This window comes from Maribellus maritimus (assembly GCF_022267315.1).
Taxonomy (GTDB): domain Bacteria; phylum Bacteroidota; class Bacteroidia; order Bacteroidales; family Prolixibacteraceae; genus Draconibacterium; species Draconibacterium maritimum.
In genome coordinates this window covers 115,344-173,014 of the sequence record NZ_JAIKLE010000012.1, presented here as the reverse complement: position 1 = coordinate 173,014, position 57,671 = coordinate 115,344, and the positions used below count along the sequence as shown (strand labels likewise).

Sequence of the window (57,671 nt, the reverse complement as noted above, 5' to 3'; positions counted from 1 at the left end):
GAAGATATCACATTGATGAAAGAAATGAATATGAACGCGGTTCGATGTTCTCATTATGATCCCGATAAAAGATTCCTTGATTTATGTGACTCGCTGGGTATGCTCGTGCTCGACGAAGTAACAGGTTGGCAAGACAGTTACGATACCATCATTGGTCCAAAGTTGATTAAGGAAGAAATTTTAAAAGATGAAAACCATGCAAGTGTGGTTCTCTGGGACCATGGAAATGAAGGTGGCTGGGATTTTGCCAACGAAAAAACATATCAAGAATTGGATATTCAGAAACGGCCGGTAATTTATCCCTGGTTACTGCGGAATGGAGTAGACACACACCATTATCCTGAGTTTTTATATGCTGTCAACCGGTTTACCCACGGAAATGCACCTTTTATGCCCACCGAGTTTATGCATGGCTTGTATGATGGCGGCCACGGTGCCGGGTTGAACGATTTCTGGAACGAATATGAAACATCGCCACTTTTGGCCGGAGCTTTTTTATGGGTTTTTGCTGATGAAGCAGTTTTGCGTACTGATAAGGAAGGAACAGTTTACGACTCGGACGGAAATCATGCACCCGATGGAATTCTGGGGCCGCATCACGAAAAAGAAGGTAGTTTTTACACCATAAAAGATATCTGGTCTCCGGTACAAATTTTGCCAGTTACAGTTAATAAGAAATGGAACGGCAAACTCTTCCTTTCGAATAGATACATTTACACAAACCTGAATAAATGTACGTTTAGCTGGAAAGCGATTAAAACCGGTTTTGGCGATACAGCGAATAAAGTTTTAGGTCAGGGTCAGGCCAAAAGTCCGAATGTAGAACCGGGAGAAACAGCAGCTGTACAAATCGATTGCAGCAATGCTCTTCAAAATGCGGATTTGTTTGAGTTTACCGCTACCGATCATAATGGAAATGAGCTGTATACCTGGAGTTGGCCGGTAATTCAACCCGAGGAAAAAGCTGCTGAAATTTTGCAGACACTCAAATCCGGAAACTCAGAAATTTCTGTAAACGAAAACGGTGATGCTGTAACTGCTTCGGTTTCCGGTTTGGAAATTTCGTTGAGTAAAAAAGACGGAACATTACTTTCGGTAGAAAACAGTAACGGAAATGTATCATTTACCGGCGGCCCAATGCCTGTAGGTGCAGACTCGGAAATCACCGGAACAAAATGGGAGAAAGACGGAAGTGGAAATTTCATTTTTACAGTATCCAGAAAAGACTATCCGAGAAAAATAACCTGGACACTGGAGAAGAGTGGCTTGTTAAAACTGGAAGCAAGTCATTTGATAGGGTGGATGAAGGATATTGATTACATCGGTATTTCGTTTAATTATCCGGAAGAAAAATGTACCGGTATTAAGTGGATGGGGCGTGGTCCCTACCGCGTTTGGAAGAACCGTTTAAAAGGTGCAACTTTGGGCGTTTGGGAAAAAGAGTACAACAACACCATCACCGGTGAAAGTTTTAATAACCTGGTTTATCCTGAATTCAAAGGCTACCATGGAAATCTTTATTGGGCTACTTTGGAAACCACCGAATCGCCGATAACCATAATTTCCGAAACTCCAAAACTTTATATGCAATTGTTTACGCCCGATAAACCACAACATGTGGCCGGTGGCACGTATCCGGCTTTCCCCGATGCTGACATTTCATTCTTATATGAAATTCCGGGAATCGGAACCAAATTTCAAAAAGCTGAAATTATGGGACCAAACGGGCAAAAGGGTGTTTATGGCGAACGCAGGGGAGACGAAAACGATGCCATAAAATTGTGGTTCGATTTCAGGTCGAATTAAGAAAAAACAAGATGAAACGGTCAGTTTTTATTTTGGCACTGCTTGTTTGCTGCTTTGATTTTGCAGTGAAAGGTCAGAATAATACTGACGGTCAAAGCTGGAAACTGGTGGTTGCAGCTTGCCAGTTTCCCGTTTCGGCTGATATTGCTGAAAATTATGACCGGATAAAAAAACAAATTATTGAGGCAAAGCTAAAAAACGCGGATATCGTTCAGTTTCCGGAATGTGCATTGTCGGGTTACCCGGAAGTGGATTTAAAAACGTTGGATGGATTTGACTGGGATTTGCTGGTTGAAAAAACCGACTCAATTTTAAGTCTGGCGAAACAGTTGAAAATTTGGGTGTTGTTGGGTTCCATTCATCGGTTAAGCGATGGTGTGAAGCCACACAATAGTTTGTATGTGATAAATGACGAAGGCAAGATTGTGGATCGGTACGACAAAAGATTTTGTACCGGCGGAGATTTGAAGCATTTTTCACCTGGCGACCATTTTGTAAATTTTGATTTGAACGGAGTGAATTGCGGATTACTCATTTGTTATGATGTACGTTTCCCGGAGTTATATCGCGAATATAGAAAACGAGATACCGACTTAATTTTTCATTCGTTTTACAATGCCCGACAGAAAAAGGGGAGCATTCATCCTGTAATAATGCCAATTACTTCGCAGGCGAGAGCAGCTACCAATTATTTCTATATCTCCTTGACCAACTCCTCTGCTATGGAAAGCTGGCCATGTCATTTTATTACTCCCGACGGGCTTATTCAAAATAAACTCGCGCCCAATATCCCCGTAATTTTGATTTCAAATATGGATATTTCAGAAAATTTTTACGATGCGAGCAAAGTATTTCGTGAAAATGCAATCAATGGAATTTTGAATAGCGGTGAAACGGTAAAAGATCCTCACTCCGAAAATAGAACAGAAATTATTAGGCAATAATTATTCAGCGCAACAGGTAAACTGTTTTAGGAGGAAAATTCAAAACATCTCCATATTCTATAGAAGATTTATTTGAAAAGAACCAACTATAAAACTTTTAACTAAACTTATTATGAACCTAAAAAATGTAATCCGAAAAGGTATTGTAATAATAACCATTTCCTTTTCATTATTTATAATATCTTGTAAATCAGATAATAATATTCTATTACAGGATGTTGGTATATGCACTGATTTTAACAATGCAACGATTTTGTCGGCCAGTGGTTGCACTTATATAGAAGAAAGTGTAGGTCGATTTCTCATTCCATCAAAAAGCGAAGAGGAATTCGATAAAATTCTAGAAAAGGCAAAAGAATCAGAACTCTCCGTAATGGCCTTTAATAGTTTTATTCCCGGTAACTTAAAGAGTGTTGGACCAGAGGCAGTGCATTCGCAAATTTTGAAATATGTTGAAATTGCTTTTCGCAGGGCGCAGAAAACAGGTGTTAAATATATTGTTTTTGGTAGTGGGGGGTCGCGTTCTATTCCCGAAGGATTTTCAAAGGATGATGCCAGGCAGCAGTTTGTGAGTCTTTGCACCAGGATGGCACCTATTGCCGGTAAATATAATGTTGTTGTAGTTCTTGAACCATTGAATAAAAAAGAGTGTAATTTTATTAATTCAGTAGCAGAAGGAGGTGAAATTGTTAAAGAGGTAAATCATCCTAATTTTATGCTCCTTGCCGATATTTACCACATGTTAATGGATAACGAAAACCCTGACAATATCATTAAATATGGGGATTTGATTAAACATACACATATTGCTGAAAAGGAAGGAAGGGCTGCTCCTGGCACCTACAACGAGGACTTTAAGCCTTATCTTGAAGCACTAAAAAAGGTGAAGTACAGTGGAATGATGTCAATTGAGTGCAACTGGGATAATCTGGAATCGGAGTCTGTAACCTCCATCGCAGAAATTAAAAAACAGGTAAGTATGTTGGAGTAAGCTTCAAAGCGACCTTTTTTTAATCGCATAATTTTTATGTTCTTCGAGGTAGCGGAAGCATTAATTTAAAATTCTATAATTATACCAATTGTCGGAAGTACAGTTCCCGATGTATTTTTATATGTTTCAAGTTTATACCGCGATCCGTTGTCGGTAAGGACAAAACTGCCGTTTGCATCTTCGGCTCGTATTACAATATCTTGTTGTTCAGCCTGGTGGTTGTAGAGATTTTGAATGTCAAGATAGAATTTTGCTGTTATTTTATTTAGATAAAACGATTTGTCAACACGTAAATCCAACTGGTGAAAGGCTGAGAAGCGTTCGGAGTTTAGTTTTGAATAATCGAGGTAGGGACTGCCTTTCAGATCCCATGCTTCAACCAGCGAGCTTTTCTCCATGTCGTAAGGCGTGTAGGGCAAACCACCTACAAATCGCCAACGGGCACCAATCCGCCAGTTTTTCTTCAGATCTTTTGTTGTAGTTACATTTAACAGGTGTTTTGAATCCCAGCTGGAGGGAATGTATTCCCCTGTTGCATCCTGAAATTCGCTTCGAACCAGGGTGTATGACAAGTTAAAATTGAATCCTTTTGTTGAATTTACACGAGCCTGAAATTCAGCGCCGTATGCACGTCCTTCTGATGATGAGATAACCTCTTCATCGCCAACAACACCGTAGTCGGCTCCTTTATTTGCAAGGCTGATTTGGTCTTTTACCGAAAACGGGTAATTCGCATAGCTTTTCCAAAATCCTTCCAGTGAAAATTGCACAGTGGTTCTTGGGCGAAATTCCAGCCCGGCGATTAAATGATCAACCGTGATGTACTTCAGCTTGTTTTCCCTATTTACAAAAACATTATTTTCTTCAAAACCCAGCGTGGTATACGATGGTAACTGGTAATATTTGCCGGTATTAAAATTCAGGCTCCATTTGTCGGTTAAACTGTACGAAGCCGAAAATCGCGGAGAAAACTGTTCCAGAGGATTATTCATACTTTCAGCATAATTATTTGCGTCTGCCCGGATTCCCAGGGACAAAGCCAGGCGTTCATTCAGAACATTTTTGCTAACCTGTGTAAAAAGCCCGTATTTAACCAAATCCAGTTTTGCATCGTAATTTACATTTAAAATTTCGTCGCCGTAAAACCGTCTTTGTTGTGTGGTATTTTTATATGTCACAAAATCGAAATTCGCCCCGAAATTCAACTTAAAAGTGTTTAGTCGCAGCGTATTTTCAAATCTGATTTTATTTTCAATTTCCTCGGAAGAATAGTCTAGAATTTTATTTTCTTCAGAACTGTCATCATTATCAAAATATTTATAGGCCCCGTTGTTTAAATGACTCCGGCTTACCACCAGCGTTTGATAACTATTCTCTTTGAAATGTTTGTAAACCGCTCCCAGCGTGTAACTCCATTGTTCGTTAACCGGAATTTGGCTGAGGATGTATTTTTGCTGTTCATCCGGGTCTTCAATGTCCAGATTCAAATCAAAAACATCAAACGCACCCAGTCCGATTATTGTTAATTCATTTTTTTTATCAAAACGGGTGCGGATCTTAAATTGTGTGTCGGTAAAATTCGGTAGAAACGGAAGTTCCAGCACGCTAAATAAAAATTGCAAGTAGGATCTTCGGGCCGAAAAGACAAACGTTGTTTTTTCTCCGATTGGCCCGTCAAGAGTTGCTGCTACCTCCGATGCGCCCAGTGTTCCCTGTATTTTAAGTTTGTCATTATTTCCATCTACCTGGAAAAATTCAAGCACTCCGCTTAACGCATTTCCGCGCTTGGCAGGGAAAGCGCCCGAATAGTAATTCACTTCACGCAAAAAATCGGCATTAATAATTCCCACCGGCCCGCCTGATGCGCCCTGCGTAGCGAAGTGATTGATAAAAGGGACTTCCACACCGTCAAGATAAAAACGGCTTTCCGATGGTCCTCCGCCACGAATAATTATATCGTTGCGAAATGCTGGTGTTGACTGGACTCCCGCAAAAGACTGAATCACTTTTGAAATATCGCGGTTGGCCCCCGGACTTTTTTCTATTTCACCAATTCCAATAGAACGCAGTGAAACCGGACTTTCCGGTGTTTTTCTAAAGGGAGATGCCGTTACGGTAACTTCATCAATTTGTTCCTTTTGTTGTTCCAGCTGAATTTCAATGGAGTTGGTGTTTGCTGCACTTACTTCAATTTCAGAAGAAATGGCCTTTTTGTAGCCTACAAACGATGCTTCAATTCTTACAAAGCCGGGTTGCAAACCGTTTAATAGAAAATTTCCGTCCAAATCGGTTGTGGTTCCGATACTTGTTCCTGAAACTACAACATTTACAAACGGAAGTGGCTCGTTACTCACAGCGTCAACAACTTTTCCTTTTAGCGATGCTTCCTGTGCAAAAGTTAAAATGGAGAATAAAAAAAATAGAAATGTAAATAGTACTTTCATAGTGTTGAGGTTCTGTTTATTCGAGGTGAACAATTATTTTTCTGACGATTTCTTTGGCGCTTGTAACGGTGGTAAGATTGGTATATAAATTTCCGTTTCGCCCGGAGGGTTCGCTGTGGCCGATGGGATTTAAATAATAATCGGTTTCATCCCAATCGGGATCTATGGTAACCGCATAAACCAAGGCCGGCTGTAACGAAGTAAAATAATCGAGGTTTCCCGGAAATTTGTTGTTTGTCCAGAATTTGTTGGAATCCCAGGGTTGGTTAATTTCCATAAGCAACCGGAATTTTTCACCACGCATTTTTGTTGCTGTATTTAGTTTGAAATTATTTATCGGTGTTGCGCCGCTAAGTGCATCAGAAACAGCTGTCTCCGGCGAAGGAACATACAATCCGTCGGAAGCTTTTATGCCGCGCTTATGGGCCCAGTAAGGGAGTGTTGCCGGGCGGCGTATTGTTCCGGGTTTGTCACTCCACTTTCCTGCCTCAACTTCACCGTGTCCGAATTTTCCGGTAGCTACAAATTGCGTTACATAAAGTGTTTCTATGAAATTGCCTTCCAAATCTTCTGTCCAAACCGCGAAGGATGGATGATTATAGGCTTTTCCTTTGAAAAATTCAATGGTTAAACTATGGTTTGCGTTTTCAGGAGATGTCTTAAGGATTACAATTTCCTCATTTATTTTATTGGAAGAAATGCATCCGGCTAGAAAAAAAACAATAAAAAATGAAATCAACTTGTTCATTAGTTGCTAATTTGTTTATTTTTTTTACTCAATAGTTAAACATAGGAAAAATAAAAAAGTTGAGAAACATTTTCTTTTTTTATCTTAGTGAGGCAAATTCAGAATTAATATGAGAATTGTAATTCAAAAGGTCTCTAAAGCCTCGGTTACTGTCGAAAATAGAATTGTTTCATCTATTGGAAAGGGAATGCTGGTTTTGGTTGGCATTGAGGATGCTGACAACGATGAAGATATTGACTGGCTCGTAAAAAAGATGTTAAACCTGCGAATTTTTGACGATGAAAATGGTGTAATGAATCTTTCGGTTCAGGATGTTAAAGGAGATTTAATTATTGTAAGTCAGTTTACCCTGCAAGCCAGTACAAAAAAGGGAAACCGGCCTTCATATATTCGTGCCTCGAAACCCGATTTCGCCGTACCCATGTATGAAAAGTTTATTCAGAAAACAGAAGACTCCATCGGTAAAAAAGTGGGAACCGGTGTTTTTGGTGCCATGATGGACGTGGAATTGGTAAATGATGGCCCGGTAACCATCATTATTGATTCAAAACAGAAAGATTTTTAGGATGGATGAAAAACAAATGACAATAAATGAAGCCCAGGAAATGGTCGACAAATGGATTCAAACCATTGGTGTACGATACTTCAGCGAGCTTACAAACATGGCTATTTTGACAGAAGAAGTAGGAGAACTCGCGCGAATCATGGCCCGGAAATATGGCGATCAGTCATTTAAAAAATCAGATGAAGGATATAATTTGGAAGATGAAATGGCTGATGTACTTTGGGTGTTGATCTGTCTGGCCAATCAAACCGGAGTGGATTTAAACAAAGCTTTCCTGCAAAATATGGAAAAGAAAACCAGCCGCGACAAGGAACGACACCGAAACAACAAAAAGCTAAAGGAATAATTCCTGACACTTAATTCAACGGCCTAATAAATAATGTGATGAACAAATTGATAATCTTAATAACTATGATTTTTGCTTTCTCTGCCTGCACTCCAAAACAGGAGGATCCGGAAAACTGGACGAATGAACAAGTTGATGAATGGTTTGAAAAAAAGGAATGGTTAAACGGCTGGGGCGTAAAACCTGACGAGTCGATTAACAAGAGAAGTTTTGCCATTGATTATTTTAAAAATAAAAAACATTGGGATCAGGCTTTTCAGTTTCTAAAATCTTCCGACCTGATTAATCTGCCGGTTGGCAGACAAGACCTCGAAGGAGATCATCTTTATATTAGTGTTGATGAATATACTACAAAAGACAAAAAGGATACTCGTTATGAGTCGCATCGGAAATATATTGATATTCAGTATGTTATTGAAGGAGAGGAGATGATGGGCTTAACAACGCTCGACAAAGTTGAAATTACAGAGCCTTATAATGAAGAAAAAGATATCGCATTTTATTCTTTTGACGGGGGTGAGTATATCAAGGCCACGCCAGAGAATTTTGTTTTGTTTTTCCCGGAAGATGCACACCGCCCGATGATGGAAGCAGGGGCGAATTCAAAGGTGAAAAAGATTGTTGTAAAGGTTATGGCCAAATAAAAGAGCTGCTTTTTTAGTGTTTAATGAGAAAGCTTTAAAGACAGGGCTTTTGTAGTTTTGAAAATACTTTTTTAAGAAGATACTGCAGCATTTGGCAGCTTCCGGCAAAGGCATGCTATTTTTTGCGGGTAGTTATATAATTCATCAATTCGATCAAGGATTTCCTTGCATTGTTGTCTTCAAATTCCATTAAGCCCTGAATGGCTTTATCCTTAAATTCCTCCATTTTTTGGGTTGCATAATCCAAACCGCCTTTTTCTTTTACCAATTCGATGAGTTCTTTTATTACCGCAGTATTTTTGTTTTTTCGTTTAATAAGCCTGAGAATCCGTTTTCTTTCCGAGGAGTTGGAATGATTCAGGACATATAAAAGTGGCAGCGTAATTTTTTTTTCTTTAATATCGTTTCCCGTAGGTTTCCCAATTAAACCTTTTGATTGATAATCAAAAATGTCGTCTTTTATTTGAAAGGCAATACCGGCGTCTTGTCCAATGCGGTACATTTTTTCATGGATTTCTTCATCGTCGCTTGCTGAGGCTGCGCCAATGGCCATACTCGTTGCAATTAGCGATGCGGTTTTTTTTCTGATAATTTCGAAGTATGTCTCATCATCGATATCCAGTTTCCTGCTTTTTTTTACCTGGAGGATTTCTCCCTCGCTCATATCCTGCACAGCACGCGAAATGAGATGAAGAAAGTTATATTTTTTATTTTCCAGTTGAAGAAGAAGCCCTTTTGCTAAAATATAGTCGCCTACCAAAACAGCTAACTTGTTTTTCCAGAGCGCTTTTACTGAAAAAGTTCCGCGTCGTTCATACGATTCGTCAACCACATCGTCGTGTACCAGTGTAGCGGTATGAAGCAGTTCAACGGAACAAGCTGCCAGCTGGGAGAACTCGTTGGTTTTACCTACCAGCTTTGCCGAAAGAAATACAAACATAGGGCGCAGTTGTTTGCCCTTTGTACGGTATAAAAAGTTAAGAATGGTACCAAGAAGGGGAATGTCGCTTTGTAACGATTTTTTGAAATAAGGTTCAAAATCTTTTATTTCCTGTTCAATCGGAAGTTTGATTCTTTCTATTGCTGACATTAAATGTATATCCCCAGTGTTAATTAAAAAAACGAACATAGAATAAATTCGTTTAATTCCGGCAGATTTTATCAAAAAAAAGCTTAATTTCTCTAATATTATTCAAAATTATTTCAAATAAAATATTTGGCATAGTATTATTCTTAAATATTTATATATTTGCATTCGTAAAGAAATTGACGATGTTAGAAATCAAGGAGTTAGATATCGATAAATTGGAGATGGCAGCGAGTATGCTAAAAGCTATGGCACACCCGATGCGTATTGCTATTCTCAAGCATCTTGAAGGAGGTAAACGTTTGACTGTTACTGAAATTCACGAGTTGTTGGGGATTGAGCAGTCTACTACTTCGCATCATTTGGGAATTTTGAAAGACAAAGGAGTTTTGTGCTCAAAGCGTGAGGGAAAAAACACATTTTATTATCTGAAGTATGAGGTTTTAAGCCAGATTGTTGAATGTGTGCATTCTTGTACATGTGAATAATAAAAACTTACAACATATATTAATGCCGCTTTGGAAATTGGTTCCGGCGGCATTTTTTTTATCCGTTCTTTTTTCCTGTTTCCAGTTTTGTGTAAACTTCCCTGCGAACCCGGCCAGCCAGTTTTGAGTCGTATTTTTCCATAAATTCTTTTACAGCTGGTTTATCGCTTTTCGATAGTTCGCGTAATGCCCAGGAGAGCGCTTTAACAATCATATCATCACGGTCGTCAACTACTTTTTCACAAATTATTAATGTGCGTTTTGTATCACCGGTTCCACCCCGGGCAACTCTGTTTAGAGGTACAGTTGAAACAATCGCTGTTCTTCTCCACCATCGGTTTTTAGAGTTAAGCCATTTCAAAACATCATTGTCGTTTATTTGCTTATTCCGCCATGCCCAGCCCGAAAGCATGACACTGAAAGCGTCAGTAGTAGCCCAATTGTCCATGTTTTTTCCCAGGTATTCCAAATCGGCCAAATTGAGTTGTTTTAATGCATTTTTGTTTTTCCAAAGTAGCTCAAAAGCTACCTGGTTGGCTTCAAATACTCTTGTATCAACCAGTTCTTTGGTGAAACTGGTAAGTTCTTCGGGAGTCCATTTTTTTATTTCAACCCACCAGTTTTTTATTAACTCACGCATTGCAGGGGCTCTCACACCCAGGTATTTCATTGATGTGGGAAACATCGTTTTGTAAGCTTCCTGTCGCGCAGGGTCGGCAACCGATTTTAGTTCCGAAATAATTGTGGCTGTTTTCATTTGAAATTGGTTTTACCAAAGTTTCAAACTTTTCAAAATAAATAGCAATAGTTTTTATTTATTTTTACCTCAAATTCAGAAAATCTTTAACTCGTATTTTCTGTCTGGAAAATTAGACGTCCTCATGAGAAAAAAAGAATACCTGCTTTTTGTTCTGGTTGTAATTGCTGCATTTTGGCAGATTTTTTTCCTTCAAAATGGAATGAAGTGGGATTTTGTAGATGCCTTTTTACCATCGCGTTATTTTTTTTCTGAGTCGGTTTTAAATAATCAGTTTCCGTTGTGGAATCCCTATTTGTTATACGGTATACCGGTTTTTGCTGACTTGGTTTCTGTTTTTAATCCCGAGTTTTGGATTGTCGGCAATTTGTTTGCTTATTCAAATATTACTTTACAATATGTTTTTCTGACTTATATTCTTATCGCCGGTATTTCATTCGATTATTTTTTGAAACAGTTTAGTGTTGATCGAAAATTATCGTTGGCATTATCAGTTGCATACATGCTTTCAGGATTGAGCATCGGAAATGCACAACATATTGCCTTTGTATACAGTTATGCAATGGTTCCGTTTGTATTGGCTTCTTACTTTTCTTTTCTTCACAAGTTGAACAGGTACAATTTTGTTCGTTTATCCATCTCTTTGTTTCTGATAATTTTTGGCGGCTATCCCGGGTTTACAATTATTCTTGGTTATTTTTTGTTGAGCATTTTCCTGTTTCTTCTTGTTCAAAATTGGTCGGACAAAAACTATCTTAAAAAGTTGTTTGGATATCATTTATTGTTGATTATTACTGTTGTTCTTTTCAGTTTGGTTTTGATTGTTGCCTATTTTCAGGGTTTACCGTTTTTAAGTCGTTATGGCGGGCTACCGCTCCATTTGGCACAAAAACATTCCTTTACTTTTCAATCGCTCATTTCTCTCATTTTGCCGATGGCAACCGGCGCTGACACTGGTTATTTCCAAACAGATCAATCCATGTCAAACGCCTATTTTGGTATCATTAGCCTGGTTTTGTTTTTGTTCGCTTTAATCAAAAAAATACGTCGGAAAGAATCATACATCGTTTTGGGTTTTGGAATTTTTGCTTTGCTTGTTTCTTTTGGGGAACAGTTTTTTTTACGCGAATTTTTGTATCGCTATTTTCCCTTGATGGATATGTTTCAATATCCTTCAATTTTCAGAGGGTTTGCCATCTTTGGATTTTTGGCTTTTGCAGGGATTAATTTGAAAAATTTTGAATTCAGAAAAGTAGAGCGAACCTTGTTGTCTGCAATCTCAGCAGGAGTTATTTTGTTGATTATCGTATTGGTTTTTCGTGCTTTCACTCAAGTAGAAGACCTTGCGTATTTTCAATCGGGTATTGGCTTTACAGGGAAACTTTTTGCAGCCACACGTTTCGATAATATTATTTTACAGGGAACGATTCAATTCGCGATTTTGATTGTTTTTTTACTGTTGCTTTGGAAAGTGAAGGATATTCGTATGTTTTCAACAGCGGTGGTATTTCTTTTTGTTTTTGATGGAATTATTTCCACACAACTAAATATTCATTACACCGTAACAGGCAAAACAAATCCGGTAGAATTTTATCATTATTTGAAATCCTCACCAAAAGGATTTCCTGTTCCGGAGTTAAATCCGATCGAAGAAAATTCAGATAAACGAGCGCAAAATGATTTTTTATGGATGAACAACAATGTTTTTCCAAAGAAAGTAACTTTTGATGGTTTAGTCTCTTTCAAACTCGATGGTTATGCTTTTCTTTCCGATACCTATCCCGCGTTGCTGAAGGCCATTAAAAAAGAGCCGCTTGTGTATTTATCGGGAGATGTTCGGCCAAATTCAAAGGTTCAAAACTTTACTTCAAAAACCGTTTTTCTTTCACAAACAGACTACTCAAAACTACAAGGGAGAAATATCAGGCCGGACGATGATTCTCATTTAAAAATACGTGCTTTTTCTCCAAAAGAAATCGAAGTGAAAACACAAACTTCATCTCCGCAGTTATTGATTTATCAGCAAAATTATTTTAACGGATGGCAGGTATTTATAGATGGAAAGCAGCAGGATTTATTAAAAAGTAATTATGCCCACTTAGCGGTTTTTGTCCCTTCCGGAGAACATACTGTTGTTTTTAAGTTTGAGAACAGACTCATCAAATATGCCTTTGTTTTTAGCTATCTGGTTTTTTTGGTCTTAATCGGCTTCCTGGTTTATTATGTTATAATTAAGCGGCCAGAAAGAAGGAAAAATATAGTTTTCATATTGTTGTCGGGAGTAGCAATTTTTATTGCAGGTAGTTTGCTGAATCGACATTTCTACAAAAAAAATGCAAAGGGGCTTTCTCCGGTTATTGTTGAGAAAACGGAACAATGGCGGCATGATTATGCAGATGATATAACAGTTCTTTTAAGTACGCAAAATTCAGAATTAATCGAAATTGTTCCAGCCGATACAGTTTTTTTTGTGGATGAGAAAACCAATATTGCCCGTTTTAGCCGCTTTTTGGAAAATTCAGAAGGCAGGTTTTTTGTTTTTGCCTGGCAAGGCAGCATTATTGATAATAACTTAAAGGAACTTTTATATTCATTTTATCCTGAAATTGTGGAACAAAGTATTGGAAATAACTCGGGGATTATATTGGCTGAAAAGAGAAAAACAGAATTTGGCTACGCATTTTATCAAAATTTTGAAAAACAAGGAGATGGTAATTGGACAAAAGACCGGAACAGGATAAAAAGGGATTCTGTTTCAGGTAATCATTCTTATTCTTTTGGTACTTCGGAAGAATGGGGGCAGGTGATTGAAAAATCTGTGGAAGGTCGATTGTTAGACCTGAAAGAAATAGTTGTTGTTTCAGATATCTTGTTTGAATCGGAATTAAGTAAAACCTTACTTGTTGTTTCTGCCGAACGCGGAGGGAAAGCATATTTGTATGAAGTTTTAGATGTTTCTGAATTTGTGGATGAGGCAGGTCAGTGGCGGAGAATAGCATTTTCGGTTGATATGAGTTCAGGATTAAAGAAGGGAGACAGTATTAAAATTTATTTTTGGAATATTGAAAAAGTCCCCTTTCACATTGATAATCTGAAAATGAAATATGTTTTCAACCATCCGGACTAATTTCTCTTAATTTTTTACTTTTACCTAAAAAAATGGAACTCGTATTTGCTACAAATAACAAACACAAACTGGAAGAATTGCAGGCCATTTTAGGCGATCGCTTTAAATTATTGAGTTTAAAAGATATTGGTTGTGATGAAGAAATTCCTGAAGAACAACCAACATTGGAAGGAAACGCCCGGCAAAAGGCAATGTATATTTTTGAAAAGTATGGTTATTCTTGTTTTGCTGATGATACAGGGCTTGAAATAGAAGCGCTGGGAGGTGAACCGGGAGTATATTCTGCCCGTTACGCCGGCGAGGATAAAAACGCCAATGCGAACATGGACAAAGTATTGGATAAAATGACCAAAATAAAACAACGGAATGCCCGTTTTAGGACTGTAATCTCGTTGATAACAAAGGGGGAAGAAAAACAATTTGAAGGCGTTGTTGAAGGTACAATCTTAACAAAAAAAAGAGGAGATTCGGGATTTGGCTACGATCCGATTTTTCAACCCGGCGGATATAAAAAAACATTTGCGGAAATGAAACTTGAAGACAAAAACAAAATCAGTCACCGCGGCAGGGCAGTAGAAAAATTGGTTAACTATCTTCAAATGCAGTAATTAATGACCAAATTATACATGAATAGAATATTTTTATTTACTGTTTCGCTTGTTTTTGTTCTTCAAACACAGGCGCAAAGATCCGGTGGAAGCTGGCAGGATTATCTTTCGTATGCGAATGCCAAAAAAATTGCAGTTGCCGGTGAAAAAGTTTACTGTCTTTCAGAGGGTGGTTTGATTTATTACGACTTACAGGATAATAGTATAAATAGGATTGCTGACGTCGCGGAACTCTCCGATTTTGGTATCAATACCATTGCATATAGCGAAGAAAACGAAATTCTTGTTATTGTTTACAATAATTGTAATATTGATTTACTTGAGGGAACAACGGTTAGAAACATATCGGATCTGGAGCGAAAGCAAATCACCGGTGAAAAAGCAGTTAATAATATTTCCTTTATTGGTGACGAGGCTTTTTTGGCATGCAGTTTCGGAATTGTGGTTTTGAATCTTGACAGGAAAGAAGTGAAGGATACCTATATTATTGGAGAAGGAGGAACCCATTTAAATATAAATGATGTTGAAATTTTGAATGATTCAGTTTATGCCGCTACCGATAATGGAATACTAAAAGCATATAGAGAAGATAATTTACTGGATTACACGAACTGGGTTTATCTTGAAAATATTCCTCGTTCAACAGGGAAGTTTAATTTTTTGGAAATGTACGCAGGTAAACTTATCGCAAATTATACTCCCGAAGAATGGTATGCTGATGAGATGTATGCTTTTGATGGTGAAAGCTGGACCCTGTATCAGGCGGGTATCAGATATATATATGATATTCAGGAAAATAATAATTACCTGACCATTGCAAGCAGGGAAAATGTTTTTATCGTTGATAGCAATAATAGTATCGTTAAAAGGATAAATAATTATCAGATTAATGGCCAACAGATTTCTGCTATTCAGCCCAGAAGTGTTGGAATGACATCGGATGGAAACATTTGGATAGCCGACTATGAAAAATCACTTGTAAAAGTTGCCGGTGAAAGTTTTGAAGCGGTTCAGATAAACGGACCTATGGATAATGATGTTTTCTCTTTGCTTCACACCGGGACAAACCTGTGGATCATGCCCGGCGCTCAGATTGGTTGGATTGAACCCCATTTTCAAAAGTTTGGGAATGACCAGTGGAGTTATTTTTCAAATTCAAATCATTCTGAGTTGGATGGTTTTTTTAACGTTATTTCGGTTGCTGTCGATCCTTCGGATGAAAATCATTTTTTTATTGGCAGTTGGGGGGGCGGACTTTTGGAATACAAAAACGATGAGTTCGTTGAACGTTACACAAATCATAACAGTCCTTTGGAAAGCGCATTGCCTCAGCAGCCCGATGAACCGTATGTAAGAGTTGACGGAATGGCATTTGACTCAGAAGGAAATTTATGGATTTCAAACTCAGAGGCAGGCAATAATTTGCATAAGCTTTCTGCAGATGGCAGCTGGGAATCGTTTGAATTGCCTGAAGCAGCCAATGATTATAATCTTGGAGAAGTAATTGTTACTGAAAATAATGACAAATGGATTGTTGTAAGAGGAAACGATCTTTACGTAGTTAACAGTAGCGGAACAGAAAAAATATACCTTCCTGTTACGGCATACTTTAACAATGGAGATTATGAAGAGTTTAACCGGATGAACGATGTATATTCCATTGCAGAAGATGATGAAGGTGACATCTGGGTAGGGACAACAAAAGGCGTAGCTGTTTTTTCCGACGCTTCCAGAATTTGGGATTCCGAAACATTTTATGCAACACAGCCTAGCCTGGATTTAAATGACGGATTATTTAATCCGCTTTTAGAAACGGAAACGGTGACTGCAATTGCGGTAGATGGCGCTAACCGGAAGTGGCTTGGAACATCTGGTTCAGGTGTTTACCTGGTTTCTGAATCAGGAGAGAAAGAGATTTTACATTTTACGGAAGATAACAGCCCGCTGCTTTCAAACAACATTACAGCAATCGCAATCAATCCAAATTCGGGTGAAGTTTTTTTTGGTACTGATGAAGGATTAATTTCCTATCAGGGGAATGCAACCGAAGGAAATGACGTGTATAAAAATGTATATGTATATCCAAATCCGGTTCGTGAAACATATGACGGACAAATTACAGTTACCGGTTTGATAGCGAATACTGATGTTAAAATAACTGATATCACCGGAAACCTGGTTTTTCAAACAGAATCGTTGGGCGGGCAGGCGGTTTGGGATGGAACAAATTTGAATGGACACCGTGTGAAAACCGGTATTTATCTTGTACTTTGTAATGACGAAACCGGAGAACAAACGCACATCACAAAGCTTTTATTCATTAATTAAATAATAATGCTGGCCTCGACAGAAGGTATTGTTTTACGCTTGATCAAGTATGGCGAAAGTAGTGTTATCGCTACTATTTTTACACGGGAGTTTGGCCGGCAAAGTTTTATTATAAATTCGGTCAGAAAAAAGAAATCAAAAACAAAAGCCGGATTTTTACAGCCGCTCTTTCTTGTCGATTTGGTAACGTATCAGAAACAAAGCAGGGAAGTTCAGCGAACAAAAGAAATTAAAAATACACCGGTTTATCAAAATATTCCTTTTGATATAGTAAAATCAACACAAGCGGTTTTTTTAGCTGAAATGCTTTACAAAACCATTAATGAAGAAGAAAGTTATCCGGAAATGTTCGATTTTATAAAAAATGCCTTGCTGCTTTTTGATTTTATGGAAAAGAACCTGGCTAATTTTCATTTGTATTTTTTGTATCGTTTAACTGAATACCTTGGATTTTTTCCCGACACTACCCGCCAGGCTTTTGAAAATTGGTTTGATTTAAAAAAAGGTACTGTTGTTCCTTATGAACCTTCTCATCCCTTGTTTATGAACAAGGAAGTTACAGCGTATTTCTGTACCTTGTCAACCTTAAAGTTTCATGAAATTGCTGAACTTAAAATTCCACGTAGAATCCGGGAAACTCTCCTGGAAAAGTTAATTGAGTACTATAATTTGCATTTTGAACATCTGGGAGAAATAAAATCATTAAAAGTTTTACAGGAGGTTTTTGAATGAGTAACTTATCCTTTGAAAATAGCGGCTTCGTAGGTAAATAATTCGGCTGTTTTCCATCCTTCCCAGCCAAGGCCTGCTTTGTCGCGTGAACAATGTCCCAGAAACTTTTCCAAATCCCAGTCGGTTTTTTTTGCTACCTGTGGCAAAAATGTGCCCGTGTTTAGCCCCTTTTTAATATAAATGCCGTGCTTTCCCAATTCTATTTCATCAATAGACTTTATTTTTTTGAGAGGAGTAAGAACTGAGATTTCCAGTTGCATATTGTTTAGTTCTTTTTCCTGTAAATTTTCAAAACGGATGTCGCATGCCGCAGAAACTGCCATAGATTGCACCATTTCGTTTAATGTTTTTGTTCGGGCAAAGCCACCGATGCATCCTCTTAATTCATTGTTTATGTATATACTTACAAATGCACCTGCAATTTCATTTAAAATACCCCCGGAACCCGATGGAACAGTTTTTGCCTTTTCTCCGCTTTTAATAAAATGGGTTATAGCAGTTCGTGCTTTCTCAAGAAGTTCTGATTTTTCCTCGTTAGTGATAAAAAGCTCCCCGTTTTTTTTATAGCAGGCAATTGCCCAATACCCTACTACCTTTTTTTTATCGCCATATATTTCCGCATCGCCTGAGTTTTTATATTCAATTTTTTCATAAAGAAAATTTTGGCTTTCGGTCAGGTAGAGCAAGGTGAGAACCGAAGGCCAGCTACAAAGTGGAGTAGCCAGGTTGGGGATATTTTGGGTTTTATGTTTGTTTAAAACATTTAGTAATTCTTTTGGATTGTTGCCGCAAATGGCTTGCGCGGTATGAAAATCAATTTTGTTAGCATCAGCGTATGCCGGATAATGTGAAAAGTCGGTGCTGAAAATAAACAGGTTCTCCTGATTAAAATAGGGTTTTAGCGCGTTTGCCAGATGTTTGCAAACGTCCGGATCTTGTGTTCCGATAATAATGGGAACAAGCATAAATTTATTATTCAGTTTGTATTGAAGTAGTGGCAACTGAACTTCAAGACTGTGTTCCAGCTGATGTGCTTCGTTTTTTTCTACAATTACCTTTGAAGAACGAATAAGTTGATTTGCAAGTTTAATATCTACATCAATTTCGCCCAGCGGCGTTTCGTAATTACCGGCGTTGTATACAGCTCCTCCGTTAAAATGATACCGGTGACTTGAAGCAATTATAAAAATCCTTTTATATGAGCTGTTTTCAGGAATTTGATTAAATGCCGATGCGGCAACTTCGCCACTAAAAATATATCCGGCATGGGGTGAGACTAAAGCCTGTAGCTGATAAGGTGTTTCTTTTCGTTTTTGGGCAGCACGAAACAGATGTTCAAGTTCTGAACGAAGTGCCTGTTTTGTGCCGGGATAAAACCTTCCAGCAACAGCAGCCTCTCTGTTTTTGTATTTTTGTAGCCGGTTTTCCATAGGTGTAATTTACGAAAAATGGCTAAAAACGTTTTAATCTAACTGGGTTTAGGCAAAGTAAACCAAACGGTAGTCCCTTTATTTAATTCGCTATCTATACCAATTTCTCCACCATTGTGTTCAACAAATTCTTTGCAAAGTACAAGGCCAAGACCGTTTCCCTGCTCATTTTCTGTCCCCAGTGTTGAGACTTTCATGTCAATTTTAAATAGATTTTCTATTTTATCATTTTCAATGCCTATCCCGGAATCGGTTACCGCAACTTTTATAAAATTATCATCTTCAGAACAACTAATTTTAATATTTCCTTTTTTGGGTGTAAACTTTATGGCATTGGAAACCAGATTACGGATAACCAGTAAAACCATGTTTTTATCTGCAAAAGCTTCGTAATCCATATTTACATCTGAAGTCAGCTGAATTTCTTTATTTGATGCAATTTCCTGAAGAGATTGAATGATGTTGGAAGAAAGATCATGTACTTTAAGTTCTTCCGGATTAAAGTTGATGCGACCGGTTTGAGAACGTGCCCACTCCAAAAGGTTTTCAAGCAAATTCAGTGTATTTTTTGATGTCTTTCCAATGTCGTCGAGTAATTCATTTAATTCATCAGGCGAAAGGTATTCTCTGTTTTCCTGTATGAGTTGAACAAAACTGAGAATGATACCAAAGGAGCCCCTGAGGTCATGGGAGATTATTGAAAAGAATTTGTTTTTTGTGGCGACTTCTTCCTGCAGGGTTTCTTTTGTTGTTTTTAGTGCCAAATGTGTTTTTACCCTGGCAATAAGTTCACTTCCAATAAATGGTTTTGTAATATAGTCAACAGCGCCTAATTCAAAGCCGGTAATAATGTCTTCCGACTCCGATTTGGCTGTAATAAAAATAATGGGAATGTCTTTGGTCGCTTCATTTTTTTTGAGTCGGCGGCATACTTCGTGCCCATCCATAACCGGCATCATTACATCAAGTAAAATGAGGTCGGGTTTAATTTTTGATACCGTATCGAGAGCCTGTTGTCCGTTCATTGCAACAGCAAGTTCAAAATCAAGTTTGTTTAAAAGAGCACCGAGTACCTGTATGTTTCTTGGAACATCGTCGACGATCAGAATTACAGGTTGTTTACTTTTTTTTGCATTTGTCTTATTCATTTTGTACTCCTTCCTTATCGGTTAGTTTTTTTAAGTCGGATATGAAATTTTCGTATTGGTTTATTGTACAGGGGAGGTTTTCCATATCCAAATTTTGAATTTGCTCTATAATTTTATCACTCCATTCCACAAGCTGGTTGATTTTAAAAGTTTCTGCAACCACTTTAATTTCTTCAGCAAAAGAATTTATTTCATTTAAAATAAAGGTTGAGCGAATGGAGTTCCATTTATTTTTTAGCTTACCCTCTAAAACAGGAATGAGTTTGGGTATTTGTTGAATACTTTCTTCGCTCAGTGTTTGTTTTTGAATGCCAAAGAAAGAATTTGTTGTTTCATTTGAACCGGGAGTGTTGTATTCCAGATAATTGGAAAGTTCCCTAACGAGTTCTTTTTGGGATATCGGTTTTGGCAGAAAATGGTCAAATCCCGACTTCAAGATTCTGTCCTTTTCTTCTTTCATTGCCGAAGCAGTGAGTGCTATAATCGGAACCGATTTTAAATCGTCGTCGGATTTCAGAACTGAAGTTGCCTCAAAACCGTCCATTATTGGCATCTTAAGATCCATCAAAATCAAATTGGGTTTGTATTTTATCGCAATATCAATTGCTTCTTTTCCATTTTCAGCACTGTAAATTTCTAACTCATATTTTTCGAGAAAACTTACAATGAGTTCTCTGTTATGCGCAATATCATCAACAACAAGAATCTTTGCAGGTTCAAAAATAAGGCTTGAAATATCGGTTTCTTTATTTTTTTGTTCCGGTTCTACCATCGAACTTACCTCTAGATCATAAAGATAAACTTTGAATTTACTTCCTTTTTCCACCTGACTTTCCACTTTGATGTCTCCTCCCATCATATTTATCAGACGGGAGGTTATTGTTAGACCCAGCCCGGTTCCGCCATATTTGTTCAAGTTTTGATTTTTTTGTTGTTCAAAGGCTTCAAAGATTTTTGTTATCTGGTTTTCAGGAATCCCCAGCCCGGAGTCTTCAACCTGAAACAGCAAATCAATGGTTTGTTTATCAGTTTTACTGACAGCTTTTTCAACAGAAAGTTTTACAAAACCTTTATCAGTGAATTTAACGGCATTTCCAACCAGATTTAACAGAATCTGTCTGAGCCTGACATCGTCAAGAAAGATAACTTTTGGAATTGACGGATCTATTTCGATAAAAAAGTCTATCTTTTTTTGTTTTGTTTTATGATCAAAAATTTGGCCTACTTCATTCATCAGTGAAAAAAGATTAACCGGTTCGTATTGTAATTCCATTTTGCCGGCCTCAATTTTCGAAAGATCAAGAATGTCATTGATGATGTTCAGTAAAGCTTTTCCACTTGAGGAAATGGATGACAGATATTTTAGTAAGTTCTTTTCCGTTATTTTATTTTCGAGAATCTCAGTAAATCCGAGAATTGCATTCATTGGTGTTCTGATTTCATGGCTCATATTAGCCAGGAATTCGCTTTTGGCTTTGTTGGCCATTTCCGCCTCCTGTTTGGCTTTTTCAATTGCAATTGCACGGTCTTCCAGTTCGCGGTTTAAAGCAACTACTCCTTTGTTGGTTTCTTCCAGCTCTTTGTTTATTGTTTCAATTTCTTCGTTTCGTTCCTGTAGTTTTTTTAACAGAAATTGTAATTCCTGGTTTTGGGCATTGATTGTGTCAACCATGCTATCCTCACCCCGGGCAATAAATTCTTTAAACGCTTGTTGTATAGAGGAAATTCGTTTGGCAGACATTTTTTTTGAATACTGCGGCAACCATTTTGCTACAGTGATGGTGGTTCCTTTTCCGGGTACTGATTCAACGTGAAAATCATCCATTAATCGTTGAGACCCCGTTAACCCGACGCCCATTCCGTGCTTGGAGACAAAATTCCCGGATTTTATTTTATCAAGCTCTTCTATTCCGTTTCCTTCATCTTTGAAAATAAGGATCAAGCCGGAACTATCATTTTCTTTGGTACCAATCATTAACTTTACCTCACCCTGATTGGCATGTTCAATAATATTTCTGCTTAATTCCGATACTGTTGTTCCAATTCTTATACATGTAGTTTTGTCAAAGCAGAGTTCTTTTGCCAGTTGTGAGCCTATGTTTCTGGCAACAACCACATCCGATTCGGTTAATATATTTAGCCGCCCGACTTCAAATATTGTAACGGAGGATAAGAACGGTTGCATCATCATTTTGCCTTGAAAAATTTCTTAATATATATTCAGCTGGTTGCTGGGGATGATCTTTCCAGTTTAAATCGTCTGGATTCCAGCGCGATGTGATCCCATCAGTCGTTAAGCAAAGAATATCACCCGGATTAAAGTCAAATTCAAAAATCCGGGGAGTTCGCATATTGTGTCCGACGATTCCTCCAAAAGAAATCAGGTTTTTTTTACCTGATGAGGTATTTAAAAATCCCTCGATGTTGCCGATTCCTGTAAATCGTAATTTATTTTTTTGAGTGTCGGCGAATACCAGCCCAATAACAGCTCCTCTTGTTCCCCGTATTCCATTGTGAACATGCTGAATAAGAGCGTCGAGAGGTAGTTCCGGGCGAAGCAGTATCTGCTCCTTTGCCATTTGTGAAGCTATGTTTGCTTCTTTACCGTGCCCTAAACCATCAATAACGGCAACAACGGTTTCTGTCTGGTTTAAGTGGTTTACCACATAGGAATCACCGTTCAGTTTTTCGCCGGGTTTTGCCCGTGATGCGGCACCTGTTATTATGTTTTTGTTTGTCCCGATCCAATGTTTGGTTGGAACCCATTTTAGCAAGCGGATACAATGTTTATAATTTTTCAGGTCAGATAATCCACTGTCATACAGCTGTTGGACGGATTTAGGATTTATATCCAGTTCATCGGAGAATCTTCGAATGGTTCCCAAACCCAGGCCCAATGAATTTTGTTGTGTGTATCCATCGGTAACCGATTGATTAAAGTCTGCTATTCCGTTACCCATGTCGCAACACCAGATTTCAATAGCTTTTTGTCTTTTTTCATTTTCGAGTTGACAAACCAGAATCTTTCCTTTTCTACCTCCGTGCTTCAAGACATTTGTTACGAGTTCTGTAACCATAATGGCTACCTCTCCGGTTTTTATATCATCAAACCCGATTTTTTTAGCCAGCCCGACAGCTTTGCGCCGACATACACCAACATCCGATTCATTGTCAATTTGAAGATATAAAATATGATCACGGTTTATTTCCATTTCATTATTCTCACGGTTGTTCCTTTTTGCGGCTCCGAATAGATTTCAAATTTATCCACCAATCGTTTTGCTCCGGGCAGACCGTATCCCATTCCCATTCCTGAAGTATAACCATCGCTCATGGCTAGTTCAACGTTCTCAATTCCCGGACCTTTGTCTATGCAGGTAATAATAAGTGCGTTATGTTCCTCTATGTCACCGCTTTCTATAACAACATCGCCGCCATTGGCATAATTGTACATATTTCTTAACAATTCTGAAATTGCTGTTGTTATTCGGGTTTGTTCAACTATACCCATCCTGAAGTCTTTCGCATGTTGGCGAACTATTGAACGCACTTTTACGATGTCGTGTTCGTCAACAATCGGGTAAATCCCCAGTTTATTCCAGTTTTTATCTGAAATGATTTCCTGCATTCGAGTCAAATTAATTTAGCTTTCTTTCTCCCTGAGTTTTTTTTCAAGCATCTCCATTCCTTTTTCCATGTCAAGGGCAGTATCTACGCCGGGCATTTCCAATCCTAATTCTACAAGGGTAATGGCTACAGCAGGTTGCATCCCTACTATTACAACTGCGGCATCCATAATGGCTGCCATTGAAGCCATCCCTGAAAGCATTCTTCCAATAAAGGAATCGACCATTTCAAGAACTGAAATATCAATCAAAACACCTTTGGCCCCTGTTCTTTCAATTTCGTGAAGAATTTGTGACTGTAGTTGTACGGCTAACTTATCGTGCATGTCAACCTGAATAGATACAATCAAAAAATCACGAATTTTGATTATAGGAATTTTTTTATCGTGGATATCTAAATTCATTTATCGTCTTCTTCCTGTTCTTTATGTTCCAAATGTATTTTTCCTTCAAAAAGCTGATTATTTTTTTTCATAGCAAACAACATTGCATCTTGCAGCGTTGCCTTCGTTTTTATCGATGAAAGATCAATTCCAAGATGAACAATAGTCTGGGCAATTGCAGGGCTGATTCCTGAAATAATACAATCTGCGCCAAGTAAACGAGCTGCTGTTACCGTCTTTAATAAATGGTTTGCAACCTGGGTATCAACAGTTGGAACTCCGGTAATATCAAGAATGGCGATTGTACAGCCTGTTTCAACAATTTTTTGCAAAAGGTTTTCCATCATAATTTGGGTGCGCTGGCTGTCGAGTGTGCCTATAACAGGAAGGATTAAAACATTGTCCCAAACTTTTGTAACCGGACTTGAAAGCTCCAGTAGGTCTTCCTGTTGCTGAACAATGGTTTTTTGCTGCTCCTGAATTTTATTTAACTTATCTTCAAGCTCTTCTTTCATTTTTTTACTCTGTTTGAGCTCATAAGTTAAGTCCTCGATTAAAATGTTAATCGCTTCTTCGATGCCTGTCAGATCATCTTCAATATCAGTTTGAAGTCTTTTATCCAAATCGCCGGCTGCAACCGAAGATAAAACGTCTTCAATATGTTCGATTCTTTCTTTGGCGTTTTTAAAATCTAAGTTGTTTTCCATTTTCTATCTTTTACTTTTTAACCACTGAGTTGCACTTTCCTTGTCTTTAAAAAAATCACCTTGCGTTTTTATGGCGCCGGTTTTTAACATCACTTTGGCAATCATTCGGTTGGCTGCGCTACCCCCTACAAATGCTACATCCTGTATATCTGCAGTTACAAATGCCTGACTCGTTTTTTCCCGGGTTTCCCGATTTTCAACTTTGGCAGTTTTATTGATGAAAATCATCATTTGCCGGAAAGGTTTCCCTTCCAGGAGTTCAATACTTTTATTTATTACAGGGTCAACGTCTTCAAGTAAATAATCTCTTGTGAATTCCAGACACAGAATATCATTGTCTGTATCATACCACATTTTATGATCCATGATTTTTATTTTTATTAAAATTCGACTATAAAGGTTTGATTTTAATGACGGCGTAAAAATAGATAAATTCAGATAAAAAAATAATTATTTCAAACTAAGTTTTGCGTGTTTTTCAAGTAGTTAAATATCTTTTGTATAAAAAGCTTTGTTTTTCATAATATATAGTTTGTTTCAAGGGAATTCGCAGAATAATATTTGTGAAGAAACAATTAAATCGCTTCTAATTGTAGGCTTATGTTTTACTTTTTAACAGGCATCTGGTAATTTTACAATAACCCGTTTGTTTTTATGGAAGAGAAAAATTTTACATCTGTTTTTAACATACTTGCTTCTGCAGGCGATACAATTCTGAAGGTGTATAGAAGTGACAATTATAAAACCTCGTTAAAAACCGATAGAACACCTGTAACACGCGCAGATAAGGCGTCGAGCAAAATAATAAATGAACAGTTAAGTAAGGTTTTCCCGGAAATACCAATTTTGGATGAAGAAACCGTTATTCCTGACTATTCCGTTCGTAAAAACTGGAAAGAATTTTTTCTAGTCGATCCGCTGGATGGCACCAAGGAGTTTATTAAACAAAATGGTGAATTTTGTATAAACCTGGCATTAATTGAAAGTGATAGCCCCCAGGTGGGATGGATTTATCATCCTTTATCTAAACGTGGTTGGTATTGTAAAAGAGGGAAGGGGATTTTTGAATTTGATCAAAAAGGTATCGTCAGGAAGATAGAAAAACCTGGAATATATTCTGAAAAATTAAGAATTATTACAAGTCGTTCCTTTTTTAAACCGCGGGAAAAAGAGCTGATTGATAAAATAAAAGAGGAGTATGAAATTGAAATTATACACAGGGGGAGCTCAATCAAACAAATTGCTATTATCCTCGGAGAGGCTGATATGTATTTGAAAGCCGGACCATGCTCGGAATGGGATACAGCCCCGGGGCAGTTGCTGGTAGAAGAATTTGGGGGAAGTGTTGTTCGGCTTGACAACCTTGAGCAAATGAAATACAATAAACCGGTAATGAAAAATCCATACTTTGTTATGCAGAACGAATATTTAACAGAAACCGGGTTTCTTGATTTTTTGAAAAAGCATCTTTAAAATTGGCTGCTATTCTGCGCATTTCGTCATAAATTTGTTTTAAATTGAAAATTTAACCTAAAACGAAACGCGATGAAAAAAATAGTTTTTCTTCTTGTTATTCTGTTGAGCTTAGTTTTGTTTCTGGCAAGTTGTGCTACTCATTCTGTTGCTGACGTTGTTGATCCTCCCGGTTTTTTTAAAGGGCTGCTACACGGATTTATTCTTTTGTTCAGTTTTTTAGCCAGTTTGTTTACCGATTACGAGATTTATGCCTTTCCCAATGCAGGAGGCTGGTATAATTTTGGCTTTGTTTTAGGAGTAATGTTCTTTTTTGGTGGAGGTGGAGCCGGTTCCCGGAAACGTAAACGTTAAATCAATTTTCAGTTATTTGCAAACAATAGTATGTTCAAAACTTGCGTTCATTTGTAAAAACGTACGGTAACTATTTATGTATCTTGGTGCGTTTGTTATGAAAAAAGAAAATTTTTTTAAAAATGAAGCGAATAATTACAATTTCAATCGTACTGGTAATAGGTTTGGCGGCATGTAAAACCACAAAACAAGCTGCACAGTCACCTTATACAACCGATCCTACGACTCAGCCAAAAGTATTTTCGGTGCCAACAAGCAGTACCGAAACAGTTACTAAAAAGGAAGAACCCAAAACGGTAGAAGAAAAACCCGTTTCGATGCGAAAGGAACAGGTTTCATTTACGCAGCAAGCCGACAGGGTGAGCAACGAAGCCAACTCATTTTTTGTAATCATTGGCTCTTTCAGCCAATTGGAGAATGCTAAAAATTATCGTGAAACGCTTTTAAGTGAGGGTTTTACACCAATTATTCTTCACAGTGAAACTGGCTACTACCGGGTTTGTGTAAACTCTTACAAAAACGAACAGGAAGCACGTACCCGGGTTTCACAGGTAAGGCAGGCATTTCCGAAATATTCTGATATATGGCTGTTGATTAAAGAATAAAACGATAACGAATTAAAGTTGATCTTCGGATATCAGAGAGCCGTTTCTTTTGGAAACGGTTTTTTTGTTTCAAAAAATGAGAACAACTGCAAAGTTTGGTTGCGTAAATGTTAAAGAATTAAAATTTAGACCTTTGCTTTAAGGGTTTCCTTTTTAAAATGAGCAGATTATACAAAATCAATGTTACTTTTGTAATCCCGCAGATAAATTGGATACCCATTTTATAACAATTAAAGAATGGCAAAAGATAGAAAACAACAACTGTTAGATCAGAGGTATTTGAAAATGGCTGAGATTTGGGCACAAAATTCTTATTGCAAAAGAAGACAGGTTGGAGCACTTATCGTTAAAGAAAAGATGATCATTTCTGATGGCTACAACGGAACCCCCTCAGGTTTTGAAAATATTTGTGAAGATGAAAACAATAAAACCAAACCTTACGTTTTACATGCGGAAGCTAACGCAATAACAAAAGTTGCTAAGTCAAATAATAGTAGCGACGGAGCGACGCTTTATGTTACTTCATCACCGTGCCTGGAATGTTCTAAATTGATTATCCAGGCAGGAATTAAAAGGGTTGTTTTTACCGAAAACTATCGCCTGGAAGACGGTATTAATCTGTTGCGAAGAGCAAATGTAGAAGTAGAACAAGTAGAATCAGATTCAGAAGATTAAAGAAAATGAAAAGAAAGATAACACTATTTATACCCTTATTGGTTGGTGTTTCAATAGCTATTGGAATTTTAATTGGCAATATGCTAAAAAATAATAGTCATCCGACGCTCGCTGGGATGAATTTTAGCCGCCCCAATAAGATTACGACCATACTCGATTTGATCGATCAGGGTTATGTTGACAGTGTAAATACAAGTAGTATAGTGGAAGAGACGATACCTGAGATTTTGAAGAACCTGGACCCGCATACAACCTATATTCCGGCGCGAAATATGCAGGAAGTGCAGGAAGAAATGCAAGGTAATTTTTCAGGAATTGGCGTACAATTCTCTATTCAGGAAGATACAGTTCGTGTAATAGAAGTCATTTCAGGTGGGCCCTCAAGCAAGGTTGGGATTTTGCCTGGAGACCGGATTGTTCGGGTGAACGATTCAATTATTGCAGGAAATGATGTTGCCAACCAAACGGTACTTAGTTTATTACGTGGAGAGAAAAATTCGAAAGTTGATGTTGGTATTATTCGAAAAGGGTACAACGAGGAGTTGGATTTTGAAATTATCAGGGGAGACATTCCTATTTTTAGTGTAGATGTTTCGTATATGATTGATGAACAAACGGGTTTTATGAAAATAAGCCGTTTTGCAGAAACTACCTACGATGAATATATGGAAGGAATGGAAAAACTTTCGGATAAGGGAGCAAAAAAAGTTATCATTGATTTGAGGCAAAATACAGGTGGTTCGTTGGTTAGTGTACTTCGAATGGTTGATGAGTTGCTTCAAAAAGGAGAACCTATTCTTTATACTGAAGGGGATCATCAACCGCGAAAAACCTACAATGCATCGGCAAAAGCTACCTGGAAAGATATCAAGGTTTACGTGCTGATCGATGAATTTTCTGCATCGGCCAGTGAGATATTTGCCGGAGCGATGCAGGATAATGATCGTGGGATTGTGATTGGCCGGCGTTCGTTTGGTAAGGGACTGGTACAGGAGCAAATACCGTTGATGGATGGCTCAGCTCTCCGTTTAACGGTTGCCCGGTTTTATACTCCAAGTGGGCGTTGTATCCAGAGTCCTTACGAAGACGGGAATGATGAATATTACAATAATATTTACAAACGTTTTCACAGCATGGAGCAGCTGGTTGCCGACAGCGTGCATTTTGCCGATTCATTAAAATATACTACAAAAGGCGGAAGAATTGTTTACGGAGGTGGCGGAATTATGCCCGATTTTTTTGTTCCGGCTGATACGGCAGGAAACTCTGATTATTTTAATAAAATTTACAGGAAAGGTCTTATTTATACCTATGCGTATCGTTACGCCGATCAGAATAGGGAGACATTAACTCAGTTTACAGCTGCAGATGAATTTGATACTTATCTTGATGACCATAATGTTTTGAATGATTTTGTTGGTTATGCGACGCAACAAGGGGTTAAACGCGACTCCGACGGGCTTGAAGAGTCTGGTTTTATTATAAAAACACAATTGAAAGCATACATCGCCCGTAATATTATTGGCGAGGAAGGCTTTTATCCGATCATAAAACAAATCGATAAAACACTGTTAAGAGCAATCGAGATATCGCAGCAAAATTTGTTAGTGGAAAATCTTGTCGATAATCCCGATTCTATTCCAACTGAGACAGAACTGCAGTAAAATAGAAATCTTTCCGGAGTTCCTTGTTTTGAAAAGCCAGAAAGGTTGATTGTTTAATCTCGGTGAATCCGTTATTTTGCAAAAGTTCAGAGATATAGCCGGTGTTATATTTGAAGGTGAAAACACCGGTTGGAGTTTTGTTTTCCCAGATTCCGGGAGCAATTTCATCGTAGCCGGAAGTATCGTTTGCATTTTCAAAAGTGAAAGCAAAATAGCCTCTGTATTTTAGAACCCGCGAGATTTCAGAAAATATATCATTTAAAGGAGAAATCAGATGGAACACTCCATTGGAAATTACAAGGTCGAAAAATTTGTCTGAAAATGGTAACGATTCGGTTTCAAGGTTAATTTGAGTCAGCCTCTCCGTAATGTTTTTGCTTTTGCATTTTGTCAGCATCTTCTTTGAGCCGTCAACTCCTGTAATCGAGTGGCCTGCCCGGTAAAACGGTGCTGAACTTTCTCCTGTCCCAATCCCGACATCAAGAATTGCAGATTTGGGTTGAAGTCTTTCTTCAATCATTTTGAAAAGAATTTGCGGGCTGGTCCAATTGTTTTTCGCAATTGAATTATCGTACTCATCTGCAAATTCATTAGCCAGTTTTATGTTGCTTTCAGGCACTTTGAGGTTATTTTTTCTGTAACTGAGTCATTTTCACGGCATATCTTTTTCCAAAAGTGCGGTAAGATTTTGAGTCGAAATGGGTGTTGTCTCCTCTGTGATGCAATCCTCGTGAAGAAACAAACGCAGCGTTATTATCTTTTTTCATTAGCGTTTTGGTTTCTTTTACCACGGTTTTTGCCGGTGAGATGCCTTCTTTCGCAAATTTTTTTGAATTCTCTTTTATTTTGAACCGCCCCAATTCTCCTGCTACAAAGGGGATTGTTTCATCTCCGGCAAGTTTTCTTACTTCAGATATAAGGACTTCAAGTTTTTCGCTGTACGTTTTACACTTTTCCGGATTTGAGTCGGATTCTCCCTGGTGCCATAAAATGCCTTTAAGTTTCCCTTTTTGAAGGGCAATTTTAAGTCGTTTTTCCATATCATCCCAGGGATAGGAGTTGGTTTGGTCGTGGAAACCACCGGGAGTCCAGGCTTCGATTGATGAACCCCCAACTGCGCAGGGTATAAGTCCGATAATTTTTTCCTGATTGGCTTTGGCCATTTCAATTCCAAAAGTTCGTCCAAGTCCAACACCGGCTACCGACTTATCAAAATGAATTGGGTCTTGCGCGGGAACCCATTTGTTGTTTTTATCCAAAGTGAAAACTCGTTCGGGAATAATAGTGTCCCGGGCTTCAACAGTTCCCCGCCCGGCCATGTTTGACTGGCCGATAAGCAAATATAGATCAAATGGTTTTTCCTGAGATTTCCCGGAAATATTTAGAAACAACAAAGTGAAAAGAAGTAGGATTTTGATTTTCATTTAGCTGATTTTTGGGAAATGAAAATACAAAATATCTGGCTACTTTGAAATTTCGAGCATTCTTTGAATGGGAATCCTGGCTTTTTCAATGATTTCGTTTGAAAGCGTTACCTCTGGTTGCTCGTGTTTCAAACAGATGTACAACTTCTGTAAGTTGTTTAATTTCATATAAGAGCAGTCGTTGCAGGCACAGGTTGAATCAGCAGATGGAGCCGGGATAAATATTTTATCGGGGCAGGCTTTTGTCATTTGATGTAAGATGCCGCTTTCAGTTGCAACAACAAATTTTTTCTTGTCACTTTTCTGAACATATTTCAGTAGAGAAGTTGTTGAGCCAATGTGTTTTGCAAGAAGAAGAACCGGCTTTTCACATTCAGGATGAGCGATAAATTCAGCATCTGGATGTTCATCCATCAATTCGATTATTTTTTCTACTGAATATTGCTCATGTACCATACAGGCTCCGTCCCAAAGCACCATTTCTCGTCCGGTGATGCTGTTAATGTAATTGCCAAGATTTTTATCCGGAGCAAATATCAGTTTCTGGTCTTTAGGAAAACTTTCAACAATTTGTTTTGCATTTGCCGATGTGCAAACAATGTCTGACATTGTTTTTAATGCAGCTGTAGCATTAATATAGGTTACAACTTTGTGGTCGGGATATTTGGCTTTGAATTCTGCAAATTTGTCGGCGGGAGCTGATTCAGCCAGCGAACAACTTGCTTTCAAATCAGGTAAAATTACCTTCTTGGAAGGGTTGATTATTTTTGCTGTCTCTGCCATAAAATGAACTCCAACAAAGACAATCATTTCTGCTTTTGTTTGTGCTGCTGCCTGTGCCAGGCCTAAACTGTCGCCAACATAGTCAGCAATATCCTGTAATTCACCCTCCGCATAAAAATGACTGAGGATAACAGCATTCTTTTCTTTCTTCAGACGGTTGATTTCTTCCACCAGTTTCATTTTTGGATCTATCGCTTCTTCGATAAATCCTTTATCTTCCAACATCTGATTTATTACTAATTGTTCCATTTTTGTTCTCCCTGAATTTCCCCATCAAATTGGCGGCAAAAATAAGAATTCCTGTAATAAAAAACAGCGATTAGTTTTAATTGTTTGGAAATGAAGCATAAAAAAAGCCGCAATATGCGGCTTTTTTTATGCTTTGGTAATTTCTTAAAAACTTATACTAACCGAGGTATTCCAAGTAAATCCGTTTCCGAAGTACACAGTGTTGTCAGTATGGATTCCTTCCCAGGTCGGATCTCCTGATTCTGCATGGATATTGGTATCTGACTGAGATATATACTGTTTATTTAATACGTTATTTGCATTAAATCTAATTTTTAGAACGCTATTGTTTTTGAGGTACCAGCGATAAGATAAACCGGCATCCAGAATACCAAAAGAAGGTAATTCCAAAGAACCTCTATGGTCGGGCGAATCAAATGCTTCCGGGTCGATTGCTGCATAAAGGTTCGTATAATAACGGTAATCTCCATCAAAAGATAATCCTTTTGTTATGTTGATATCTGCAAGTAACCCAAATGAAGTTTGAGCTGCATCACCCACTTTTACATTATTTAAATAAAGTGTATTGGCTCCACCTATCGGATTACGGTCTTCGTCCCAAATATTGGCGTCAACATCTCCTGCGTATTCCCAGTTCCCAATTGAGGCAAAACCTCCAATAGTCAAATAGCTTGTCGGTCTTGCTTCGATTTCTAATTCTACACCTATGTGGTTTTCCGTTACATTCTCGAATAGTGCTACATCGTCAAAAAAGTCATCGTTGTCAAAATCACCACTTTGTCTAATCTGGCGGTCACTCCATTTTGTGTAATAAGCATTAAAGTCGACATCGAGGACGCGGCTTCTGTAACCATATCCTGCTTCCAGTCCTAAAACGCCTTCGTTGCCGACGTCTTCATTAACATCATTTAAATAGTTCAGAAATAAATCGTCGAAAAATGGTTGACGTGAATAATATCCTGCATTTACAAATACATTGTGTTGTTCATTGATGTTGTAGTTTCCACCGGCTTTTAGGTTAAATCCTTCGTGGTGAAGTTTTTCAGATACTTGTTCGTCAGGATCAGAATACGAATGGTAATCAAAACGCTGATATGCCTGAGTTGAAATTGCTCCCTGTATGAAAGCAGAGATTATTTCGTTTTTATATTCCAGTTGTCCAAATGCGCCGTTATAAGAGATACGTTCGTTGTTGTAATAATCCAGTTTGGCTTCCATTTCAGAGTTTCTTTTTGTCCAGAAACTGTAGGGAGAAGAACCATGCTCTACCGTGTAAACGACACCTCCCGGATACATTTCCTGAAATCCTGCACCATTATAATTATCATCCCAGTATCCATCCAGCCCTAACAGATTGTCAACCTGTCGAAAGTGTTCTCCATAATAAGTTCTGAAATCAGCTCCTACGTTATAAGAAAAGCTTTCATTAATGTCGTGGTTGAAATTGACCACTGCTCCCAGCCAACGGTGCATGTTCATTGAGGCGCGCCGAAGTGCACCTGTTCCATATCTGCCAATGGTCTTTCCGTCAATGTTAAAATCTTCTTCAGAACTGTCGATGGCTTTATTGTTCGCAATAATTTGATCAAAATCAATTTGTCCGTCGCTACCGTATACATATGCTTGGCTGCCAGATCCATAAGGGCCTGTTCCACCACCTTGCCCGACTGATGCATAGAGAACAGTTGAAAGAGACGATTTACTGTCTATATTCCAGTCCCAGTTAAGGTTGGCAACGGGTTTATGGTAAAAGTTTTTTCTCCAACTCCATACTTCACCATTTTTATATCCCCAGTTATCGTTATATCTCTGTTCTTTATTGCTTATTTTACCATCACTATTTAAATCATATTCCGAAATGTCTTTCGAGTAGTTTTGGTTATGCCATTGGGGCGCACCGGTTGCTGAGAAGTTAAATGAATGTTTTTCCGATGGTTTATATCCTACTGATATAAAATAAGTTTGTCCTTGTCCCTGGGTGCCGTCATTATATCCGTCACCCTGCCAGTGTGAAAGTAGAAAGCTTAATCCCCAGCCCTTGTCGTTTATTCCTGTAGAATAAGAAGCGGTGTATTTTTGATAATTGTCGTTACCATAAAGAACAGAAGCTCTTCCTCCTTCTTTTTGGTCGGTAGCCTTTGTTACAACGTTAATTGTTGCTCCAACTGAAGAGATGGCTAGTTTTGATGAGCCAAGCCCTCTTTGAATCTGAATTGCATTGGCAACGTCTGATAATCCTTGCCAGTTGGACCAATAAACTCTGCCATCCTCCATTCCGTTAACAGGCTGGCCATTAAAAAGTAAAGCAATGTTTTCTTGTGCAAAACCACGAATGTTAATTCTGGAATCACCGTAACCTCCTGCCTGACTTGCTACATATACCGAAGGTGTGTTTTTCATTACTTCAGGAAATTCCTGGTTTCCGGATTTTGTTTGGATTTCTGCAAGCTTGATTGTTGAAACGGCAACAGGAGTTTCCCGGTCGCGGGCAATGTCGATTACACCGTTCCCTACAATCACGACTCCTTCCAGTGAGATTGAACTGGTTTTGAGAAATATTTTCCCAAGATCATTCGTTTGGCCTGAAGAAATCTTCACCTTTTGTTGATGCGTGTCGTAGCCAATGTAAGAGATTTCAATCGTTTTTTCTCCCGCATCAATTGCTAATGAGAACTCACCATCGGCATTTGTTATCGTTCCAATGGTAGTACCCGTTTGAACGACGCTTGCTCCAATGAGTGCTTCATTTGTTTCAGAATCGACCACAACGCCTTTAACTGTTCCTTGGGCAACAGCTGCCAGCGAAAACAGGCTGAATGCAGCCAAAATTAAAGATGATAAAATTGTTTTTTTCATAGAAAATTGGATTTGAATTAAAATAAATGAATACTATGTGTATATCTAATGTTTTAATATAAATAACCGGGATTATAGTATGGTATTCAAATAGTTTTGTTGTTGGTAGAAACTGATAATACAAGTTTGTGTTTTGCTTGTTAAGCCAATATTATCCATCTTTTGTTTCTTAATTTTTGCCGATATAACAACTGCTTTTAAGCTATATTGTTCACGCAATAAATTGTACTGCAAATGAAATTGTTTTATTTATAATAAATATTAATTAGAAGTTAATTTTTTGTTTCCTGTAAGAAAGCTTTGGTGGCTATTCTCTCTTATCTCTTTAAAATCAAATTATTATTTTGTTTTTTTCTTGTAACCGGTTGTGGAAATCGAATTACCAAGTTCAGAATATTCAATATTACTGCCAAAATCTGAAAAAGAATTTTATTAAATATTTTATGGGACTTGTTAACAGCATTTCAAGAAGATATCAACACATAGAATGTTTACCTGCAAAACTAATTTTGTGCAGAAATTAGATTTTTTATTGGGTCTTTATTTTGCGATCAGGTAGTTGAATAGTCGTTAGTCTCTTTAATTTTTCTACTGAAAATGTATTTTTTTTTAAAGGTCAATTTTTATTTATTTTGTTAATTGGTTTAAAGTCAATGCTTTAATCTTGAAATATGAAATTATTTTAAAAAAAATTAGTACTATGTGTTGCATAGTACTTGAAAAAATATATATATTTGTAATGCAAACAACAGGGTAAGAAAGAGTAGTTTTTTTAAAATAGTTCTTTAATTTTTGTAACGAATTGAAATTGACATCGTCTTAAAAACGGAAAAGCCAACCGGATTAAAGGCCGGGAAATAATAACAAACAGAAAACAACAGAAAACAAAAATGAAGGGTTTTCCTTCAAAAAAAACAAAAGCCATGAAAACAAAAAACAATGTTCAGAAAGCAATTTTAAGGTCGGGAGCGGTGATTATTAGTTTTGTTCTTATTAGTTTTACGGTAAGTGCTCAGGAATTTTGGAGAAAACTATTGACTCATAGTAGTTTTAACGAAATCGCTATTGCTATGATTGAAACAACTGATGACAAAGCTGATGTTCCTGTTAATTCAGGGGAAAAATCAAATTTTCAGTTTTACGCTGTTCAGGAATTTGACAATGATCTCAACCTGGAATCATGGATGACAACAGATTTTTATTTTAATTTAGTGCATTTTAAAAACGAAGCTGAAGTTGAAAGTGTTCTTGAGTTGGAGGATTGGATGATGAATGAGAATTTTCTTACACCTGAAAAGATAGATGATGAGCCAATGGAACTGGAAGCATGGATGATCTCTCATGAAGTTTGGAATAGCTGAGGTTTGTATGAAAAGGCTTTGGAGAGAGCAATTGGGATGGTAGAAAATATAAGTAAGCAAAAATGAAAATTGAAAATGCAAAGGCACAAATGAGGAAAGGGGTACTGGAATATTGTATCCTTCTTGTCCTTGATGGAAAGCCTCTGTACGCCAGCGATATAATTCAGTCGTTAAAAGAAGCAAAGATGATAGTGGTGGAAGGTACACTGTACCCACTGCTTACCCGACTGAAAAATGCCGGATTATTGGCATATCGCTGGGAAGAATCGACACAGGGGCCGCCGCGGAAATATTATGAATTAACCGATAGTGGAAGGCAATTTTTAGGAGAGTTGGAGGGCTCGTGGACTGAACTGGTTGACGCGGTTGGAAAGATTAAAAATAGCAGAGCTTAATATTTCCGTATTTGAAATTCAAAAATCATTTAAATGAAACAAGCCATTAGTAAAGTAGCAAAAAAGGCAAGTTCCATTACATTCCTTAAAACAAAAAACAACTGAAATGAGAAAGACATTTACAATAAATATAAGCGGTACTATTTTTCATATCGAGGAGGATGCCTATGAAGTGCTGCAAAAATACCTGATAAATCTAAAAAATCATTTTGGCAATACTGAAGAGGGCAAAGAGATTTTGTCGGATATTGAAGCGAGGATAGCAGAAATCTTCACGGAGAAATCAGAGAATGATAGAAATGTAGTTACTCTCGCTTGGGTAGAAGAGGTTGTTGAAACAATGGGAACACCCGAAGATTTCGCAGAAGAAGAAGGTGAAGAAGAACCTGTTTCAGAAGAAAGTAAGAGAAAGAGAAGACTGTATAGGGACCCCGATCATCGTGTTTTGGGTGGAGTATGCGGTGGTCTTGGAGCTTATTTTAACATGGACTTTGTTGTCCTGAGAATCATTTTTGCAATCTTGTTTTTTGCCACTTTCCCGGCAGCAATGATAGCGTATATTATTCTTTGGATTGCTGTTCCGAAAGCAATTACAACGGCGCAACGTCTTGAAATGCGAGGGCAGGAAGCAACCGTGAAAAATATTGAAAAATCAATTAAAGAAGAGGTAAAAGAGGTAAAAGAAAGTTATAAAAAATTTAAGGAATCAGATGGTTATTCAAAAGGGAAAAAATCGGTTGCAGGAGCAGGCGATGTTTTGTTTAATGTTTTTAAAGTTATCCTGAAAATTTTTGTAATAATTATCGGCGTGATACTCATTCTTTCAGCTTTCTTTGGGATACTTGGACTTATTTCGAGTTTAATAATCGGACAATCGTTTGTTGAAGGCTGGCCACTGGTTTGGGGGCCTGAGATTCACATGCCTAATTTTCTTAACCATTTTGTTGAACCGGGAACTGTAACATTTGGAATGATCGCCATTGGATTTTTGGTTGGTATCCCGATGCTAGCCATGCTTTATATTGGGACCAAACTGGTGTTCAGGTATAAATCGAATAATACAGCTATTGGATTAACTATGGTTGGTTTATGGCTTGTTGCTTTGGTGTCGTTAATTATAGTATCGGCAAGCCAGGTTGGAAACTATAAGAGCCGTTCGTCTATTTCAAACAGCGAGATACTTTCGTGCGACAGTTGTAGCACTCTTTATTTGCAACTGGATGAAGATAAATTTGACGATTACGTGGAAATGGATTGGGAGATTGATAATTTCAAAGTGGTTGTAATGAATGGGGAGGAAGTGATGCTTGGTCTGCCAACATTCGATATTGAAAAAGCAGGAACAGATAATTTTTCACTTTTAATCAAAAAAACATCGCGTGGAAGGACCCGGGAAAATGCGCAGGAATCAACAGAACAAATCGTATATAATTTTGATTTGAAAGATTCGACTTTGACTTTCGACCCCAACTTTTTTATAAAAGAAGGAGGAAAATGGCGCGACCAGGAGGTGGATATCACATTAAAAGTCCCCGAAGGCAAAACAGTTTATTTGGGCGACGAGATGGTAAGAATAATTCACGACATTGAAAATGTTTCCAACACCTGGGATGGCGATATGGTTGGCAAATACTGGGAAATGAAGCCCGACGGACTTACCATGAGAGAATCATCAAATTAATAACCACCAAAAATATTTCTCCGGAATAAATCAGGAATTCTATTGATAGATTGACAAAATTTTTTTGAGTTGCAAACATTTTGAATGAAAATGAAAAAAGTAATAAACTCATATACAATAATAAAGGTGATTTGTATTAGTGTAATTACTCTGATTTCATTTTCAGTAAAGGCACAGAACTACGTATTGTCCACTCAATCAGAACCGACAATCGAAGAGGCCCTGGATAAGTTTGGGTTTACAGAGCAAAAAATTATCATAGCTTCAGATACCATTGTATATTATCTGACAGATTATACATCTAAGCCTGATAAGCTGGTTCTTTTTATACAAGGGACTGATCCTTTTCCTATCTTTTTCTATCAGTTTAAAAACGAACAAACGAGATTAATCGAATGGTTCAAAGACGACTACAAAACCCTGGATTTCACTTATGCATATGCAATAGTAGCGAAGCCGGGTTTATCTGGAATTTTCAATCAAGATGAATTTTCTGTTCCTAAAAAATATAATGAATATAATTACAGGGAATATCGGGTCAATCAAATTCGTTTAACGATAGAAGATATTAAACAGCATCATTTAAAAGATCCTGAAAAAATTATTGTTTACGGTCATTCAGAAGGAGCTCAAATAGCTGCTGCTCTTGCCCGGGTGGATACAAACATCACACATCTTGGGTTTTGGTCAGGCAATGTTTTGAACAATTTTTATGAATTTACTTTGTTTGAAAGGATTGCTGCCTTGAAGGGGCAACAGTCAGACTCAGCGGCTCACACTCATATCGAAGAACTTATTGACTGGTATAAAGATATTATTGAAAACCCAAATTCAACGGAAATTGATGACTGGGGGTTTACAAATAGAAGGTGGTCTTCTTATGAGGAAGCTCCAATTAATGATCTTTTAAAAATTGATATCCCTATTTACTCAGTATTTGCTACAGAAGATGAAAGTACGCCAATTGAAACAGCTTATTTACTCCCAATTCAATTTATTCAACATAGAAAAAACAATTTGACATTTAAGGTATGTATAAACTACGATCATTCCTACAGAGAAAGGAAAAACGATCAGATAATAGATAGCTGGAGTAAAGTATTCGGGGAGTTTATTGAATGGACAAATAAAACTAAAAGCAATAACGACTAATAAAGTAACGGGATTCGTGATTAAAAATATGTAATAAAATTTGTTTATAATCGTCTCCATTTAAATAGTATATATCATGAAAACAATCAGAATTTTTATTGTAGTTACACTTGTTTTGGCAGTTCACCTTTCAAATGCTCAAAGTAAATCATACCGAATGTACGATGCATTTGCAAATAAAGACGGAGTTACAAATTTTAGTTTCACCAAAAACATGACCGATGCATTTAACATTGACCTCGGTGATGATGACGATGAAAAAAAGGTTACCGGAGATTTAAATGAGGTAAGATTTATGTCGTATAATCCCAAAAAAGGTGGAATGAGTGGCCCTGAATTTACAAAAAGAGCAGTAGGGATGCTGCCTTCGCAATACAAAAAATATGAAGATGAAGATAACGACTCTGATGCTGAGATTTGGCTTCTGGGTGGAAGGAAAAAATTTAAGGAATGTCATGTTTTTTTAAACAATGAATCAGATGACCAAATGCGCTTTGTGGTTTCTTTTTATGGCGATTTTACTGTACAAGATTTGGAGGGATTAAAAGAAACCGGGAGAAGTTTTTCTGACGACTAATAACAAAGAGATATTTTTGCAGCAAGTCCGGGTTGGGTAAACCCGGATTTTTTGTTTCTGCTAATTTATATTGAAATAGAATATTCATTTTTTATCGTTTTTCTCAAAAAACTGTACTTTCACAGACTTAAAAAAAGGATTTCGACTTATGCCAAAAATCAGAGTTACAAAACGCTTTCATTTTGAGATGGCACACACGCTTTATGAATATGATGGCTTGTGCCGGAATATTCACGGGCATTCTTACAATCTGGAAGTTACACTTTTAGGAGAGCCCAAAAAACAACCGGAGCATCCGAAAGATGGTATGGTACTCGATTTTGCCGATTTGAAAAATATTGTAAAAATACAGATTGTCAACCGTTTTGACCATGCGCTGATGGTGAATGAACTTGTATCCGGAGAACAAATTGAATTACTGCAGAAAACGACCGACCGTTTAATATTAGTCGGTTTTCAACCAACCACAGAAAACATTGTCGCTTATATCGCTGAAATACTTCAACAACATTTGCCTTCAGATGTTTCATTGTTTAGTATACGTTTATATGAAACGGTAACAGCATTTGCCGAATGGTTTGCTTCCGATAACCAGTAAAACTTTAAAAAAATGACCGATAAAGATTCAAAAAAACTTTTTCTTCTTGATGCTTACGCATTAATATACCGCAGTTATTTTGCTTTTATCCGAAATCCAAGATTCAATTCCAAGGGTGTAAATACCTCTGCGATGTATGGTTTTACAAATACTTTAGTCCAATTACTGGAAACAGAAAATCCAAATTATATTGGTGTTGTTTTTGATGTATCTGCTCCTACCTTTCGCCATAAGATGTATCCGGAGTACAAAGCAAACAGGGAAGAAATGCCTGAAGATTTACGTAAATCAATACCATACATTCGGAATATTATTGAAGCATTTAATATTCCAATTATCGAAAAAGAAGGATTTGAGGCAGATGACGTTATTGGCACACTGGCACAAAAGGCTCGAAAAGAAGGATTTATCACATATATGATGACTCCGGACAAAGATTATGCACAACTTGTTTCCGAAGAGGTTTTGATGTTTAAACCTGCTAAATCAGGTGGAGTTGCAGAAGTATGGGGGCAAAAGGAAGTAAAGGAAAATTTTGGGATCGAAAATACGGAACAAGTGATCGATATCCTGGGTTTAATGGGAGACAGTGCCGATAATATACCGGGATGCCCCGGAATTGGCTCCAAAACAGCTGAAAAACTCATTAAGGAGTTTGGGAGTATCGACGGAATTTACAGAAACATTGACAAGTTAAAAGGAAAACAAAAAGAAAATCTGGTCAATTATGAAGAACAGGTCAGGTTGTCAAGAAAATTAGCCGTTATTATTCAGGATGTGCCGATAGATTTCGAAAAAGAAAAGTTAACCCGCGAGGAAATCAATAGAGAACTATTAAAAGCTATTTTTGACGATTTAGAATTTAAAACCATTGCAGAAAGGCTAAAATTAACTGAGGCAGTTAAAGTTGAAACAGCCATGCAAGGTTCACTTTTTGGTGATTCTGATCTACCTGAAACGACAGTTAAAAAAAGAAACACTATTAAAACGATTCCGCATCAGTATTATCTGATAGAGGATGAAATGCAACGTGCAAGTTTAAGAGCCGAGCTTTCTATTCAGGAAGAATTTTGTTTTGATACTGAAACCACCGGACTCGATACACATTCATCGGAAATTGTATGTATGTCATTTTCATTTCGTAAACACGAAGCTTTTTGTGTCACATTGCCTTCAAACCGCGAAGAAGCACAAAAGGTGATAGAGGAGTTCCGTGAAGTTTTTTCAGACGAAAATGTTACAAAAATAGGACAGAATATTAAGTATGATATTTTAATGCTGAGTAATTATGGTATTGAAGTAAAAGGGAAAATTTACGATACCATGATAGCTCATTATCTGATTCAGCCGGAGCTTAAACACAATCTGGATTTTTTGTGTGAAATTTACCTGGATTATGAAAAGATTCCGACTGAACATCTGATCGGCAAGAAAGGGAAAGGACAAATAACGATGCGTTCTGTCCCGCCGGAGAAATTACGTGATTATGCCTGCGAGGATGCTGATCTTACGTTTCAGTTAAAACATGCTATCGATCCGGATTTAGACGAAACTGAAGTTCGCGAGCTTTTTGAAGAGTTGGAAATGCCACTCATTCCAGTGCTGGTTCATATGGAGAATGCCGGAGTGAAACTAAATGTAGATGAGTTAAAGGATTATGCCGGGCGTCTCCGGGAACAAATAATTGAACTTGAAGAAGAAATTATCGATTTGGCAGGGGAAGAGTTTAATGTTTCTTCTCCCAAACAGCTTGGACCGATTCTTTTTGAAAAATTAAAAATTGACTCGAACGCGAAAAAAACAAAAACCAAGCAGTATTCTACTTCCGAAGACGTATTAATCAGGTTGGTTGACAGGCATCCGATTGTGGGCAAAGTATTGGAGTTTCGTGGCTTAAAAAAATTGCTTTCAACCTATGTTGAGGCACTTCCATTGCTGGTAAATAAAAGAACAGGGAAAGTGCATACTTCTTACAATCAGGCGATTGCGGCAACCGGCCGATTAAGTTCCGTTAATCCCAACCTGCAAAATATTCCTATTCGCGATGAAAGCGGACGAGAAATTCGTAAAGCTTTTATTCCTTCTGATAACGAGCACACCTTCCTGTCGGCTGACTATTCGCAAATAGAACTTCGAATAATGGCCGCTCTCAGCAACGACGATGAAATGCAAAAGGCATTTAACGAAGAAAAAGATATTCATTCCATTACAGCTGCAAAAATTTATAAAGTTCCTGAGAAGGAGGTAACTTCCGATATGCGGCGGAAAGCCAAAACTGCCAATTTTGGAATAATTTATGGAATTTCGGCATTTGGGTTGTCTCAAAGACTAAATATTCCACGTACAGAGGCAAAGGAATTGATTGATGGTTATTTTGAAAGTTTTCCAAAAATCAAGGAATTTATGGATAAACAAATAGAATTGGCAAGAAATCAAGGATATGTACAAACAATTAAAGGACGCAAGCGTTATTTAAATGATATAAATTCAGCAAACGCAGTGGTTCGCGGAATGGCTGAACGAAACGCAATAAATGCACCAATTCAGGGGTCAGCTGCTGACATAATAAAAATAGCCATGATCAATATTTATAAGCAGTTTGACCAGCAAAAACTGAAATCGAAAATGGTGCTTCAGGTGCACGACGAATTAAATTTTGATGCGTTTAAACCTGAGCTTGACAAGGTAAAAGAAATAGTAAAACAGGAGATGGAAAACGCTGTTGAAGTAGGCGTTCCGTTAACGATTGAAATGAATAATGCCGAAAATTGGTTAGATGCTCATTAGCAATATGTTATTACAAATTGAAACAGAAGACGATTATCGGGACGCGTTAAAAAGGTTTCTTGAAATTTGTGCGGCCCCAAAGGATTCCAAAGAAGAACGGGAACTTTATTTGCTCATGGATTTAATGGAGAAATATGAGCGAAACAATTGTTCGTTTACCTGAAATCCTCACTAAAAAGGTTATTGACTTCTGTGAGGTAGGATTTTGTCGAGTTCGTTTTTTTGACTCTTTTATATGCTTTTTTTTGAGCATAAAAATTATAACTAAAGTAGATCCAGAACTGTTTCATTTTATTTATGGCATTTCCTTCATTATCCATTTTTGCAAAAGTACCTTCAAAAATGAGTCGGTGAAAATTAATAAGTTTTTCTCCTTTTTCTTTAAGTGAAAATGAGATTCCGTTTATTTCCGAAGGTAAAAAGGGATTCATTAGCACGCCCCGCCCAAGCATCCAGCCTGCCGTTCCCGGAAATTTTAATTGTTTTTCCAGGAAGTGCTCAATTGAAAATATATCACCGTTGTATACCAGTTTGTGTTTTGTGTTTTCAAGAGCAAAGGAATAGGCTTGTTCAGCAATTTTTCCTTTATACAATTGTTTTGCATTTCGTGGGTGTAATATGATTTCAGTCAAAGGGTAGGAATTTAATACAGGCAAAACTTTTTCTATCTCTTTTTCGTTTTCCAATCCGGCCCGCATTTTTATTGAAAGCTTAAGGTGCGATTTATTATAAAAGGCATATAGTATTTTTTTGATTTGTTCGGTGTTTGGTAATAATCCTGCGCCCTTACCTCGGTTTGTTACCATTGGGTAAGGACAGCCCAGGTTCAGATTTATCTCCTTGTAACCAAAGTCTTTCAGTACTTCCGACAGAAAAACAATTTCTTTTTCATTTTTTACCAGTATTTGTGGAATTAACCGGGCTTCAAGCAGGTTATTACCAGGCTTAATTTCAGCAAAATATTTATTTAGAATCAGATTGTTTTTTACAGAAATATAAGGAACAAAAAAAGTGTCAATCCCCGGGAACACCTTTGAATATGCACTTCTGTATATGTAGTCCGTATATCCTTGCAAAGGAGCGAGATAAATCATAAAATTAACCTGGTTTAAATTAAATATTAACAAAAATATTTGAATTTAAGTTGAAGACAAATCTTAACAATCGTTTTTGTATTCATATCTTTGTGGCTGGTTTATTTTGAAAATAGAAGTTGAGTTTTAAATACCCGCATAATATCTTTACAACACCTTATTCAACGCATAATAATGTTGAAAAGGGAGAGATACACTTTAGGGAGATTTATTTTATTAACGCCAATTTTCAGGAAAGCGACACCCTTTCAAAAACCACAACAGATACAATTCCGAAAACAGAAAAATCAACTTTGGCGCAAATAAGGTATTGGCAACGCCAAAGAGAAAACAGGTTGGTTGTAAACGGGAAGCGTTATATGGAGCCAAAAACGGAGGTAAATTTAACAACATCTGAAGTTGCTCCCGAACAAGGAATCGGATTGCCCGTTCGTGAAAGAAATGCCTATAATACGGATTGGTTGACTTTTGTTTTAATAGCGACTTTTGTTTTGTTTGCTTCGGTTAGATTTTCTTTTTCGAAATATATCGACTATTTGTTTCAGTCGGTTGTAAATTATTCCAGCTCATTTCGAATGATAGAAGAAAAAAATTACTCCATTTCAAGTGGAGCTGTCCGGCTGGAAATATTTTTTTATTTAACCTTTTCTGTTTTTCTATTTCAGCTTGTTAGCTATTTTAACTTTAAATCTCCTTTTGGGAGCTGGATTTTGTTTCTTTTGCTTTTTGGAAGTGTTCTCATTTATTTTGTCGCCAAAAAGATGATTTATCGCGCCGTAGGGACGGTTATTGAAGGCTGGGAAGAAACAGGTGAATACCTGTTTAATCATGATAATTTTAACAGGGTTGCAGGTTTGATTTTATTTCCAATCGTGGTTTTGATTTCTTTCATTCCTTTTGAAAGCATTGGTTTTCTGATATTTACCGGATGCGTGATTTTAGTTGTTTTTTATTTTTTGTTGTTGGGAAGAGGGATTTCAATTTTATTAAAAAAACAGTTTTCTATATTTTATCTCTTTTTGTACCTTTGTTCCCTTGAATTTTTACCCTTGCTTTTAATTTATAAAATAGTTGTCATGTAAGAAGGGGATAAGTTTCATTAAAAGCATCAAAATTTTGAAAGTCAGGAGCATATTAGTTTCACAACCGGAGCCAAGCACAACAAAATCACCGTATTTTGAGTTGGCTGAAAAAAATAGTGTTAAAATCGACTTTCGCCCGTTTATTCAGGTGGAAGGTGTATCGGCAAAAGAATTCCGGCAAACCCGGACTCAGATTTTGTCGCACACAGGAGTAATTTTTACCAGTCGTACAGCCATCGATCACTTTTTCAGGATAAGCCAGGAATTGAGATTGACTGTACCCGATTCGATGAAGTATTTTTGTATTTCTGAGGCTACTGCATTTTATCTTCAGAAATATATTGTATACCGAAAAAGAAAAATATTTTATGCCGACGGCCGGTTTTCCGATTTGGTAAATGTGATGAAAAAACATAAAGACGAGAAATTCCTTGTCCCGCTTTCTGATATTCATAAACAGGAAATACCGGAACTTTTGGATAAAGAGGGGTATAAATATACAAAGGCGATTTTATATCGTACTGTAAGTAGCGATTTGTCAGATTTGGCTGACGTAAATTACGATGTCCTTGTATTTTTTAGTCCTTCAGGAATAAAATCACTTTTTCAGAATTTTCCGGATTTTAAACAAAACGATACCCGGATTGCCTGTTTTGGGCCAACAACAGCACAGGCAGTGCGCGAAGCCGGTTTACGTTTGGATATTGAAGCGCCAACAGCACAGGCGCCCTCAATGACAATGGCACTGGAGCAGTACATTAAAAAGAATAATAAATAGCGGCTAACAAGAAAAATATATAATTTTAAAGGCTGTCCTTTTTTATGGATAGCCTTTTTACTTTACAATGGAAAAATCTCCGCAAAAGTTTGAAATGCATAGTGGCAGCTACACCTTTAAAAAGAAGGAGAAGCTTTGCAGCAAGAAGATGATCGACCAACTTTTTTCTGAAGGAGTATCATTTATATCTTTTCCGTTAAAAGTAATTTATCTGCCTTGCGAATTGCCAGTTAAAAATAAGGTTCAAATCGGTTTTTCCGTTAGTAAGAAAAATTTCAAAAAAGCTGTGCAAAGAAATCTGTTAAAAAGGAGAATGCGGGAAGCGTATCGTTTGAATAAACATTTATTGACAGAAAAAGAGGCAGAAAAACAATTGGCAATTTTTGTTATTTTTATTGGGAAAAAAATTCTGGATTACAATACTATTGAACAATCGATGATAAAATCGCTGACCAAATGCTCGAAAATCCACATGCCGGAGAAATGAAAAATCTGAAACAGATAATTCAGGCGCAAGATGATTTTTTTTATTCAAACATTACCCTTGACGTTAATTTTCGGATTAAAAAGTTAAAGGAATTAAAATCGGCGATAAAAAAGTACGAGGAGGAATTAATTACAGGTTTTCGAAAAGATCTGGGGAAAGGTGGATTTGAAGTAATAAGTTCCGAGATTGGCTTGGTGCAAAATGAACTAACACAGCACATAAAGCATTTAAAAAAATGGGCCAGACCAAAAAGAGCCGGGACTCCTTTGCATGCGTTTCCTTCGAAGAGTTTTGTTCACAAACAACCTTTAGGTAGAGTGTTGATTATCAGTCCGTTTAATTATCCTTTTATGCTAACAATTGCTCCGTTGGTTGGAGCTTTGTCAGCAGGGAATGTTGCTGTTCTAAAACCTTCAGAGGCAGTTACAAGCGTTACGGATACTATTGAAAAAATAATCAGTGAAGTTTTTGACAAACAGTATGTTTACGTTGTAAAAGGTGATGCATTAATAAGCCAGGAACTGCTCTCTTATCGTTGGGATAAAATTTTCTTTACCGGAAGTTCGCGTGTTGGAAAAATTGTTTTACAGGCAGCTGCAAAATACATCACACCGGTTGTACTCGAACTGGGCGGAAAAAATCCTGTGATTGTAGATAAAGATGCAAATCTTAAAATTGCAGCCCGACGTATTGTTTGGGGGAAATTGTTAAACGGCGGACAATCATGCGTAGCACCCGATTATTTATTTGTACATGAATCAGTAAAAAATAGATTTTTGGAATTGATGGTAGCGGCAATCAAATCAATGTATTCAGAAGCTCCTAAAGAAAATGGTGATTTCACAAGAATCGTTAATTCTTCTGCTGTACGGCGGATATTAGAATTATTGAAAGGTTCTACTGTCTATTACGGCGGTGATTACGATGAAAAAACAAATTATTTTTCACCAACAATTTTAACTGATGTTTTACCGGACTCACCGGTAATGAAAGATGAGATTTTTGGTCCGGTTTTGCCCGTGTTAAGTTTTCAACGTATGGATGATGTATTTTCTTTCCTGAAAAAAGAAGAGAAATCACTGGCAACGTATTATTTTTCTGAAAGCCGAAAAAAGCAAAAAGAATTTTTGAATAGAACTACTTCGGGAGATGCGATGATAAATGATGTTGTTCTCCATTTTACAAATCCTTTATTGCCTTTTGGCGGGGTTGGCGATAGCGGAATGGGTTCATATCACGGTAAGCACAGTTTTGATGTTTTTTCGCATGAACGTTCAGTCATGAAAACATCTTCGAAAATTGATTTGCCTCTGCGATATCCTCCGTATAAAAAGTGGGTTTTTAAGGTTCTGAGATTATTATTCAAATAAAAACCCCGGAAAATTTTCCCCGGGGTTATCGGTGATATTTAATGCGCTTATTCTTCATCCATAATTTCAGTCTGCATTCTTACGGAGTCTTCGTGGATGAGCTGAAAAAGTATTTTTACAAATGTTTCGTTGATATCCAGGCGCTTTCCCAGGTTTACCCTGTTATCCATCAACTGAGTCCAGCGATTCATCTGCAGTGCAGTAACGTTGTTTTCTCTTTTGTACTGCCCGATTTGTTTTACAATGGCAACCCTTGATGCAAGAATTTCAAGAAGTTCAGAGTCGAGTGCATCAATGCGATTACGCAGAACATCCAATTGGCTTTCAAAATTAGGGTTATTTGCATTTTCGTGACGGATAACCAGTTTATCCAGTAATTTTCCGAGGTCATCCGGAGTAAGTTGTTGAGCGGCATCGCTCATGGCACACGAAGGATCCCGGTGCGATTCCAGCATCAGTCCCTCCATTCCCATATCAAATGCTTTTTGTGAAATTTCGTATAAATATTCGCGTTTTCCGGCAATATGGCTGGGGTCGCAAATAATTGGCAGATTGGGAAGAATTCGTTTGAGTTCGATAACTGTTTTCCAGTTGGGGTAGTTGCGGTATTTTGTTTCTCTGAAAGGAGTAAAACCGCGGTGAATGGCAACGATATTTTTTATCCCTGCCTGATTTATCCGTTCAACAGCACCCATCCAGAGCTGTACATCCGGATTTACCGGGTTTTTGATCATAATCACAGCATCTGTTCCTTTTACAACGTCGGCAATTTCCTGCACCACAAACGGGCTGGCAGTTGAGCGTGCTCCAATCCACAATACATCTAATCCTGCGTTTAGCGCCTCCTCGGTGTGCTGGGCATTTGCTACTTCGGTTCCCACAGGTAATCCGGTTTCTTTTTTTACCGTTTGTAACCATTTTAATCCAACGGAACCTACTCCTTCGAAAGAACCAGGTCTTGTTCTTGGTTTCCATACGCCTCCACGGTAAATAAATACGCGTTTATCCTGAGCCAGTAGTTTTGCTGTGTCCAGCGCCTGTTCTTCACTTTCCAAACTGCAAGGTCCGGAAATTAAAAGAGGATTATCAATGTGTGGTAACCACTCTTTTATTGGATTAATTTCAAGCTTTAAAGTCATTTTTATTTTGTATAAAGTTTTGTAAATTTTTCTTCATTCTTTACAAAATGAGGATTTTCTCCATCAAGGATTCCTCTGATTTTGTTAGCGTTTATTATCAGGTCTTTTAATTTGTCAAAATCGTTATCCTTCATACTGTCGCGAAGTTCTTGTAAATGTTTGATATAGACATCCAGCGATTCAACAACATACTTGCAGTTTTGTTGAAATATAGGATGCCACATACTATGTGAACTTTTTGCTAAACGGACGGTTGACCGAAAACCTCCACTCGCCAAATCAAAAATTATACTTCTGTCTTCTTTTGCCTGAACAGCATTTGCAAGAGCATAAGCTGCGGCGTGCGGAAGATGTGAAACAAAAGCCGTGCTGTGGTCTTGTTCGTCAGATGACATATAGGCAACATCCATTCCAAGCGCTTGAAACATTTTTTCAGCAAGCGCAACGTGCTGGGGACCTGAATCTTCCTGGTCGCAAAGGATAGTAATTTTTCCTCGAAAAAGATTATCTATGGCAGCGGTAGGTCCTGAATTTTCTGTTCCGGACATGGGGTGAGCCGCAACAAAATTTTTTCTGTTGGGATGGTTTGCAACCTTATCAGTAATCACTTTTTTTGTAGATCCCATGTCGATTACCGTTGTGTTGGCTGAGATTTTATCCAGAACTTCAGGTAGTACTTCAAGTTCCTTATCAACAGGAATTGCAATTATTACGAGGTCGGCACCTTCAATTCCTTTTACAAGTGTTTCAGTCCGGTCAACCAGACCAATCTCAACTGCTTTTTTAGCATTCTTCTGGTTATTTTCAATACCAATCAGTTCTGTGGCAAATTTCTTTTTTCTTAGATCTTTAGCTAACGAACCACCGATTAAACCAAGCCCAATAAATGTTATTTTCATTTTTTTAATGTTTATAAAAAAAGAAAAGGCCTCGAATTTTCGAGACCTTTCTGTAACATATCTTCACATTAAACAATACCTTACTTCCTGATCCCGATTTTAGAACCAAAATAAAAGTAATAGTAAAAATAGGTATTGCTAATTGTTATATTCATTTTTCTTATAATGTGGAAACAAAGATAGGTATATATTTTAAAAATGAAACAATAAATTGTTTTTGAATAAATTTTATCTGAATTTGAAATCGAGTTTTAACGTTAAATTTATCTTTTTATCAGTTTCCTCGAAGTTACTTTTTGTCCGTTTTCCAGAATATTTACCAGATACATCCCTTTAGTGAATCCACTTATATTGATTGTTTTTGTGGTAGTCCCGTAATTATTTTCAAATTGAATTGACTTTACATTTTGTCCAAATGTATTGTAAAATACAATTTGTATATCGTTAATTTTATTATTTGAGATTTCAAAGGTTAAGTTCACCTGGCTTTCGGCTGGATTGGGGAAAATAGAAATGTTACCGGGTGAAAGTTCAGTTAACGGAGAAGAAACGGGTTGTTGAATCCTCAGGTTATCAATTGCCCAACCCCATCCGTGGGCGAATGGGTCGGAGTACAAACGGAACCGTATTAAAATTGTATCTCCCGCCATGAAGTTTCCGTTTTCGAGCAGATTTATACCGTTGGAGATATATAAATCGGGTTCACCAACAGCATTCGAAACCTGGTCGGTTATATCTTCATTGTAGGTTGTAAGCCAGATGGTACTTTTTCTTGAATCATAACCATCGGATAGTGGTAGCCAGTTTTTTCCTAAATCTTTACTTCCTTCAACAACCACATAATCCCAAAATTCCGTATCGCCAAAATTTGTATTGTTTTCACCAGGCTCAATCAGCACTATTTCGTCAAATGTCATCGATCCATTTTCCTGAATAATAATTGGGTGTTTTAGAATGGTCGAGAAGTTTAATTCCTTGTTATTGTCATTCGGGCTCGGATAGGGGTGTGGACTGTGGAGCGCACCATTTTCAAAGCCATCTTCCGTATAAATGTCAAAGTCAGAAATAATAAAATCGGATGTCAGGTTGTTAAAATTATTCACATAGTTGACAACGGGGTAGTAAATTTCTTCAATTCGGAAAGAGAAGGCACTGTCTTCCGGGGAGACTGCAATATTTTTTGCACTTGAACTGTCTTCAGCAAAAATTTGGTAATGAACAATATCTCCATCATTTAGAAGATTTCGATCAAAGTTGAAATACCCGGAAAATGTGGTTTCATTTTCCCGTTCTAACCCAAAAAATCCTTGATTTACACCATTGATATCGTAACCGACATAAACAGTGTCGATTCCTAAATTATCATTTACCTCTGCTGAAATTTCTAAATTTTCATTACCAGGCAAATAATAAGCAATCGGTTCATGTTCTATTACCGGACTCTCAGTATCAGGTCCAATTTTAATTTCATAAAAGATGTTGGGAGCTTCTGTTGGTAAGCGGAATGTTCGGTTTTTTATATCGCCGGCATTTATATAATATTGAATAATATCTGTTTGGTTGCCTGGAGTTATCTCAGTTGAGAATAGCCCTGTTGTTTCTGTCGGGAATAAAGAAGCAGAGTCAATTTGAGATTGAAAGGAATCAGTTGAATAGATAATCATAAGAGATGTTGTATCTATTTGATAATCGCTTTCAATAGTAACATTAAAAATGAGGGGGTTGGCTTCCTCTATGTCTTTCAAAGGTTCAAAGTCGAGATACATATGTTTCCAGCCAATATCGGCCATTATTCCTTTTGTTAATGGACCGGGATCGTGAATGGCCTCTGCCTTTCCAATGGCGTGAGTCATAAGTGAATTGGGATTGTTTGACGGGTAGTGTGCGTCATTTAAGTGATAGATACTTGAGCCATCGTTCCATTCAGAAGGGGCATAAAGCCGTGGATGGAATCCGTTCCCATCAGCTATTGCTACCGGACTGTTTGCATACAAACTTGATGATGTAAGCGCATCTTTTAATTTTGTTGATTGATTGGGGTAATAGGATGTATCCGTTAGCTGTTCTCCCGTATTTTTTATTACCAGCAAATCAAAAGCTGCGGCATCGCCAAAATCATTATAACCATAAGCACCTTCGTTGCCACTTACAAAAAAGAAACCTGTAAATCCAAGCCCGTGTGCCAATTCATGCATTACGACAGTAACAAAGTCGTATAGTGAATCAGGAGTATTTAAGTCTGTTCCAAAATACCAGTCTATTGATTTGTTAAATTCAGCGATCATGTCTGGATTTTCAGAGCCTGTAATTTCAGTTTTTGTAATTTTTTCTACAACAGCAACTGGATAAAACCGGTTTTGGTGAGGAGTGTGTTCAAAGTTTTGATAATATTCCGATGGGCCACAGCTGCCCAGTACATTTGTGCCCAGTGATGACCAGGTTGCCTGGATATAAATGGGGACAGGTGATTCGATAATACCCTCCCACAAACTAACAGCATATTCAAAGGCATCTTTTGCGTTTTGCGGGAAAAGCCGGTAGTTAACTATAATTTCAGATTTTTTTTCTCCCGATTTTAAGCTGTTTAACAAGCCATTTGATGGAGGAATAGCAGCTTTTTCGATTTTTCCAGATGCATAACACACGGGAGGTAAAACTTTGACGCTATTTCTTTTCCAATCTTGTTGAGCTGAGATATTGATTACTCCAATAAACAGGATTAAGTCTATTAAAAAAAATCTTTTCATTCATTTGTCGTTTTAGCACCGTCATAAACCGGATACAAATATGAAGGAATAATCCCTAATTTAGTTCATTCTCGCAAAACAATTTAAAAAAAGGCCGGATGCTAACACCCGGCACTTTCCTACCTTTTGTTTAAAAAAACATGAATAAAATTCATGTAACCCATAAAATTTTTACAACGACTTGGTTTTTTTAACAAAAACGAGTTTGTAAAAAACAACCATAGAAGTTACTAGTCCGATAAATGCTGCAATTAACGCAATAAGAAGTAATGTTTTCATAATAGGTAAATTTTAATATTTGACAATTTTTTTTGTAATTACTTGTGACGCATCAGTTACCATATTTACAAGGTAGATGCCAGGTTCTATACTATTGAGATTTACTTGTTTTTTTGAAGAATATTGCGGGTCGTTCCAGGTTTCGCGGTATACAGTTTTCCCGGTCAAATCTGTAACTAAAATATCTAAAGCTGAGATGTCATTATAGTTGGAGCAGTCAACATAAAAGTTGTCGGCAAACGGATTAGGATAAACCTCAATGTTTTCGTTTGAAGCTATTTCTTCTGTGTCCAATGAGTTACTTTGAATTGTTAAATCATCGATAGCCCAACCCCAGCCATTTACTGATTTGTCAGACGACAACCTGAAACGAATAAGTGTTTCATCTCCAGCCTTAAGGCCAGTGTTTTCAGTTAGATTTATAGTGCGAGTCGCGAATAAACTTTCATCGCCTGATGAAGTACTTGAAGCGTTACTTTTTAATGAATTTACAAAGCTTGAATACCAACGGTCGTCATTGTTTGAATCGTATCCTTCAGTCAACGGTATCCAGGTTCTCCCATAATCATTACTTGCCTCAACTATTACATAATCCCAGAAGAGTAATTCTGTATATTTGGTTTCAGGTTCTCCTGGTTCAACCAAAACAACTTCTTTGAAGGACATCAGTCCATTATTTTTAATAATAATCGGGTATTTTAATTGAGTAATCTGATCAAGTTTTTCATTTTCGATATTTGATTGTTGGTAAGGATGATTACTGTGTAAAACACCGGTTGAGAATCCTTCAACTGTTGAAATATCAAAATCAGTCCCGATAAAGTCTTCTGAGAAATCATTAAAGTCAGTTTCGTATGAAGAAATAGCTTCACCGGGTTCAAAAATATTGACCGAATAGTATCCGTTTGACGGAACGACTATTTTGTTATTGTTTTTTGAATTATCGTTCGCTATTATACGATATTCAACTTTGTCGTCACTTTGAAGGTTCCCCGGAAGTTCAACGGTCCCCGAGAAGTTCTCTTCATTAACTGTTAGTAAAACAGGTTTCTGGTCAATTCCATCAACTTTGTATTCAACTTTAACAGATTTAATTCCCAGGTTATCTTCTGCTTTGCCTGTTAGTTGAACCGAGTTCAATAAGCTTGAAACAAGTTTTACAGGGTTATGAAAAACAACCGGCGCAGAATAATCCGGTCCAATTCTAAAAGTTAATTTTTTGTTCGGTGCAGTGCTTGGTAATTTATATATATTATTAGTGGATTGAGCAACAAAATAGTATTGAATGTTACCCAAAAAATTGTTTACAGGAAGGTTGCCGGTATACTTTTGCAACGAAGTATCGAAAGATAAACGAACAGAGTCTTTTGTGGTAAAATAGTCTTTTGAAAAGACTATTTTTACGTTTGTTGGGTCAAACGGAATTTCGCTGTTTATGCCTATTTGGAGCGGGAGTTCCAGGCAGGTTTCTTCAAAATCCTTAATAACTTCAAAATCAAACGAAACAGATTTCCATCCCATTTCAGCCAGCATTTGTACCGTCAAATCTCCTGGTGTGTGAATTGCCTGGCCTTTGTATTTATATGCTGTCATCAGGTTGTTGTCGTCATTTGAGTTTAAATCCTCATGGTCAAGGTGATATAAACTTGAGCCTGCTATCCAATTCTCAGGCGCATATAAATTTGGTGCCGGTGTTGCTGATTTTTCGGCTACCGTTTCCTTGTTAAATTTTAGCTTTTCAGAAGTTAGTTGTTGAAACAATGAACTTGAAGGGCTCTTAAAGTTATCGTTATCGGCTATTCTTTGACCATTGAAATTATATATATAATAATCATAGATGCTAGGCAAATTGTTTGTATTGTTTAAATAACCATTTCCATCCTCTGCTTTTAAAAATCCGGAGAATCCAAGTCCGTGGGTGATTTCGTGCAAAGCCGCAGTAACAAAATCATACTTTGTTGACGGAGTATCTCCGTCGGTTTTATAATACCAGGGGATATTCGAATTAAAACTGCAAACAATGTCGGCTTCACTTTCTCCGTTTATATCTTTTCCCGCAAGTTTTTCGGCCAGAGCCACCGGGTAGTATACATTGGAAAACATAGCACCATCAAAATTTTTGTAAAATTGCGAAGGTCGGCTTTGAGCCAGCATGTTTGTTCCCAATTCTTCCCATTTTACGATGATTCTTACAGGAACAGAAGAAGAAACAAAACCTTCCCAGATTGAAACTGCATACTGAAAAGCAGCTTTAGCCTGAGTAGGCACGTTTTCGTAGGTCACTAAGAAGTTTCCGGCGTTGCTGCCAGACTTCAATTGTCTCTCATTGGTAGGTGGGGGCGTAAATTCATTTTTTATGTCATCCAAAGCAATGTTGATCTGGCTTTCGCCTTTAATGGTTTGCGTCAACAGTTGCTTTTGGGCCTTAACATTGCAAAAGGTAACAATGGTAAGGACGATTAAAAGCGTCCGTCTCATGACAGTTTCTATTTATGGGTTTGTAATATTCAAAAATAACAAACCTTGAGACGGGTTTCGAAAAATAAAGCGCTGATTTAATGAGTAATGAATGCTGAAAATGGGATAAGCATTTTTTCAACAATGGGAAAATTCCCTGATTTAATGGGGCTGATGAAGCTGAGATAGTATTAATATACATCTTCAAATTATTGCCTACTGATCTTCTGACAGAAGACAATTTTTTAATCGCCCTAGCATTGCAAAAGGTAACAATGTAGAGGACGACCGAAAGCGTCCGTCTCATGACAGTTTCTATTTTATGGGTTTGCAAGGGTAAATATATGAATAATATTTATTATTCCAAGTAATTTTTATAGTTTAGATGCGCCTAAAATTTAAGCAACCAAAAAAGCAGAATAATTTTTATGAAATTTTTATCAACAACTATTGCCGGGGTGTTTGCCCTATTGATTTTTACTTCGTCAGCACCTGAAAAGGGCTATTATTCAGAATTATACAGACCCCAGTTTCATTTTACACCGGAAAAAAACTGGCATAATGATCCCAATGGGTTGGTATATTATGAGGGGGAGTATCATATGTTTTATCAGTACAATCCTTATGGGAATGAATGGGGTTATATGCATTGGGGGCATACTGTAAGTAGCGATTTGGTTCATTGGGAGCATCTTCCCATTGCACTTTATCCTGATGAAAATTCAAAAGATAGTGTTTTTTGTACCGCTTTTTCGGGCTCGGCAATAGTTGATGAGGATAATTTGTTGGGAAAACAAGAGGGAGACGAAAAAACGCTGGTTGCTCTTTATACAAGTCAACACTGTGGGCAGCGTATTGCTTATAGTACAAATAAAGGAAGAACATGGGAAAAGTATGAAGGAAATCCAATTATTCCATTTGACGAAAAAGATGATGCAAGGGATCCGAAGGTTTTCTGGCATGAACCCACCCAGAATTGGGTAATGGCGTTATATCGAAAAACAGAAGATGATGATATAACGAGAGGTGTTTCTTTTTATGTGTCTGAAAATCTGGTTGACTGGGAATGGAAAAGTCACATCGTCGGTTTTTTTGAATGTCCGGATCTGGTTCAATTGCCGGTAACCAACCGCCCCGAAGAAAAGAAATGGGTGTTGTTTGACGGAGATGGAAGTTATATTATAGGTGACTTTGACGGTGAAAGTTTTTCGCCTGAAACCGGAAAGATGAAAAGTGATTTTGGGAAAAATTATTACGCAACTCAAACATGGAGTAATATTCCTGAAGATGACGGCAGGACAATACAGATAGCATGGATGCGTGGGGGAAAATTTCCCGATATGCCGTTTAACGGGCAGATGACTTTCCCCAGTGAACTTTCGATTGAAAAATTTAGTTTTGGTTATAAGTTGATTCGGAAGCCAATTAGAGAAGTTGAAACGCTGCATGGAAAACATACCAGCTGGAAAAATGAAAATATTATTCCCGGAATAAACGACAATATTTTAAAGAAAATAAGTGGAGATTGTTATCATATTATTGCAGAGTTTGATATAAAAACTTCGGATAATTTTGGTTTTATGCTTCGTCATGGGAAAAAGGATGCCGGCACCGAGGTTTTATACAACGTAAAGCGTGAGACACTCTCTGTATTGGGAGCGACTGTTCCGCTGCCGATCATTGATAATAAAATAAAATTGGAAATCCTGGTTGATCGCGCTTCTGTTGAGATCTATGCCAATGACGGGCAAGCAGTGGTTTCAAATTGCTTTACGCCTTCAGAAAAGGCTGATGAC

General features: G+C 37.4%; 50 protein-coding genes (2 of these 50 cut by a window edge). 29 read left to right on the top strand and 21 right to left on the bottom strand.

What is annotated here, in order from left to right; genetic code table 11:
- The 3 genes from K5G00_RS12800 to K5G00_RS12790 form a co-directional block, all read left to right on the top strand.
- A protein-coding gene (locus tag K5G00_RS12800; RefSeq protein WP_238766554.1) for a glycoside hydrolase family 2 protein crosses the window boundary here: on the top strand, positions 1–1,806 show its 3' portion. The gene continues 999 nt to the left of window position 1, outside the view; 1,806 of the gene's 2,805 nt are visible here — the last part of the coding sequence; the start codon falls outside the window, past its left edge; its stop codon occupies positions 1,804–1,806.
- A gap of 11 nt (positions 1,807–1,817) precedes the next feature.
- Positions 1,818–2,750 (top strand): carbon-nitrogen hydrolase family protein, encoded by a 933-nt coding sequence (locus K5G00_RS12795; protein WP_238766553.1) that lies wholly within the window; start codon positions 1,818–1,820, stop codon positions 2,748–2,750.
- Positions 2,751–2,862: 112 nt separating this feature from the next.
- Positions 2,863–3,741, top strand: coding sequence for a sugar phosphate isomerase/epimerase family protein (locus K5G00_RS12790; protein ID WP_238766552.1), 879 nt, complete (start codon positions 2,863–2,865; stop codon positions 3,739–3,741).
- Positions 3,742–3,806: 65 nt separating this feature from the next.
- Here K5G00_RS12790 and K5G00_RS12785 read toward each other — a convergent pair whose 3' ends face one another.
- Complete coding sequence (locus K5G00_RS12785) at positions 3,807–6,185, bottom strand: TonB-dependent receptor (RefSeq protein WP_238766551.1); 2,379 nt, start codon at positions 6,183–6,185, stop codon at positions 3,807–3,809.
- Positions 6,186–6,201: 16 nt separating this feature from the next.
- Positions 6,202–6,933: a hypothetical protein gene (locus K5G00_RS12780; RefSeq protein ID WP_238766550.1), complete on the bottom strand. Its 732-nt coding sequence runs from the start codon at positions 6,931–6,933 to the stop codon at positions 6,202–6,204.
- A 109-nt stretch (positions 6,934–7,042) separates the two neighbouring features.
- On the opposite strand from K5G00_RS12780, the gene dtd reads away from it, so the two are divergent.
- The 3 genes from dtd to K5G00_RS12765 are packed head-to-tail and all read left to right on the top strand — an operon-like array spanning position 7,043 to position 8,488.
- Positions 7,043–7,498, top strand: a complete 456-nt coding sequence (gene dtd, locus K5G00_RS12775; protein ID WP_238766549.1) for a D-aminoacyl-tRNA deacylase — start codon at positions 7,043–7,045, stop codon at positions 7,496–7,498.
- Position 7,499: 1 nt separating this feature from the next.
- Positions 7,500–7,844: a nucleotide pyrophosphohydrolase gene (locus K5G00_RS12770; RefSeq protein ID WP_238766548.1), complete on the top strand. Its 345-nt coding sequence runs from the start codon at positions 7,500–7,502 to the stop codon at positions 7,842–7,844.
- Positions 7,845–7,882: 38 nt separating this feature from the next.
- The gene (locus K5G00_RS12765) at positions 7,883–8,488 is read left to right on the top strand and encodes a YhcH/YjgK/YiaL family protein (protein ID WP_238766547.1); all 606 of its coding nucleotides are present in this window, start codon (positions 7,883–7,885) and stop codon (positions 8,486–8,488) included.
- A gap of 115 nt (positions 8,489–8,603) precedes the next feature.
- Here the strand turns inward: K5G00_RS12765 and K5G00_RS12760 are convergent, their stop codons facing one another.
- Positions 8,604–9,578: a polyprenyl synthetase family protein gene (locus K5G00_RS12760; RefSeq protein WP_238766546.1), complete on the bottom strand. Its 975-nt coding sequence runs from the start codon at positions 9,576–9,578 to the stop codon at positions 8,604–8,606.
- Between the two features lie 182 nt (positions 9,579–9,760).
- Between K5G00_RS12760 and K5G00_RS12755 the strand changes: the two genes are divergently transcribed.
- Entirely contained in the window at positions 9,761–10,063 is a 303-nt protein-coding gene (locus K5G00_RS12755; RefSeq protein ID WP_158866299.1) for an ArsR/SmtB family transcription factor, read from the top strand.
- 58 nt (positions 10,064–10,121) lie between these two features.
- Here K5G00_RS12755 and K5G00_RS12750 read toward each other — a convergent pair whose 3' ends face one another.
- Positions 10,122–10,820, bottom strand: coding sequence for a DNA alkylation repair protein (locus K5G00_RS12750; protein ID WP_238766545.1), 699 nt, complete (start codon positions 10,818–10,820; stop codon positions 10,122–10,124).
- A 124-nt stretch (positions 10,821–10,944) separates the two neighbouring features.
- Here K5G00_RS12750 and K5G00_RS12745 point away from each other — a divergent pair, with 124 nt between their 5' ends.
- From K5G00_RS12745 to recO, 4 genes are read left to right on the top strand one after another with little or no spacing between them, the layout of a single operon-like run.
- Entirely contained in the window at positions 10,945–13,947 is a 3,003-nt protein-coding gene (locus tag K5G00_RS12745; RefSeq protein WP_238766544.1) for a YfhO family protein, read from the top strand.
- 32 nt (positions 13,948–13,979) lie between these two features.
- The gene (locus tag K5G00_RS12740; protein ID WP_238766543.1) at positions 13,980–14,555 is read left to right on the top strand and encodes a non-canonical purine NTP diphosphatase; all 576 of its coding nucleotides are present in this window, start codon (positions 13,980–13,982) and stop codon (positions 14,553–14,555) included.
- An 18-nt stretch (positions 14,556–14,573) separates the two neighbouring features.
- Positions 14,574–16,883: a type IX secretion system anionic LPS delivery protein PorZ gene (gene porZ / locus K5G00_RS12735; RefSeq protein WP_238766542.1), complete on the top strand. Its 2,310-nt coding sequence runs from the start codon at positions 14,574–14,576 to the stop codon at positions 16,881–16,883.
- Positions 16,884–16,889: 6 nt separating this feature from the next.
- Positions 16,890–17,615, top strand: a complete 726-nt coding sequence (gene recO, locus K5G00_RS12730) for a DNA repair protein RecO (RefSeq protein ID WP_158866310.1) — start codon at positions 16,890–16,892, stop codon at positions 17,613–17,615.
- A gap of 5 nt (positions 17,616–17,620) precedes the next feature.
- Here recO and amrB read toward each other — a convergent pair whose 3' ends face one another.
- From amrB to K5G00_RS12690, 8 genes are read right to left on the bottom strand one after another with little or no spacing between them, the layout of a single operon-like run.
- Complete coding sequence (gene amrB / locus K5G00_RS12725) at positions 17,621–19,045, bottom strand: AmmeMemoRadiSam system protein B (protein ID WP_238766541.1); 1,425 nt, start codon at positions 19,043–19,045, stop codon at positions 17,621–17,623.
- Between the two features lie 38 nt (positions 19,046–19,083).
- Positions 19,084–20,193: a hybrid sensor histidine kinase/response regulator gene (locus tag K5G00_RS12720; RefSeq protein WP_238766540.1), complete on the bottom strand. Its 1,110-nt coding sequence runs from the start codon at positions 20,191–20,193 to the stop codon at positions 19,084–19,086.
- A complete protein-coding gene (locus K5G00_RS12715; RefSeq protein WP_238766539.1) occupies positions 20,186–22,384 on the bottom strand; it encodes an ATP-binding protein in 2,199 nt (732 codons plus the stop codon). The genes K5G00_RS12720 and K5G00_RS12715 overlap by 8 nt, the downstream gene beginning before the upstream one ends.
- Positions 22,344–23,405, bottom strand: coding sequence for a SpoIIE family protein phosphatase (locus K5G00_RS12710; RefSeq protein WP_238766538.1), 1,062 nt, complete (start codon positions 23,403–23,405; stop codon positions 22,344–22,346). Before K5G00_RS12710 ends, K5G00_RS12715 begins: the two co-directional genes overlap by 41 nt.
- Positions 23,396–23,821 carry an anti-sigma regulatory factor gene (locus tag K5G00_RS12705; RefSeq protein WP_238766537.1) on the bottom strand — a complete coding sequence of 142 codons (426 nt, stop codon included), beginning with the start codon at positions 23,819–23,821 and terminating at the stop codon, positions 23,396–23,398. Before K5G00_RS12705 ends, K5G00_RS12710 begins: the two co-directional genes overlap by 10 nt.
- 15 nt (positions 23,822–23,836) lie before the next feature.
- A complete protein-coding gene (locus K5G00_RS12700; protein WP_158866329.1) occupies positions 23,837–24,223 on the bottom strand; it encodes an STAS domain-containing protein in 387 nt (128 codons plus the stop codon).
- Complete coding sequence (locus tag K5G00_RS12695) at positions 24,220–24,909, bottom strand: STAS domain-containing protein (RefSeq protein ID WP_238766536.1); 690 nt, start codon at positions 24,907–24,909, stop codon at positions 24,220–24,222. Before K5G00_RS12695 ends, K5G00_RS12700 begins: the two co-directional genes overlap by 4 nt.
- Before the next feature lie 3 nt (positions 24,910–24,912).
- Positions 24,913–25,275: a DUF7793 family protein gene (locus K5G00_RS12690; protein WP_238766535.1), complete on the bottom strand. Its 363-nt coding sequence runs from the start codon at positions 25,273–25,275 to the stop codon at positions 24,913–24,915.
- A 288-nt stretch (positions 25,276–25,563) separates the two neighbouring features.
- On the opposite strand from K5G00_RS12690, the gene K5G00_RS12685 reads away from it, so the two are divergent.
- The 5 genes from K5G00_RS12685 (at position 25,564) to K5G00_RS12665 (ending at position 29,680) form a co-directional block, all read left to right on the top strand.
- On the top strand, positions 25,564–26,382 hold the full coding sequence (locus tag K5G00_RS12685; RefSeq protein WP_238766534.1) for a 3'(2'),5'-bisphosphate nucleotidase CysQ family protein: 819 nt from the start codon (positions 25,564–25,566) through the stop codon (positions 26,380–26,382).
- Positions 26,383–26,454: 72 nt separating this feature from the next.
- Positions 26,455–26,736: a hypothetical protein gene (locus tag K5G00_RS12680; RefSeq protein WP_238766533.1), complete on the top strand. Its 282-nt coding sequence runs from the start codon at positions 26,455–26,457 to the stop codon at positions 26,734–26,736.
- A gap of 122 nt (positions 26,737–26,858) precedes the next feature.
- Positions 26,859–27,341 (top strand): SPOR domain-containing protein, encoded by a 483-nt coding sequence (locus K5G00_RS12675; protein ID WP_238766532.1) that lies wholly within the window; start codon positions 26,859–26,861, stop codon positions 27,339–27,341.
- Between the two features lie 237 nt (positions 27,342–27,578).
- On the top strand, positions 27,579–28,016 hold the full coding sequence (locus tag K5G00_RS12670; protein WP_238766531.1) for a deoxycytidylate deaminase: 438 nt from the start codon (positions 27,579–27,581) through the stop codon (positions 28,014–28,016).
- A 5-nt stretch (positions 28,017–28,021) separates the two neighbouring features.
- Positions 28,022–29,680, top strand: coding sequence for a S41 family peptidase (locus K5G00_RS12665; RefSeq protein WP_238766530.1), 1,659 nt, complete (start codon positions 28,022–28,024; stop codon positions 29,678–29,680).
- Here the strand turns inward: K5G00_RS12665 and K5G00_RS12660 are convergent.
- From K5G00_RS12660 to K5G00_RS12645, 4 genes are all read right to left on the bottom strand, one after another.
- Positions 29,652–30,299: a class I SAM-dependent DNA methyltransferase gene (locus tag K5G00_RS12660; RefSeq protein WP_238766529.1), complete on the bottom strand. Its 648-nt coding sequence runs from the start codon at positions 30,297–30,299 to the stop codon at positions 29,652–29,654. The two genes, K5G00_RS12665 and K5G00_RS12660, sit on opposite strands and share 29 nt — an antisense overlap.
- A 7-nt stretch (positions 30,300–30,306) precedes the next feature.
- A complete protein-coding gene (locus K5G00_RS12655) occupies positions 30,307–31,104 on the bottom strand; it encodes a sialate O-acetylesterase (protein ID WP_238766528.1) in 798 nt (265 codons plus the stop codon).
- 39 nt (positions 31,105–31,143) lie between these two features.
- Positions 31,144–32,136, bottom strand: coding sequence for a quinolinate synthase NadA (gene nadA / locus K5G00_RS12650; RefSeq protein ID WP_238766527.1), 993 nt, complete (start codon positions 32,134–32,136; stop codon positions 31,144–31,146).
- A gap of 144 nt (positions 32,137–32,280) precedes the next feature.
- A complete protein-coding gene (locus tag K5G00_RS12645; RefSeq protein WP_238766526.1) occupies positions 32,281–34,992 on the bottom strand; it encodes a TonB-dependent receptor in 2,712 nt (903 codons plus the stop codon).
- A 923-nt stretch (positions 34,993–35,915) separates the two neighbouring features.
- On the opposite strand from K5G00_RS12645, the gene K5G00_RS12640 reads away from it, so the two are divergent.
- From K5G00_RS12640 to K5G00_RS12605, 8 genes are all read left to right on the top strand, one after another.
- Complete coding sequence (locus K5G00_RS12640; RefSeq protein WP_238766525.1) at positions 35,916–36,353, top strand: hypothetical protein; 438 nt, start codon at positions 35,916–35,918, stop codon at positions 36,351–36,353.
- 62 nt (positions 36,354–36,415) lie between these two features.
- Positions 36,416–36,748, top strand: a complete 333-nt coding sequence (locus tag K5G00_RS12635; RefSeq protein WP_158866367.1) for a PadR family transcriptional regulator — start codon at positions 36,416–36,418, stop codon at positions 36,746–36,748.
- Positions 36,749–36,854: 106 nt separating this feature from the next.
- Positions 36,855–38,429, top strand: a complete 1,575-nt coding sequence (locus K5G00_RS12630; RefSeq protein ID WP_238766524.1) for a PspC domain-containing protein — start codon at positions 36,855–36,857, stop codon at positions 38,427–38,429.
- A gap of 90 nt (positions 38,430–38,519) precedes the next feature.
- A complete protein-coding gene (locus tag K5G00_RS12625; RefSeq protein ID WP_238766523.1) occupies positions 38,520–39,581 on the top strand; it encodes an alpha/beta hydrolase family protein in 1,062 nt (353 codons plus the stop codon).
- Between the two features lie 76 nt (positions 39,582–39,657).
- On the top strand, positions 39,658–40,158 hold the full coding sequence (locus K5G00_RS12620; protein ID WP_238766522.1) for a DUF4252 domain-containing protein: 501 nt from the start codon (positions 39,658–39,660) through the stop codon (positions 40,156–40,158).
- A gap of 148 nt (positions 40,159–40,306) precedes the next feature.
- The gene (locus K5G00_RS12615; RefSeq protein WP_238766521.1) at positions 40,307–40,756 is read left to right on the top strand and encodes a 6-pyruvoyl trahydropterin synthase family protein; all 450 of its coding nucleotides are present in this window, start codon (positions 40,307–40,309) and stop codon (positions 40,754–40,756) included.
- 12 nt (positions 40,757–40,768) lie between these two features.
- Positions 40,769–43,543 carry a DNA polymerase I gene (polA, locus tag K5G00_RS12610; protein WP_238766520.1) on the top strand — a complete coding sequence of 925 codons (2,775 nt, stop codon included), beginning with the start codon at positions 40,769–40,771 and terminating at the stop codon, positions 43,541–43,543.
- On the top strand, positions 43,533–43,706 hold the full coding sequence (locus K5G00_RS12605; protein ID WP_238766519.1) for a hypothetical protein: 174 nt from the start codon (positions 43,533–43,535) through the stop codon (positions 43,704–43,706). The genes polA and K5G00_RS12605 overlap by 11 nt, the downstream gene beginning before the upstream one ends.
- Here the strand turns inward: K5G00_RS12605 and K5G00_RS12600 are convergent.
- Positions 43,699–44,637 (bottom strand): tRNA-dihydrouridine synthase family protein, encoded by a 939-nt coding sequence (locus K5G00_RS12600; RefSeq protein WP_238766518.1) that lies wholly within the window; start codon positions 44,635–44,637, stop codon positions 43,699–43,701. The genes K5G00_RS12605 and K5G00_RS12600 overlap by 8 nt on opposite strands.
- A gap of 119 nt (positions 44,638–44,756) precedes the next feature.
- On the opposite strand from K5G00_RS12600, the gene K5G00_RS12595 reads away from it, so the two are divergent.
- The 4 genes from K5G00_RS12595 to K5G00_RS12580 all read left to right on the top strand — a co-directional run bounded on the left by K5G00_RS12595 (position 44,757) and on the right by K5G00_RS12580 (position 48,354).
- Positions 44,757–45,719: a DUF4271 domain-containing protein gene (locus K5G00_RS12595; RefSeq protein ID WP_238766517.1), complete on the top strand. Its 963-nt coding sequence runs from the start codon at positions 44,757–44,759 to the stop codon at positions 45,717–45,719.
- A 34-nt stretch (positions 45,720–45,753) separates the two neighbouring features.
- Positions 45,754–46,497 (top strand): uroporphyrinogen-III synthase, encoded by a 744-nt coding sequence (locus tag K5G00_RS12590; protein ID WP_238766516.1) that lies wholly within the window; start codon positions 45,754–45,756, stop codon positions 46,495–46,497.
- A gap of 67 nt (positions 46,498–46,564) precedes the next feature.
- The gene (gene rnpA, locus K5G00_RS12585) at positions 46,565–46,984 is read left to right on the top strand and encodes a ribonuclease P protein component (protein WP_238766515.1); all 420 of its coding nucleotides are present in this window, start codon (positions 46,565–46,567) and stop codon (positions 46,982–46,984) included.
- Positions 46,954–48,354, top strand: coding sequence for an aldehyde dehydrogenase (locus K5G00_RS12580; protein ID WP_238766514.1), 1,401 nt, complete (start codon positions 46,954–46,956; stop codon positions 48,352–48,354). Before rnpA ends, K5G00_RS12580 begins: the two co-directional genes overlap by 31 nt.
- A 47-nt stretch (positions 48,355–48,401) precedes the next feature.
- On the opposite strand, the gene K5G00_RS12575 is transcribed toward K5G00_RS12580, so the two are convergent.
- From K5G00_RS12575 to K5G00_RS12560, 4 genes are all read right to left on the bottom strand, one after another.
- Entirely contained in the window at positions 48,402–49,493 is a 1,092-nt protein-coding gene (locus K5G00_RS12575; protein ID WP_238766513.1) for a chorismate mutase, read from the bottom strand.
- 2 nt (positions 49,494–49,495) lie between these two features.
- Positions 49,496–50,392, bottom strand: coding sequence for a prephenate dehydrogenase (locus K5G00_RS12570; RefSeq protein ID WP_238766512.1), 897 nt, complete (start codon positions 50,390–50,392; stop codon positions 49,496–49,498).
- Positions 50,393–50,655: 263 nt separating this feature from the next.
- Positions 50,656–53,139, bottom strand: coding sequence for a T9SS type A sorting domain-containing protein (locus tag K5G00_RS12565; RefSeq protein WP_238766511.1), 2,484 nt, complete (start codon positions 53,137–53,139; stop codon positions 50,656–50,658).
- A gap of 291 nt (positions 53,140–53,430) precedes the next feature.
- Complete coding sequence (locus K5G00_RS12560) at positions 53,431–55,896, bottom strand: T9SS type A sorting domain-containing protein (RefSeq protein WP_238766510.1); 2,466 nt, start codon at positions 55,894–55,896, stop codon at positions 53,431–53,433.
- A 407-nt stretch (positions 55,897–56,303) separates the two neighbouring features.
- Between K5G00_RS12560 and K5G00_RS12555 the strand changes: the two genes are divergently transcribed.
- Positions 56,304–57,671: the 5' portion of a glycoside hydrolase family 32 protein gene (locus K5G00_RS12555; protein WP_238766509.1), read on the top strand. The gene runs 87 nt beyond the window's last position; 1,368 of the gene's 1,455 nt are visible here — the first part of the coding sequence; its start codon is at positions 56,304–56,306; its stop codon lies off the right edge, out of view.

Excerpts from the sequence above, each read along its gene's own strand:
- K5G00_RS12720 (WP_238766540.1), bottom strand. The coding sequence starts at position 20,193 with ATGAATAAGACAAATGCAAAAAAAAGTAAACAACCTGTAATTCTGATC.
- K5G00_RS12560 (WP_238766510.1), bottom strand. The coding sequence starts at position 55,896 with ATGAGACGGACGCTTTTAATCGTCCTTACCATTGTTACCTTTTGCAAT.
- K5G00_RS12600 (WP_238766518.1), bottom strand. The coding sequence starts at position 44,637 with ATGATTTATCTCGCTCCTTTGCAAGGATATACGGACTACATATACAGA.
- K5G00_RS12750 (WP_238766545.1), bottom strand. The coding sequence starts at position 10,820 with ATGAAAACAGCCACAATTATTTCGGAACTAAAATCGGTTGCCGACCCT.
- recO (WP_158866310.1), top strand. The coding sequence starts at position 16,890 with ATGCTGGCCTCGACAGAAGGTATTGTTTTACGCTTGATCAAGTATGGC.
- K5G00_RS12755 (WP_158866299.1), top strand. The coding sequence starts at position 9,761 with ATGTTAGAAATCAAGGAGTTAGATATCGATAAATTGGAGATGGCAGCG.
- dtd (WP_238766549.1), top strand. The coding sequence starts at position 7,043 with ATGAGAATTGTAATTCAAAAGGTCTCTAAAGCCTCGGTTACTGTCGAA.
- K5G00_RS12640 (WP_238766525.1), top strand. The coding sequence starts at position 35,916 with ATGAAAACAAAAAACAATGTTCAGAAAGCAATTTTAAGGTCGGGAGCG.
- K5G00_RS12565 (WP_238766511.1), bottom strand. The coding sequence starts at position 53,139 with ATGAAAAGATTTTTTTTAATAGACTTAATCCTGTTTATTGGAGTAATC.
- K5G00_RS12745 (WP_238766544.1), top strand. The coding sequence starts at position 10,945 with ATGAGAAAAAAAGAATACCTGCTTTTTGTTCTGGTTGTAATTGCTGCA.
- K5G00_RS12780 (WP_238766550.1), bottom strand. The coding sequence starts at position 6,933 with ATGAACAAGTTGATTTCATTTTTTATTGTTTTTTTTCTAGCCGGATGC.
- K5G00_RS12665 (WP_238766530.1), top strand. The coding sequence starts at position 28,022 with ATGAAAAGAAAGATAACACTATTTATACCCTTATTGGTTGGTGTTTCA.
- rnpA (WP_238766515.1), top strand. The coding sequence starts at position 46,565 with ATGGAAAAATCTCCGCAAAAGTTTGAAATGCATAGTGGCAGCTACACC.
- K5G00_RS12740 (WP_238766543.1), top strand. The coding sequence starts at position 13,980 with ATGGAACTCGTATTTGCTACAAATAACAAACACAAACTGGAAGAATTG.
- K5G00_RS12615 (WP_238766521.1), top strand. The coding sequence starts at position 40,307 with ATGCCAAAAATCAGAGTTACAAAACGCTTTCATTTTGAGATGGCACAC.
- K5G00_RS12655 (WP_238766528.1), bottom strand. The coding sequence starts at position 31,104 with ATGAAAATCAAAATCCTACTTCTTTTCACTTTGTTGTTTCTAAATATT.
- K5G00_RS12715 (WP_238766539.1), bottom strand. The coding sequence starts at position 22,384 with ATGATGATGCAACCGTTCTTATCCTCCGTTACAATATTTGAAGTCGGG.
- polA (WP_238766520.1), top strand. The coding sequence starts at position 40,769 with ATGACCGATAAAGATTCAAAAAAACTTTTTCTTCTTGATGCTTACGCA.
- K5G00_RS12710 (WP_238766538.1), bottom strand. The coding sequence starts at position 23,405 with ATGGAAATAAACCGTGATCATATTTTATATCTTCAAATTGACAATGAA.
- K5G00_RS12635 (WP_158866367.1), top strand. The coding sequence starts at position 36,416 with ATGAAAATTGAAAATGCAAAGGCACAAATGAGGAAAGGGGTACTGGAA.
- K5G00_RS12705 (WP_238766537.1), bottom strand. The coding sequence starts at position 23,821 with ATGCAGGAAATCATTTCAGATAAAAACTGGAATAAACTGGGGATTTAC.
- K5G00_RS12695 (WP_238766536.1), bottom strand. The coding sequence starts at position 24,909 with ATGGAAAACAACTTAGATTTTAAAAACGCCAAAGAAAGAATCGAACAT.
- K5G00_RS12580 (WP_238766514.1), top strand. The coding sequence starts at position 46,954 with ATGCTCGAAAATCCACATGCCGGAGAAATGAAAAATCTGAAACAGATA.
- K5G00_RS12790 (WP_238766552.1), top strand. The coding sequence starts at position 2,863 with ATGAACCTAAAAAATGTAATCCGAAAAGGTATTGTAATAATAACCATT.
- K5G00_RS12785 (WP_238766551.1), bottom strand. The coding sequence starts at position 6,185 with ATGAAAGTACTATTTACATTTCTATTTTTTTTATTCTCCATTTTAACT.
- porZ (WP_238766542.1), top strand. The coding sequence starts at position 14,574 with ATGAATAGAATATTTTTATTTACTGTTTCGCTTGTTTTTGTTCTTCAA.
- K5G00_RS12670 (WP_238766531.1), top strand. The coding sequence starts at position 27,579 with ATGGCAAAAGATAGAAAACAACAACTGTTAGATCAGAGGTATTTGAAA.
- K5G00_RS12690 (WP_238766535.1), bottom strand. The coding sequence starts at position 25,275 with ATGGATCATAAAATGTGGTATGATACAGACAATGATATTCTGTGTCTG.
- K5G00_RS12700 (WP_158866329.1), bottom strand. The coding sequence starts at position 24,223 with ATGAATTTAGATATCCACGATAAAAAAATTCCTATAATCAAAATTCGT.
- K5G00_RS12625 (WP_238766523.1), top strand. The coding sequence starts at position 38,520 with ATGAAAAAAGTAATAAACTCATATACAATAATAAAGGTGATTTGTATT.
- K5G00_RS12680 (WP_238766533.1), top strand. The coding sequence starts at position 26,455 with ATGAAAAAAATAGTTTTTCTTCTTGTTATTCTGTTGAGCTTAGTTTTG.
- K5G00_RS12765 (WP_238766547.1), top strand. The coding sequence starts at position 7,883 with ATGAACAAATTGATAATCTTAATAACTATGATTTTTGCTTTCTCTGCC.
- K5G00_RS12685 (WP_238766534.1), top strand. The coding sequence starts at position 25,564 with ATGGAAGAGAAAAATTTTACATCTGTTTTTAACATACTTGCTTCTGCA.
- amrB (WP_238766541.1), bottom strand. The coding sequence starts at position 19,045 with ATGGAAAACCGGCTACAAAAATACAAAAACAGAGAGGCTGCTGTTGCT.
- K5G00_RS12605 (WP_238766519.1), top strand. The coding sequence starts at position 43,533 with ATGCTCATTAGCAATATGTTATTACAAATTGAAACAGAAGACGATTAT.
- K5G00_RS12760 (WP_238766546.1), bottom strand. The coding sequence starts at position 9,578 with ATGTCAGCAATAGAAAGAATCAAACTTCCGATTGAACAGGAAATAAAA.
- K5G00_RS12570 (WP_238766512.1), bottom strand. The coding sequence starts at position 50,392 with ATGAAAATAACATTTATTGGGCTTGGTTTAATCGGTGGTTCGTTAGCT.
- K5G00_RS12675 (WP_238766532.1), top strand. The coding sequence starts at position 26,859 with ATGAAGCGAATAATTACAATTTCAATCGTACTGGTAATAGGTTTGGCG.
- K5G00_RS12645 (WP_238766526.1), bottom strand. The coding sequence starts at position 34,992 with ATGAAAAAAACAATTTTATCATCTTTAATTTTGGCTGCATTCAGCCTG.
- K5G00_RS12795 (WP_238766553.1), top strand. The coding sequence starts at position 1,818 with ATGAAACGGTCAGTTTTTATTTTGGCACTGCTTGTTTGCTGCTTTGAT.
- nadA (WP_238766527.1), bottom strand. The coding sequence starts at position 32,136 with ATGGAACAATTAGTAATAAATCAGATGTTGGAAGATAAAGGATTTATC.
- K5G00_RS12575 (WP_238766513.1), bottom strand. The coding sequence starts at position 49,493 with ATGACTTTAAAGCTTGAAATTAATCCAATAAAAGAGTGGTTACCACAC.
- K5G00_RS12630 (WP_238766524.1), top strand. The coding sequence starts at position 36,855 with ATGAGAAAGACATTTACAATAAATATAAGCGGTACTATTTTTCATATC.
- K5G00_RS12770 (WP_238766548.1), top strand. The coding sequence starts at position 7,500 with ATGGATGAAAAACAAATGACAATAAATGAAGCCCAGGAAATGGTCGAC.
- K5G00_RS12620 (WP_238766522.1), top strand. The coding sequence starts at position 39,658 with ATGAAAACAATCAGAATTTTTATTGTAGTTACACTTGTTTTGGCAGTT.